Source organism: Thauera sp. WH-1, from assembly GCF_047806685.1.
In the GTDB taxonomy this organism is placed as follows: Bacteria; Pseudomonadota; Gammaproteobacteria; order Burkholderiales; family Rhodocyclaceae; genus Thauera.
Genome location: NZ_JBLQGP010000005.1, coordinates 113,933 through 169,387 on the forward strand (window position 1 = coordinate 113,933; position 55,455 = coordinate 169,387).

The 55,455-nt window shown below is 65.4% G+C and carries 55 protein-coding genes (2 of these 55 only partly in view); 11 read left to right on the forward strand and 44 right to left on the reverse strand.

Annotated features, from left to right (window positions below; translation table 11 throughout):
* The 9 genes in view from ACMV5O_RS07215 to ACMV5O_RS07255 are tightly spaced (at most 22 nt apart) and all read right to left on the reverse strand, a layout consistent with a single transcriptional unit that may run on beyond the window.
* Positions 1-2,142, reverse strand: partial view of a conjugative transfer ATPase gene (locus tag ACMV5O_RS07215; protein ID WP_416162864.1) — the 5' portion only. Its footprint begins 747 nt before the window's first position; the window shows 2,142 of its 2,889 coding nt (coding positions 1-2,142); it begins with the start codon at positions 2,140-2,142; the stop codon falls past the left edge of the window.
* Positions 2,142-2,576, reverse strand: a complete 435-nt coding sequence (locus ACMV5O_RS07220; RefSeq protein ID WP_416162865.1) for a TIGR03751 family conjugal transfer lipoprotein — start codon at positions 2,574-2,576, stop codon at positions 2,142-2,144. Before ACMV5O_RS07220 ends, ACMV5O_RS07215 begins: the two co-directional genes overlap by 1 nt.
* A complete protein-coding gene (locus tag ACMV5O_RS07225; RefSeq protein WP_062798442.1) occupies positions 2,557-3,990 on the reverse strand; it encodes a TIGR03752 family integrating conjugative element protein in 1,434 nt (477 codons plus the stop codon). Before ACMV5O_RS07225 ends, ACMV5O_RS07220 begins: the two co-directional genes overlap by 20 nt.
* Entirely contained in the window at positions 3,980-4,894 is a 915-nt protein-coding gene (locus ACMV5O_RS07230; RefSeq protein ID WP_134586579.1) for a TIGR03749 family integrating conjugative element protein, read from the reverse strand. Before ACMV5O_RS07230 ends, ACMV5O_RS07225 begins: the two co-directional genes overlap by 11 nt.
* Entirely contained in the window at positions 4,891-5,583 is a 693-nt protein-coding gene (locus ACMV5O_RS07235) for a PFL_4703 family integrating conjugative element protein (RefSeq protein WP_416162866.1), read from the reverse strand. Before ACMV5O_RS07235 ends, ACMV5O_RS07230 begins: the two co-directional genes overlap by 4 nt.
* A complete protein-coding gene (locus ACMV5O_RS07240) occupies positions 5,580-5,990 on the reverse strand; it encodes a TIGR03750 family conjugal transfer protein (protein WP_031688119.1) in 411 nt (136 codons plus the stop codon). The genes ACMV5O_RS07235 and ACMV5O_RS07240 overlap by 4 nt, the downstream gene beginning before the upstream one ends.
* Positions 5,991-6,002: 12 nt before the next feature.
* Positions 6,003-6,371 (reverse strand): TIGR03745 family integrating conjugative element membrane protein, encoded by a 369-nt coding sequence (locus tag ACMV5O_RS07245; RefSeq protein ID WP_019484549.1) that lies wholly within the window; start codon positions 6,369-6,371, stop codon positions 6,003-6,005.
* Positions 6,372-6,393: 22 nt separating this feature from the next.
* A complete protein-coding gene (locus ACMV5O_RS07250; protein ID WP_010792128.1) occupies positions 6,394-6,633 on the reverse strand; it encodes a TIGR03758 family integrating conjugative element protein in 240 nt (79 codons plus the stop codon).
* On the reverse strand, positions 6,630-6,995 hold the full coding sequence (locus ACMV5O_RS07255; RefSeq protein WP_047335938.1) for an RAQPRD family integrative conjugative element protein: 366 nt from the start codon (positions 6,993-6,995) through the stop codon (positions 6,630-6,632). Before ACMV5O_RS07255 ends, ACMV5O_RS07250 begins: the two co-directional genes overlap by 4 nt.
* Before the next feature lie 223 nt (positions 6,996-7,218).
* Here ACMV5O_RS07255 and mads1 point away from each other — a divergent pair, with 223 nt between their 5' ends.
* The 7 genes from mads1 to ACMV5O_RS07290 are packed head-to-tail and all read left to right on the forward strand — an operon-like array spanning position 7,219 to position 18,680.
* Positions 7,219-7,419, forward strand: a complete 201-nt coding sequence (gene mads1 / locus ACMV5O_RS07260) for a methylation-associated defense system helix-turn-helix domain-containing protein MAD1 (protein ID WP_047335937.1) — start codon at positions 7,219-7,221, stop codon at positions 7,417-7,419.
* 58 nt (positions 7,420-7,477) lie between these two features.
* Positions 7,478-10,249: a class I SAM-dependent DNA methyltransferase gene (locus ACMV5O_RS07265; protein WP_047335936.1), complete on the forward strand. Its 2,772-nt coding sequence runs from the start codon at positions 7,478-7,480 to the stop codon at positions 10,247-10,249.
* The gene (locus tag ACMV5O_RS07270; RefSeq protein ID WP_047335935.1) at positions 10,246-12,300 is read left to right on the forward strand and encodes a DEAD/DEAH box helicase; all 2,055 of its coding nucleotides are present in this window, start codon (positions 10,246-10,248) and stop codon (positions 12,298-12,300) included. The genes ACMV5O_RS07265 and ACMV5O_RS07270 overlap by 4 nt, the downstream gene beginning before the upstream one ends.
* Positions 12,293-13,480: a GIY-YIG nuclease family protein gene (locus tag ACMV5O_RS07275; RefSeq protein ID WP_047335934.1), complete on the forward strand. Its 1,188-nt coding sequence runs from the start codon at positions 12,293-12,295 to the stop codon at positions 13,478-13,480. The genes ACMV5O_RS07270 and ACMV5O_RS07275 overlap by 8 nt, the downstream gene beginning before the upstream one ends.
* A 7-nt stretch (positions 13,481-13,487) precedes the next feature.
* Entirely contained in the window at positions 13,488-14,384 is an 897-nt protein-coding gene (locus ACMV5O_RS07280) for a restriction endonuclease (protein WP_162840053.1), read from the forward strand.
* 11 nt (positions 14,385-14,395) lie between these two features.
* Positions 14,396-15,175, forward strand: a complete 780-nt coding sequence (locus ACMV5O_RS07285) for a Hachiman antiphage defense system protein HamA (RefSeq protein ID WP_025513332.1) — start codon at positions 14,396-14,398, stop codon at positions 15,173-15,175.
* Positions 15,159-18,680 carry a DEAD/DEAH box helicase gene (locus ACMV5O_RS07290; RefSeq protein WP_047335933.1) on the forward strand — a complete coding sequence of 1,174 codons (3,522 nt, stop codon included), beginning with the start codon at positions 15,159-15,161 and terminating at the stop codon, positions 18,678-18,680. The genes ACMV5O_RS07285 and ACMV5O_RS07290 overlap by 17 nt, the downstream gene beginning before the upstream one ends.
* A 54-nt stretch (positions 18,681-18,734) precedes the next feature.
* On the opposite strand, the gene ACMV5O_RS07295 is transcribed toward ACMV5O_RS07290, so the two are convergent.
* The 20 genes from ACMV5O_RS07295 to ACMV5O_RS07390 all read right to left on the reverse strand — a co-directional run bounded on the left by ACMV5O_RS07295 (position 18,735) and on the right by ACMV5O_RS07390 (position 37,561).
* Positions 18,735-19,484: a TIGR03747 family integrating conjugative element membrane protein gene (locus ACMV5O_RS07295; protein ID WP_011805425.1), complete on the reverse strand. Its 750-nt coding sequence runs from the start codon at positions 19,482-19,484 to the stop codon at positions 18,735-18,737.
* Positions 19,481-21,637, reverse strand: a complete 2,157-nt coding sequence (traD, locus tag ACMV5O_RS07300; protein WP_416162867.1) for a type IV conjugative transfer system coupling protein TraD — start codon at positions 21,635-21,637, stop codon at positions 19,481-19,483. The genes ACMV5O_RS07295 and traD overlap by 4 nt, the downstream gene beginning before the upstream one ends.
* A gap of 8 nt (positions 21,638-21,645) precedes the next feature.
* Positions 21,646-22,179 (reverse strand): integrating conjugative element protein, encoded by a 534-nt coding sequence (locus ACMV5O_RS07305; RefSeq protein WP_012584748.1) that lies wholly within the window; start codon positions 22,177-22,179, stop codon positions 21,646-21,648.
* Positions 22,176-22,796, reverse strand: a complete 621-nt coding sequence (locus ACMV5O_RS07310) for a lytic transglycosylase (protein WP_047335931.1) — start codon at positions 22,794-22,796, stop codon at positions 22,176-22,178. The genes ACMV5O_RS07305 and ACMV5O_RS07310 overlap by 4 nt, the downstream gene beginning before the upstream one ends.
* Positions 22,781-23,500, reverse strand: a complete 720-nt coding sequence (locus ACMV5O_RS07315; RefSeq protein WP_023109313.1) for a TIGR03759 family integrating conjugative element protein — start codon at positions 23,498-23,500, stop codon at positions 22,781-22,783. The genes ACMV5O_RS07310 and ACMV5O_RS07315 overlap by 16 nt, the downstream gene beginning before the upstream one ends.
* 9 nt (positions 23,501-23,509) lie before the next feature.
* The gene (locus ACMV5O_RS07320) at positions 23,510-24,157 is read right to left on the reverse strand and encodes a hypothetical protein (protein ID WP_047335930.1); all 648 of its coding nucleotides are present in this window, start codon (positions 24,155-24,157) and stop codon (positions 23,510-23,512) included.
* Positions 24,154-24,723, reverse strand: coding sequence for a PilL N-terminal domain-containing protein (locus tag ACMV5O_RS07325; RefSeq protein ID WP_047335929.1), 570 nt, complete (start codon positions 24,721-24,723; stop codon positions 24,154-24,156). Before ACMV5O_RS07325 ends, ACMV5O_RS07320 begins: the two co-directional genes overlap by 4 nt.
* Positions 24,724-24,920: 197 nt before the next feature.
* Positions 24,921-27,194, reverse strand: a complete 2,274-nt coding sequence (locus ACMV5O_RS07330) for a helicase-related protein (protein WP_416162868.1) — start codon at positions 27,192-27,194, stop codon at positions 24,921-24,923.
* Positions 27,195-27,293: 99 nt separating this feature from the next.
* Entirely contained in the window at positions 27,294-27,599 is a 306-nt protein-coding gene (locus tag ACMV5O_RS07335) for a hypothetical protein (RefSeq protein ID WP_416162869.1), read from the reverse strand.
* 101 nt (positions 27,600-27,700) lie between these two features.
* A complete protein-coding gene (locus ACMV5O_RS07340; RefSeq protein ID WP_058176039.1) occupies positions 27,701-28,810 on the reverse strand; it encodes a DUF6094 domain-containing protein in 1,110 nt (369 codons plus the stop codon).
* Positions 28,811-28,874: 64 nt separating this feature from the next.
* Positions 28,875-29,525, reverse strand: a complete 651-nt coding sequence (locus ACMV5O_RS07345; protein WP_416162870.1) for a hypothetical protein — start codon at positions 29,523-29,525, stop codon at positions 28,875-28,877.
* Between the two features lie 84 nt (positions 29,526-29,609).
* The gene (locus tag ACMV5O_RS07350) at positions 29,610-29,975 is read right to left on the reverse strand and encodes a hypothetical protein (protein WP_416162871.1); all 366 of its coding nucleotides are present in this window, start codon (positions 29,973-29,975) and stop codon (positions 29,610-29,612) included.
* Positions 29,976-30,064: 89 nt separating this feature from the next.
* A complete protein-coding gene (locus ACMV5O_RS07355; protein ID WP_416162872.1) occupies positions 30,065-30,676 on the reverse strand; it encodes a DUF3275 family protein in 612 nt (203 codons plus the stop codon).
* Positions 30,677-30,731: 55 nt separating this feature from the next.
* Entirely contained in the window at positions 30,732-31,283 is a 552-nt protein-coding gene (locus ACMV5O_RS07360; protein WP_367009828.1) for an STY4534 family ICE replication protein, read from the reverse strand.
* A gap of 339 nt (positions 31,284-31,622) precedes the next feature.
* Positions 31,623-31,988, reverse strand: a complete 366-nt coding sequence (locus ACMV5O_RS07365; RefSeq protein WP_029133592.1) for a DUF3085 domain-containing protein — start codon at positions 31,986-31,988, stop codon at positions 31,623-31,625.
* 65 nt (positions 31,989-32,053) lie between these two features.
* On the reverse strand, positions 32,054-32,851 hold the full coding sequence (locus ACMV5O_RS07370; RefSeq protein ID WP_416162873.1) for a GTPase: 798 nt from the start codon (positions 32,849-32,851) through the stop codon (positions 32,054-32,056).
* A 290-nt stretch (positions 32,852-33,141) separates the two neighbouring features.
* Positions 33,142-33,858: a hypothetical protein gene (locus ACMV5O_RS07375; protein WP_029133590.1), complete on the reverse strand. Its 717-nt coding sequence runs from the start codon at positions 33,856-33,858 to the stop codon at positions 33,142-33,144.
* A gap of 250 nt (positions 33,859-34,108) precedes the next feature.
* A complete protein-coding gene (locus ACMV5O_RS07380; RefSeq protein ID WP_003141051.1) occupies positions 34,109-34,501 on the reverse strand; it encodes a hypothetical protein in 393 nt (130 codons plus the stop codon).
* A gap of 25 nt (positions 34,502-34,526) precedes the next feature.
* On the reverse strand, positions 34,527-34,763 hold the full coding sequence (locus ACMV5O_RS07385) for a hypothetical protein (RefSeq protein WP_416162874.1): 237 nt from the start codon (positions 34,761-34,763) through the stop codon (positions 34,527-34,529).
* Between the two features lie 782 nt (positions 34,764-35,545).
* Positions 35,546-37,561 (reverse strand): DNA topoisomerase III, encoded by a 2,016-nt coding sequence (locus tag ACMV5O_RS07390; RefSeq protein ID WP_416162875.1) that lies wholly within the window; start codon positions 37,559-37,561, stop codon positions 35,546-35,548.
* Positions 37,562-37,959: 398 nt separating this feature from the next.
* Here ACMV5O_RS07390 and ACMV5O_RS07395 point away from each other — a divergent pair, with 398 nt between their 5' ends.
* From ACMV5O_RS07395 to ACMV5O_RS07405, 3 genes are all read left to right on the forward strand, one after another.
* Positions 37,960-38,691, forward strand: a complete 732-nt coding sequence (locus ACMV5O_RS07395) for a hypothetical protein (protein WP_051621580.1) — start codon at positions 37,960-37,962, stop codon at positions 38,689-38,691.
* Positions 38,692-39,027: 336 nt separating this feature from the next.
* Entirely contained in the window at positions 39,028-40,872 is a 1,845-nt protein-coding gene (locus ACMV5O_RS07400) for an ATP-dependent nuclease (protein WP_032972641.1), read from the forward strand.
* Positions 40,872-42,578: a UvrD-helicase domain-containing protein gene (locus tag ACMV5O_RS07405; RefSeq protein ID WP_032972643.1), complete on the forward strand. Its 1,707-nt coding sequence runs from the start codon at positions 40,872-40,874 to the stop codon at positions 42,576-42,578. Before ACMV5O_RS07400 ends, ACMV5O_RS07405 begins: the two co-directional genes overlap by 1 nt.
* 99 nt (positions 42,579-42,677) lie before the next feature.
* Here ACMV5O_RS07405 and ACMV5O_RS07410 read toward each other — a convergent pair whose 3' ends face one another.
* The 12 genes from ACMV5O_RS07410 to ACMV5O_RS07465 all read right to left on the reverse strand — a co-directional run bounded on the left by ACMV5O_RS07410 (position 42,678) and on the right by ACMV5O_RS07465 (position 52,697).
* Positions 42,678-43,079 (reverse strand): single-stranded DNA-binding protein, encoded by a 402-nt coding sequence (locus ACMV5O_RS07410; RefSeq protein WP_032972645.1) that lies wholly within the window; start codon positions 43,077-43,079, stop codon positions 42,678-42,680.
* Positions 43,076-43,624 carry a DUF3158 family protein gene (locus tag ACMV5O_RS07415; RefSeq protein WP_011829933.1) on the reverse strand — a complete coding sequence of 183 codons (549 nt, stop codon included), beginning with the start codon at positions 43,622-43,624 and terminating at the stop codon, positions 43,076-43,078. The genes ACMV5O_RS07410 and ACMV5O_RS07415 overlap by 4 nt, the downstream gene beginning before the upstream one ends.
* On the reverse strand, positions 43,621-44,409 hold the full coding sequence (locus tag ACMV5O_RS07420) for a PFL_4669 family integrating conjugative element protein (RefSeq protein ID WP_416162876.1): 789 nt from the start codon (positions 44,407-44,409) through the stop codon (positions 43,621-43,623). Before ACMV5O_RS07420 ends, ACMV5O_RS07415 begins: the two co-directional genes overlap by 4 nt.
* Positions 44,410-44,597: 188 nt before the next feature.
* On the reverse strand, positions 44,598-45,350 hold the full coding sequence (locus tag ACMV5O_RS07425) for an OST-HTH/LOTUS domain-containing protein (protein ID WP_416162877.1): 753 nt from the start codon (positions 45,348-45,350) through the stop codon (positions 44,598-44,600).
* A gap of 238 nt (positions 45,351-45,588) precedes the next feature.
* Entirely contained in the window at positions 45,589-46,773 is a 1,185-nt protein-coding gene (locus ACMV5O_RS07430; RefSeq protein WP_416162878.1) for an STY4528 family pathogenicity island replication protein, read from the reverse strand.
* A gap of 3 nt (positions 46,774-46,776) precedes the next feature.
* Complete coding sequence (locus tag ACMV5O_RS07435) at positions 46,777-47,337, reverse strand: DUF2857 domain-containing protein (protein ID WP_010792177.1); 561 nt, start codon at positions 47,335-47,337, stop codon at positions 46,777-46,779.
* A 17-nt stretch (positions 47,338-47,354) separates the two neighbouring features.
* Positions 47,355-49,013, reverse strand: coding sequence for a ParB family protein (locus tag ACMV5O_RS07440; protein WP_416162929.1), 1,659 nt, complete (start codon positions 49,011-49,013; stop codon positions 47,355-47,357).
* On the reverse strand, positions 49,006-49,242 hold the full coding sequence (locus ACMV5O_RS07445; RefSeq protein ID WP_023124360.1) for a hypothetical protein: 237 nt from the start codon (positions 49,240-49,242) through the stop codon (positions 49,006-49,008). Before ACMV5O_RS07445 ends, ACMV5O_RS07440 begins: the two co-directional genes overlap by 8 nt.
* On the reverse strand, positions 49,226-50,092 hold the full coding sequence (locus tag ACMV5O_RS07450) for a ParA family protein (RefSeq protein WP_013721843.1): 867 nt from the start codon (positions 50,090-50,092) through the stop codon (positions 49,226-49,228). Before ACMV5O_RS07450 ends, ACMV5O_RS07445 begins: the two co-directional genes overlap by 17 nt.
* 40 nt (positions 50,093-50,132) lie before the next feature.
* Positions 50,133-50,351 carry an AlpA family transcriptional regulator gene (locus tag ACMV5O_RS07455; RefSeq protein WP_004255100.1) on the reverse strand — a complete coding sequence of 73 codons (219 nt, stop codon included), beginning with the start codon at positions 50,349-50,351 and terminating at the stop codon, positions 50,133-50,135.
* Positions 50,352-50,475: 124 nt separating this feature from the next.
* The gene (locus ACMV5O_RS07460) at positions 50,476-51,231 is read right to left on the reverse strand and encodes a hypothetical protein (protein WP_010792182.1); all 756 of its coding nucleotides are present in this window, start codon (positions 51,229-51,231) and stop codon (positions 50,476-50,478) included.
* A gap of 554 nt (positions 51,232-51,785) precedes the next feature.
* Entirely contained in the window at positions 51,786-52,697 is a 912-nt protein-coding gene (locus ACMV5O_RS07465; protein WP_013721842.1) for a LysR family transcriptional regulator, read from the reverse strand.
* A 468-nt stretch (positions 52,698-53,165) separates the two neighbouring features.
* On the opposite strand from ACMV5O_RS07465, the gene ACMV5O_RS07470 reads away from it, so the two are divergent.
* Positions 53,166-53,600 carry a LysR substrate-binding domain-containing protein gene (locus ACMV5O_RS07470; protein WP_416162879.1) on the forward strand — a complete coding sequence of 145 codons (435 nt, stop codon included), beginning with the start codon at positions 53,166-53,168 and terminating at the stop codon, positions 53,598-53,600.
* A 111-nt stretch (positions 53,601-53,711) separates the two neighbouring features.
* On the opposite strand, the gene ACMV5O_RS07475 is transcribed toward ACMV5O_RS07470, so the two are convergent.
* The 3 genes in view from ACMV5O_RS07475 to ACMV5O_RS07485 are tightly spaced (at most 48 nt apart) and all read right to left on the reverse strand, a layout consistent with a single transcriptional unit that may run on beyond the window.
* Positions 53,712-54,188, reverse strand: coding sequence for a cytochrome c (locus ACMV5O_RS07475; protein WP_374341996.1), 477 nt, complete (start codon positions 54,186-54,188; stop codon positions 53,712-53,714).
* 48 nt (positions 54,189-54,236) lie between these two features.
* Positions 54,237-55,436: a lipid A deacylase LpxR family protein gene (locus ACMV5O_RS07480; RefSeq protein WP_374341997.1), complete on the reverse strand. Its 1,200-nt coding sequence runs from the start codon at positions 55,434-55,436 to the stop codon at positions 54,237-54,239.
* Positions 55,433-55,455, reverse strand: partial view of a TIGR00730 family Rossman fold protein gene (locus ACMV5O_RS07485; protein ID WP_013721839.1) — the 3' portion only. The gene runs 844 nt beyond the window's last position; only the last 23 of its 867 coding nucleotides appear in the window; its start codon lies off the right edge, out of view; its stop codon occupies positions 55,433-55,435. The genes ACMV5O_RS07480 and ACMV5O_RS07485 overlap by 4 nt, the downstream gene beginning before the upstream one ends.

A 55,455-nucleotide genomic window follows, 5' to 3' on the forward strand; every position in this document is an offset into this window, starting at 1 on the left:
AGGCAGCGTGGCGTCGCGGGCGCGCTCGCGCAGCGCCTCGCGCACGTCGCGGGTCAGTACCGTGCGCTTCTCCGCTACGCAGCGCTGGGCCGCATCGAGGATGCACTGGCGGATCAGGCTGCGGTCGGCGCGCGTCATGCGCGCTTCTTCCTTGTCCTCGCCGCCGGTGATCATCAGCCGTGCAGTGATCTCCAGTTCGCCGAGCACGTCACGCTGCTCATCGCCTTCCACGGCCATGCCGGCATCGGTCTGGTCTTCGTCGAGCGCATCAGCGTCCAGCGTCTGTACCTGGCTCGGCGTATCGACCAGGCGCCAGGCGTCGGCGAACGGAGCCAGACTGACGCCCGCGCCGGGCGCGAGCTTCACCCGATGCACGGTGAGACCCAGCCGTGCGGCGAAGTCGCCGAACAGGCCGAAGCTGTTGCCCGCCTCGACGATGAACAGGCGCGGCCGATAGATCGCCGTCACCTGATTCAGGATGTTGTTGAGCGTCGCGCTCTTGCCCGAACCCGTGGGGCCGAACAGGAACAGATGCGCGTTCATCTGCCGGTCGAGGCGGTTCAACGGATCGAAGGTGATCGGCCCGCCGCCGCGGTTGAAGAACGTGATGCCCGGATGCCCCGTGCCCTGGCTGCGGCCCCAGACCGGCGCCAGGTTCGCCGCATGTTGCGCGAACATGAGCTGGGTGTACCACTGGCGCTTGTCGGCAGCCGGATCGAACACGCACGGCAGCCAGCGCAGATAGCTGTTCAGCGGCGCCACCTCGTCTTCCTCGCGCACCGGCTGCAGGCCGGCGTTGAGCATCACGTTGACGAGCTGCAGGCCGCGCGCATCGAGCTGGGCCAGGTCGCGGCCGCGCAGGTAGAACGCCAGCGCGCCGCGGTAGAGCTTGTGCGCACTGCCGATCAGGCCGCGCGCCTGCTGCACGTCCTGCCGGGTCTGCTCCGAGGCCAGGGTCTCGCCGACGGCCTTCCTGGCGAGGTGGTTGAGGTGTGCCTCCAGCACGTCCTGGGGCGTGGCGACCAGCGTCAGGCACATCACCGTGTCCTCGGGCATCTGGTCGAACAGCGCGTTCATGGCGTCGCCGCCCTTGCGCGTCTCGCCCGTCAGATGGCCCGTCACGGGTGGCGTGCGCAGGCGATCCATCACGATCACCCGATGCGGCATGCCGTCGAAGAACCACAGGCCGTTCGGCACGTCCGAGCGTGGCTGGCCGAAGAACAGGCGCTGCGCGAAGTCGGTGCCGCTGGCGAGTTCGATCTCGCCCTCCTCCCGCTCTTCCGGGTAGCGGGTCAGCGCGTAGAAGCGTTCCCGGTCTTCGGCAGTGGCGCCGAGCAAGGTCGGATTCGGGTTGAACCAACGCAGGAGCCAGGCATGGATGTCCGCCGCGCCGAGACGCCGGGCTTTCATGCCGGCATTGGCCAGCCCGCCGACGAGGCGGTCGCAGATCGTGGTCAGCGCCTGCTCGGGCGACTGGCCACGCCGCGGGGCCGGGGCCGCAGACGTGCGGCGGTAGACCACCATGCGCACGCGCCGGACCTGGCCGCGCCACGGCAGGCGCGTCACCGTGGTGTCCTCGAACAGGCCACCCGGCTTGGCGATGGCCCGCAGGTGATGGGCGAAGAAGCGCAGGTAGAAGTCGCTGAACGCGCTGCCCTGCGCACGCGGCTGCAGATAGTTCGCCAGGGAGCGCAGATAGTTGTCCCAGTCGGCCTCGTCCTGGGCGTAGAGCTGCACCACCCAGGGGTTGTCGTCCAACTCGTCGAAGGAGTCCTGCAGGGCGTTCTCCAGCGCATCGCGCGCCTGCCACAGCCAGGCCATCTCGCGGCCCTCGGTGCCGACCGGCGCCAGCTCGAAGAAGGCCGCCACCGACTGGCCGTCTTCCAGCAACATGCACTTGGTGTCGGGCAGGTACTCGACCCAGGGCAGCAAGTCCGCGAACGACGGCGCGACGCCATAGAGCGCATCGTGGTCGGCCTGGGTGGCCGGTCTGCGCCGGCCCCGGCCGAGCGCACTGCCCGGCTCGGCGACACCCTGTGCCGCCAAGGCCGTCACGTGCCGTGCCCAGGCATCATCGGCCGCATCCACGGCGTCAGCAGGCGATGCGTCGCCCTTGCGTGACCACGGCAGCGACCAGGCCATCAGTAGTCCTCCACGCGCTCGCCCGGCATCGCGTACTGCACGCGCTGGTAGAGCGGGAACACCGTGCTGTAGCCGGGCACCGGCACCGGGTCGGTGCCCGCCAGGTGCGGGAACACGTACATCACCAGGTCGGGGTTCGGCAGGCGGTGGAACTGGTGGTGAATCTCGTTCTGCGCGGTGCGGGTGTAGCGCGCCTGCACGCCGGGCGCCGCCTGCACATCGGCATCGGCCAGCGACCGGCGCAGGCCCTGGCGCGCATCGAGCAGTTGCCGCGCGGCCTGGCCGCCGCCCGCGCTGCCGCCGGTCTCCTGATGCCAGATGTCGAGCATGGTGCTGTCGCCGTGTGGCAGCAGCTTCTCCTTGCTGGTGGCGCAGCCGCCGAGCAGGGTGGCCGCCAGCAGCACGGCGGCCGCGTCAATCCAGATCCGAGGCATGGGCTTCTCCGGTGCGGTGGTGGACCCGACGCCCCTTGGCGTCGTAGTCGATGTCGAGTGGTTGCTCCAGATGCACGGCCACCTTGGCGCCAGGCTGCACGTAGACCGCCGCGAAGGCCTGGCCGTAGAGCTTGTTGACCCAATCGGCCATGTCGCGCACGCCGCCCGCGAGGATGCGGCCCATCGCTTCGTTGCCGCTGATGCCGACGGTGCCCAGCGAGCCGTTGCTGTTGGCGACCACGGCCACGCTGCCGTTGTCGGACTTGATGAGCGAGGCCGCGCCGGCGCCCGCTGCGGTGATGAGCGCCTGGCTGCCCAGGTACTGCTGGGCGTTGCTGCGCCGCTCGCCGCTGACGCAGGGAATGCCGTAGGGGTCACTGATCCAGCCCAGGCCGCCCTGGATGCTGGCGCCGTTGTGACCCGCGTTGCCGCCGCTGGTACCGCCCTTGCCACTGTCCTCCGGCACCGTGCGGATGGTGCCGTCCTGGAACACGAACGTGACCGAGCGGATTTGCCCGCGCACGCACGAGAGCGTCCAGTCGCCCGAGGCCGTGCCGCTGACCACGGCGCCGGCCACATCGGGGATGTCGATGCCGTTGGCCGTGAGGTTGTCCGGGCCGATCAGCACCTTGAAAGGGTACGGGTCGTTGACGGTTCCATCGATCGGCACGCGCCCGATCAGCGCCGTCATGGCAACCGACCCCATGAGCGTCGAGTTCGATGGCACGGTGTAGACGGCCTTCGTGGATGCGCCCACCGCGCGGCTGCCGACGTCGGCGACGGATTCCACTGCGGCCGACAGGCTTTTCTGGGCCGGCCCGAAGCTCAGGGGAAAGCTCGGCTCCTTGCTGCCGTTCTTGGCGTCGACCTTGGCATCGTCGGGCTCGACCCACTGCGTGCCATTGGTGCCGCGGTTGAAGCGCTTGCCGTCACCCTCTTCCAGCCCCAGCCCGACGGGCAAGTCGGACGGGCCACCCTTGCCGGCAAGGCCGTCCAGTTGCCGCTGCAGATCCTGCAGCAGCCCCTGGGTCTGCTGCCTGTCGCTGGCCACCTGGGTGCGTTCCTGCTCCAGGCGGTTGCGCTCGCCCTCCAGCGCGCTCTGGATGCGCTGGTCGATCGCGCTTTCCCGCGCGCGCAGGCGCTCGTTCTCGGCCTTGTGCTGCTTGTTGTCGCCGAGCGCGCTCTGCAGCTCGGTGCGCAACTGCTTCACCTGGGCCACCAGCGTGGCGACGGTATCGCGCGGCGTGTCGCCGGCGATGCCCAGGGCTTTCATCTCCTCGGGCGTGAGCGTACCGGCCGCGCCCTTGGGGGCGGGCTGGCCGCCGGGGGCGCCGGAGAACAGCTTGATGCCGACGAACACCAGCAGCAGCGCCATCGGGATCAGCAGCCACTTGAGCAACGGATTACTTTTCATCGCGCGCTCCTCCGGTCGAGCCGGCCGCGGCGGCCGGCGGCAGGTTCACGCTGGCGTCGATCGGGCTCAGCGCCGGCAGCAGCGACTCGGCCAGGCCGTGGCCGCGCGTGACCAGGTAGAGCACCGTGGTGTCGGACGCGGTGCCGGCCGGCCCCAGGTTCGGATGCTGGAAGGTCGCCGCCACGAAGTTTCCCTGCAGGGCGCGCGGGTCGAGGTCGAGCCAGCGCGCCGAGGTATTGGTGAGTCGCACGGCCGTCACCCACTGGTCTTCCAGGCGCCACGCGGCCAGTGCCCGCGCGTGCACCGGCAACGTCGGCAGCAAGGTGTCCAGCGCGAGGCCGCGGCGCAGGTTTACGCGCCCGATGCCGGCGACCGGCTCGACGGTGCGCAGCGGCGCGTACAGGTTCTGTGCGGCATGGCGCGTCAGCACGACCGGTACCGGCGTTTCGCGCCGGGGAACGGATTTGCCCGCGGGCGCATCGGCCTGCTCGTCCGCGCCGCTTGCTGCACCGCCGCCGTAGCGCTTGGCGGGGGCTTCCGCATCCACGATGCGCACCGGCTCCAGCGGCGCCTGGCCGTCCTTCGCCGGCTCGGCGGCGATGTCGAGCAGGATCACCGCGCCGGATTCCACGTCCTGCAGTTGCAGCCGCGTGGGCGGAATCGGCTCACTCGCCCGCAGGTAGATCGCGCCGCCCGCACTCTGCACACGCAGGTGGTCGCCGACGCTGGCCGGCACGCCGACGCGTACATTGCGGTCGATGAAGACCACGCGCTCCTGGCCAACCACCAGCGGCACCGGCAGGGGCAGCCGCTCCCAGCGCAGGATTTCCACGGCCTGGCTGGCCGGCACGAAACCGAGGATCAGCAGGACGCCGGCCAGGGCCGACAAGGCAATGGGCTTCATGGGGAGTCTCCCTGCAGGTGGCCGGAGGCGTTGGTGGGCGCTCCGGCCTGGGTCGGCGTCGGCGGCGTTTCGATGCGCTGGGGTGCGCTGGCGTAGCAGTCCAGCGCCAGGCCAAAGGGGTTGCGCTCAGGGTCGATGTCCAGCCGGACGACCTTGATGGGGTAGCGCACCAGGGCGCGCTTGACCTGCTCGGAGCCGTAGTATTCGTCCGCGCTCACGTCGAGCGTGACGATCCAATCGCGGTCGGAGAGCACCTTGACCCGCGTGGCCGGATCATCGCCGTAGCCGCGGCCGGGAATCTCGTAGATGCCACGCACGCGCTGACGCAGCTCGCCACTGGCGCGCCGGTACTCGTAGTCCTGTTGCAGAAAGGCCCGGCAGCTCGGCGTCAGGTAGGCCGACAGCGCGCGCAGGTTGCGCGGGTAGTCTTCTTCGCCGTTCGTGGGCCAGCGCTGTACCTGCTGCCAGATGTAGAAGGAGAAGGCATACACGCTCTCGGGCGGCACGTCCCACCACTTGCGCGTGCTGCCCGAGCGCAGGTCCGGCGGCACATGGATGGTCAGACTCTTCGGCGCACTCCACCAACCGAAGCCGAGCAGCAGCGCCACCACGAACAACGCGCCGGCCCCCAGACGCAACGTCTTCACGTGCGCCTGCAGGTGCGCAACCTCGTTCCTGAAACGGCTCATGGCGTCCCTCGATCGGCGTTGCGCCGGGTCGCCCAGTAGCCCGCGCGGGTGATGAGGCGCTGCCCGCCCAGGAGCGCTGCCAGCGCCGGGTGCCGCAGGGCCAGCCGCCACTGGAGCTGCCGGTACAGCCAGGTGTCGGGCCGGCCACGCTTCTGTGCGCGCAGGAAGCCACCGCCGACGAAGACGCCCAGCGCGATGCCGGCGACGATCAGCGTGGGCACCATGGCGATGCTGTGCGTGAGCCAGGCCAGCGGCAGGCCGAGCGCGAACCCGGCGGCGGCCGACAGGCCGGCGCAGATCCACAACTCGTCGGCGGTCAGCCCGCGCACGACCACCGGCTGGCGGTTAAGCCGGTGCGGCAGGAAGGTCACCAGCATGTCGCGCGGGGTCTCCGGAGGTACGGCCATCGCTTGCCGCCCTCACAGCACGCCGGTGGCCTTGGTGAGCAGCCAGATGCCGACCACCAGCAGGATCGCGCCCACGGCGACCGTCAGGCCGAACTGGCCCCAGGTGGCGCGGCCGGTGTGGATCTCCGAATAGCGCGTGTAGGCGTGATAGCAGACACCGACGAACATCGAGGCGACCACGAGCAGCGCGATCAGCAGCACGATGTCGTAGCCGTAGTTCTGCAAGGTCTGCAGGATGCCGCTGCCCTGGCCGCGCGATGGGTCTTCCATGGTCGGCAGGCCCTGCGCGAAGGCCGACAGCGGCAGGCCTGCGAGCGCCAGCGGCAGCAGCGGTGCGGCGATGCGGGACGAAATGCGATGGGGTGTCGGTGGCATGTTCATGGCGTATGGCCTTTCGTGACGGTCAGGAGAGGAGGAAGAAGGTCAGCACCAGGTACATCGCCACGAAGCGCACGACGACGGCGAGGAACTGACGTTCAGTGATGCGGTGCTCGGCCCAGCCGACGTAGGCGGTGCGCATGGCCCACACGCCCCACAGCAGCAACACGGCGAACACGAAGCCCAGCACCACGGCAGAGACGGCCGAAGGCGCAAAGCCGCCGTTGGCCTGGAAGGCGGCGACCTGATCGGCAGAGGGCGTCATGGCGACGGCTCCTCGTCGTCGGCGCGGTCGCGGTGGACGTAATCGCCGGCCAGCGGGACGGGATCGCGCGGCTGGGCGCGCTGGGGCACGAGGTAGTCCTGCAAGCCGGCGCGAACGCGCTTCAGGTCGGCGCGCAGTCGGGCGTAGTCGAAGTGGTAGCGGGCGCGTTCCTGCGGAGCGGTATGGGCGGCGTGCTCGGCGAGGCGGTCGATCAGGTCGAGTTGGCGGGCGAGCGCGGCGAGCTGCTCACGCTCCATGGCGAGGCTGTCGGCGGCGACGGCAGGCTGCAGCGCCGAGAACGACACAGCCAACACCACGGCAAGCGCAGGCCATGCGGATGTGCGGCGGTTGGTCTGTCCCATCGTGCCATTCCCCGTTGAAGCGGATGGCCAGATGCTGTGGCGCGCTCTCGCTTTGCGCCGCAGGAAATGGGAACTACGGCATGACCGGATTTGTTGGTCGCGCTGGCCAACATTCGCGCAATGCCTGGTGGATTTCTTGTTGGCTAGCGCCTACCACCCTTTGGTAGAATTGGGCAAACTTGGCAATCCAAAGTCACGAAAGACCAAACCAGATGGTTTTCAGATGAGTGAAGTCGAAAGCGAGATCCTCACGCTGGAGGAAGTCGCGGCCTACCTCAAAGCCGGCAAACGGACGGTCTATCGCTTAGCTCAGAAGGGCGAGATTCCAGCCTTCAAGCTCGGAGGGACCTGGCGGTTTCGTCGCAGCGAGTTGGATCGCTGGATTGCCACGCAGATAGCCGAGAAAACGCAGGACAAGACATGAGCACCCCGCACAACAGCAACAGCCAGGCGGCCTCGCTCAGAGGGAGGGCTACCCGCCCATGAACGCCGTAGAAATCGAACAAGCCATCACCGATCTCGCGGAGCGCCCTTTCGACCGTGCAGAGTTCCCCTACGCCTTCCTTGAAGCCTTCGGCAACAAGGCGACGACCATCAAGCGCCTGCGCGCGGGGGCGTCGAACAAGTCTGACCTCGGCGGTGTTCTCCAAACCAACAACATCCACATCCTGACCTGCGACGCAGGGCGGGTCACGCAGACGCTGGCCGCCCTCAAGGCCAGCCCGGCGACGGCCAAGGCCAAGGCGAAGTTCATCCTCGCCACCGACGGCACGGACTTCGAGGCCGAAGACCTGACCAGCGGAGAGACCGTTGCCTGCGCCTTCAAGGACTTCCCGGACCACTTCGGCTTCTTCCTGCCGCTGGCGGGCATCAGCACCGTCCGCCAGATCAGCGAGAACGCCTTCGACATCCGGGCCACCAGCCGCCTGAATCGCCTGTACGTCGAACTGCTGAAGGACAACTCGGAATGGGGCACGGCGGAGCGTCGCCACGACATGAACAAGTTCATGGCGCGGCTGATCTTCTGCTTCTTCGCCGAGGACACCGACATCTTCGTCGGCAAGGGCCGCTTCACCGAAACCGTCGCGCAGATGAGCGCCAGGGACTCATCGAACACGCACGAGGTTCTCGCCACGTTGTTCCGCGCCATGAACACCAAGCGCGACGACCGGGCAGCAGCCAAGATTCCCCGGTGGGCCGAAGACTTCCCTTACGTCAACGGGCAGTTGTTCTCCGGCGGCGACGAGGTGCCGCGGTTCAGCAAGATCGCCCGGTCCTACCTGCTGCACGTCGGAGGGTTGGACTGGACCAAGATCAACCCCGACATCTTCGGTTCGATGATCCAGGCCGTCGCCGAAGACGAGGAGCGCGGCGAGCTGGGGATGCACTACACCAGTGTCCCCAACATCCTCAAAGTCCTCAATCCGCTGTTCCTCGACGACCTGCGGGAGAAGCTGGAGGAAGCGGATGATAACGCCCGCATGTTGCTCAACCTGCGCAAACGCATTGCCAAGATCAGGGTCTTCGACCCGGCCTGCGGTTCGGGCAACTTCCTGGTCATCGCTTACAAGGAAATGCGCGCCATCGAGGCCGAGATCAACCGGCGGCGCGGCGAGCCGGATCGTGCATCAGAAATCCCGGTCACCAACTTTCGCGGGATCGAGCTACGCGATTTCCCGGCGGAAATCGCCCGCCTTGCGCTGGTCATTGCTGAGTATCAGTGCGATGTGCTGTATCGGGGCCAGAAGCTGGCCCTGGCCGAGTTTCTGCCACTGCGCAATGAGAACTGGATCACCTGCGGCAACGCGCTGCGGCTGGACTGGCTGAGCATTTGCCCGCCAGCTGGTACCGGAGTGAAGGTGCAGGCCGATGATCTTTTTCGCACGCCGCTAGATCAAGCCGAGATCGACTTCGAGAACGAGGGGGGCGAGACGTATATCTGTGGCAATCCCCCCTATCTCGGCAGTCGATGGAGAGACAAGGAGCAGCAAGACGACTTGGCGGCCTTATTCTCTGGTCGCGCGCCTAGTTTCAAGGACTTGGACTATGTCGCCGCTTGGTACTTGAAGGCTGCAGATTATCTTCACGCCGTACCCGATTGTTGCTGTGCGTTTGTCGCCACTAAGTCGATTTGTCAAGGCGAGCAAGTCGCCATGCTATGGCCTCTGATCTTTGGTCAAGGCCTGGAAATATCCTTCGCTTACCGACCCTTTCACTGGAGCAATCTGGCGGCCGCAAACGCGGGCGTGACTGTAGTTATTGTTGGCATCGCATCCGCGCGTTCGAGCAAGAAAACTCTTTTTGAGGGTGATGAAAAGCGCGTCGTAGACAGCATCGGACCTTACCTGATTCCAGTCGGAAACATCATCGTTGAAAAGGCTCCTAGACCCTTAAATGGCTTGCCTCGGATGGACTACGGAAACAAGCCTACAGATGGCGGTAACCTGATATTGGACAGGGCCACGAAGGAGGGCCTTGTTGCGGCACGCCCCGAAGCTGCTCGGTTTATAAGAGCGTATGTCGGCTCCACTGAGTTCATCAATGGCGTGCCACGCTTCTGCCTGTGGGTTGAAGATGAGGAAGTTAATGACGCACGCTTAGTGCCCGAAATTTGTGAGCGGTTTGAGAACGTACGAAAGCTCAGAGCCGAAAGTAAGGGGCAGCAGGCGAACGCGAATGCAGACACGCCCCATCGGTTTGTCTTCGCGCCTCATCGATCTGGGAGCGCGCTGATTGTTCCTCGCGTTTCTTCCGAACGCCGCCCGTACCTGCCTGTAGGGATTGTCGATGATGCGACAGTAATTTCTGATCGGGCTGCGGTGATCTACAGGCCTGAAACGTGGTTGCTCGGTATCGTGGCTAGCCGTATGCATTTGGTCTGGATTGCTACTGTATGCGTCCGCATGAGAATGGACTTTTCTTATTCAAACACTCTCGGCTGGCACACATTCCCAGTGCCGACACTGACCGAGAAAAACAAGGCCGATCTCACGCGCTGCGCGGAGGACATCCTGCTGGCGCGGGAGCATCACTTCCCCGCGACCATCGCGGACCTGTACGACCCCGAGAACATGCCCGCTGACCTGCGTGCCGCCCATGAGCGCAACGACGAAGTGCTGGAGCGCATCTACATCGGTCGGCGCTTCAAGAACGACACTGAGCGGCTGGAAAAGCTGTTTGACCTCTATACCAAAATGACCGCTTCGGCTGCACCGGCCAAGGGCAAGAAGCGCAAAGCGGGAGCCAACGCATGAGCGACAAGATCAAGTCCGTACCGTCCGTTTCCGTCACCTACGCCCGAAACGGCGCATCGACCAAGGCCAATGCTCTTGGAATGCGGCCCATGCAGGAGAGGGCCTACGAGAAGCGGGGCGAGCAATACCTGCTTATCAAGTCGCCGCCCGCATCGGGCAAGAGCCGTGCGCTGATGTTCGTGGCACTCGACAAGCTCAAGAACCAGGGCTTGAAGCAGGCCATCATCGTTGTGCCGGAGAAGTCCATCGGTGCCAGCTTCAACGACGAGCCGCTGTCGAAGTACGGCTTCTGGTCCGACTGGCAGGTCGAACCCAAGTGGAACCTGTGCAACGCGCCAGGCAACGACAACGGCGGCAAGGTCAAGTCGCTTGGCGCATTCCTCGAAGGCGACGACAAGGTGCTGGTCTGTACCCATGCGACCTTCCGCTTCGCGGTCGATGCCTACGGCGTAGAGGCGTTCGACGACCGCCTGATCGCGGTCGATGAGTTTCACCACGTTTCAGCGAACCCGGACAACAAACTCGGCTTGCACCTGGGGCAGTTCTTCGCGCGGGGCAAGACGCACATCGTCGCCATGACCGGCTCCTACTTCCGTGGCGACGCCGAGGCCGTGCTCGCACCGCAGGATGAGTCGAAGTTCGATACCGTCACCTACACCTACTACGAGCAGCTCAACGGCTACGAGTACCTCAAGCAACTCGACATCGGCTACTTCTTCTACAGCGGGCCTTACGTCGATGACATCCTCAATGTCCTCGATCCCGCCGAGAAGACCATCATCCACATCCCCAACGTCAATTCGCGTGAAAGCACGAAGGACAAGATGCGCGAGGTGGAGCACATCATCGAGGCGTTGGGGGAGTGGCAAGGTATCGACCCTGCGACCGGCTTCCAGCGTGTCAAGCGCCCCGATGGCCGCGTGCTGCGGATCGCCGATCTCGTCGATGACGATGCTGCCAAGCGCGACCGCGTGTCCGCCGCGCTCAAAGACCCGGCGCAGAAGAACAACCGCGACCATGTGGACATCATCATCGCGCTGGGCATGGCGAAGGAAGGCTTCGATTGGATTTGGTGCGAACATGCGCTGACCGTGGGCTACCGCGCCAGCCTGACCGAGATCGTGCAGATCATCGGCCGAGCTACCCGCGACGCGCCCGGCAAGACCCGCGCGAGGTTCACCAACCTGATCGCCGAGCCGGATGCAGCCGAGGAAGCTGTCACCGAGGCCGTCAACGATACGTTGAAGGCCATCGCGGCAAGCCTGCTGATGGAGCAGGTTCTTGCTCCGCGCTTCGAGTTCAAGCCCAAGAACCCCGATAGTGGCCCAGCACCGGGTTTTAACTACGGCGAGGGTGGCTACGACCCGGACCGCTGCAATGTCGGCGTCAATGAGCAGACAGGGGCCTACCAGATCGAGATCAAGGGCCTCGCCGAGCCCAAGAGCAAAGAGGCAGCGCGCATCTGCCAGGAAGACTTGAACGAAGTGATCGCGGCTTTCGTGCAGGACAAGCCCACCATCGAGCGTGGCTTGTTTGACGAAGAACTGGTTCCCGAGGAGCTGACGCAGGTTCGCATGGGCAAGATCATCAAGGACAAATATCCCGAGCTTGACGCTGAAGATCAGGAGGCTGTACGCCAGCACGCTATCGCCGCCCTCAACCTCACGCAGCAGGCCAAGCGGCTTGTCACCGAAGGCGAGAGCGACGGGTCGCCCAACACCGCCCTGATCGACGGCGTGCGCCGCTTCGCGATGGACGTGCGCGAGCTGGACATTGACCTCATCGACCGCATCAACCCCTTTGGCGAAGCCTACGCCATCCTCGCCAAGACCATGAGCGAGGACAGCTTGAAGCAGGTCGCGGCGGCCATCTCGGCCAAGCGCACGAGCCTGACGCCGGACGAGGCGAGGGAGATGGCCGTTCGCGCCGTCCAGTTCAAGAAGGAGCGCGGCCGCATTCCGGCGCTCGATTCCCAGGATGCCTGGGAGCGACGCATGGCCGAAGGCGCGGCCGCCTTCATGCGTTTCAGGGCGGAGGGACGCTATGAGTAACTCCGATCTTGACGACCTGGCGGCAGAGCTGGCCGAGTTCGCTCCGGCTGCGAAGAAAAATGGCCGCCCAGCCAGCGAGGAGCGTGTCATTGCTGGCTTCGAGGAAATCCAACGCTTCACAGAGCAGCACGGGCGTGCGCCGCAGCATGGCGAAGCCCGCGACATATTCGAGCGCCTATATGCCGTGCGGCTCGACCGTCTACGCGCGCTCCCGGATTGCCGCGCCTTGCTTGAGCCGCTAGACCATCAGGGCTTGCTTGCTGGGGCACCGACCGTTGCCGCTTCGGCGGACGAAACTATCGACATCGACGACCTGGCTGCCGAACTGGCGGATGTTGCCGGCGCGGACGACATCACGGTCTTGCGCCATGTCCGTACCAGCGCCGAAAAGCGCGCCGCCGAGGAGATCGCGGATCGCAAGCCCTGCGAGGACTTCGAGACCTTCCGGCCCTTGTTCGAGCGCGTGCAAGCGGAAGTCAAAACCGGTATGCGCCAGTCCCAGCCCATCGAAGCGGGCCGCCGTGCGATTGAAGTCGGGGACTTTTTCGTTCTCGATGGCATTACTCTCTACGTCGCCGAGGTCGGCGAGCCGTTGAAAACCACCGCTGGGGAAGTGGACCGCCGCCTGCGCCTCATCTTCTCCAACGGCACCGAAAGCAATCTGCTGCTGCGCTCGCTCCAGCGAGCGTTTTACAACGACCCCGCCGCGCGGCGGCTGGCCTCGCCCGAGAGCGGGCAACTCTCTTTCGGCGGCGAGCTTGAGGCCGATGATGTCGAAAGCGGCACGATCTACGTCCTGCGCTCCCTCTCCGATCATCCCTATGTCGCGCAGCACCGCGACATCATCCACAAGATGGGCGTGACCGGGGGCAGGGTGGAGACGCGCATTGCCAACGCCGAACACGACTCCACCTACCTGCTGGCGAAGGTCGAAGTGGTAGCGACCTACAAGCTCGCGGGCATCAATCGCACCCGGATGGAGAACCTGTTCCACAGGCTGTTCGCGCCCGCGCGGTTGAACATCACCATCAACGACCGCTTCGGTCACCCTGTGCAGCCTGAGGAATGGTTTCTCGTTCCGCTGTTCGTGATCGACGAGGCCGTGGCGCGCATCAAGGATGGCAGCATCACCGGGTACATCTACGATCCCAAGGCTGCGAAGCTGGTGAAGGCGGAGTAGTAGACCAATGATCGTCCGTGGGGGAGGACAGTTTATTAGCTCAATACGATCCATCGACCTGCGCTTTGTAGATGACCTCGTTGACTTCGTTCGTGGTCCTGGGTTCGTGCTCGACTTTTCCGACACGAGCTTCGCGGATTTTTTCGCCTTGGAGCTGAAGGTCAATATTGACGATCCCAAATACGCGGCGAACGGCGGCTCCAAGGGGAAACGGCTGCGCTATTTCCTGCAAAACTGCGACGATGCCACTGCCGTTAGCGCGCTTACGGCCCTCTGGGAGTACCGCTCCGACTATCTTGCCCGCAGCGGCGGCAAGGACCCGGTAATCGATGCGCAGTCGCGCTATCAAGGCTTGATCAATCGTCTCTCCAGCGGTGCGGCTCCGAAGCCAACCCAGCTCCAACCCGTTGTCGATCGTCAGAAGATCGCCACCATAAAAGCCGAGCTGCTGAGGGTCTCCTCGCTCAGCGCACAGGCACGCGGCTTTGCCTTCGAGGGATTCCTCAAGGGCCTGTTCGACGCATTCGGTTTGGCCGCCCAGGAACCGTTCCGCCTTTGCGGTGAGCAAATCGACGGCAGCTTCCAGCTCGGCAGCGAGACCTATCTGCTGGAAGCCAAATGGCATGGTCAGCCAATTGGCGTCGCCGATTTGCACACGTTCCACGGCAAGATTGAACAGAAGGCCGCCTGGACGCGAGGCCTGTTCGTGAGCAACAGCGGCTTCTCCGATGACGGCCTCGTCGCCTTTGGCCGAGGCAAGCGCGTCATCTGTATGGACGGTCTCGATCTCTATGATCTGCTCGATCGCGAGATACCGCTCAACCAAGTTCTTGAACGGAAGGTGCGCAGGGCGGCCGAAACCGGCACGCCCTTTCTTCGCGTTCGCGACCTCTTCCCGAGCTGAGGAGGAGGCGCATGGTGCAGTTCAACGATTGGTGCGACTCCGCGGACACGCCCCTGGGAAATCATCACGTTCGGGTCATGACGGGCCGGCCGGCGGACGCTGCGACCGGCATCCAGGTGACGGCCACGGCCGTCCCCGCCCACTACGCCGCCGAGGAACGCATCGCCGCAGCGCTTGCGAGGCTGGGCAAGGTCGCTGCCGCGCAGATGATCACCAATCTTCTCCCGCAAACGCCGCAGATCCGATCGGGCGATCTCGGCGAGATCTACGCTACGGAATGGATCGACGCGCACAGCGGCTATCGCGCCCCCATCAAACGGCTGCGCTGGAAGGATCACCGCAACATGGCGATGCGCGGCGACGACGTCATCGGCATGCTTCTCGACCCGGCAACACAGCGCCTCCGCTTCCTGAAGACAGAAGCCAAGAGCCGCATCGACCTGCGCGCCCAAACGCTGGAGGAGGCGCGGACCGGCCTGGATAAGGATGGCGGCCTTCCCTCGTCGCATGCATTGTCCTTTATCTCAGCCAGGCTGATGGAGCTGGGCACCGACGCGCCGCTCGTCGACGCCATCGACGAGGCGCTCTATCGGCACGGTATCCCGCCCGAGAGCGTGAAACATCTCCTCTTCACCTTCTCCGGGAACTCCCCGCAAGCGCTGCTGACACAGGCGCTGCAGGCCTATCCTGGTTCATTCGAACAATTGGGTGTCGGCCTGCACGTCGACGGCCATGCCGCCTTTGTTGGGGCCGTCTACGATCGGGTCATAGCCGATGCCAACCACCCCTGACGCGATCACAGCCGCCATCACGGACGCGGCGACGGCAGGCTTTCGCGGCAGGCTCATCGCGCGAGGCCAGGCGCGCGCCATGATCTGGCGTGACGGTGTTCTGCCCCCTGGCGCGCCCGCCTTCTCGCCGCAGCTCAGCTTCGATCTCCACAGTTACGCCTATGGCTTGCTTGGGCTGGGGCTGCGCCTCCTCGAACTCGATGGCGACCCGAACCAGGCACGGATCGCATTCGAACAGGCGGCGACCGCCCTCGAAGCGGTTATGGCCAAGGGCAACCGCGACGAAGCAGACCGCGATTTCCATTTCGTCATGGCGGCGGCCAGCTATCACCTCGCACACCTGTCTGCCCGAGCCTATTCCCTCCTTGCGATCGTGGCCGCCGAGGAGAATTTCTCCCCGATCGAACAGGCGCTCGCGCTGTTGATGCGCCGAGACGTCAACGAGCTGCGCGCACGCGTGTACGCCTTCCGCCTGGATGGTCGAGGATCGGACGCGACCATTGCGGCGCTATTCCAACAACGACTTGTGGAGCCTGTCGCCGCCGACGCGCCGGAGCGCGATGGTCAGGACTTCCTCTTCGAGGGCCTCGATCTCGCCCTGACCGATGCCTTCTTCGGCGCATTCGCGACATTCCTGCTCGCGCTGGATCGCGGCGAGAGAGCCCTAGTCGACCGGGCGATCGCGCAGCTTCGGGAAAACCTCGACATCTGCGCGGAATTGAACCTTCTGCCGCAATGGTGGGTGCATCGGGTCGCCATCCATCTGCTCTCCGACCTCTGGTCGAACACCTTCCACGAGAAGGTCCCGCTACTCCCCGCCGGTGGCGCCGCGGCGTCATGGCCCGGCCTTCGCGAGCTCTTCATCGCCCTGCTCGCTCGCCGCCCGAGGGCCGAGGTCGACCTGTGGCCTTCGCAGACCGAGGCGGCGTCGCGCGCCGTCGATCAGACCGACAATCTCGTCGTCTCGCTGCCGACCAGCGCCGGCAAGACCCGGATTGCCGAATTGTCAATTCTGCGGTGCTTGGCTGGTGGCCAGCGAGTTATGTTCGTGACACCGCTTCGCGCCCTGTCGGCGCAGACGGAAACCACGCTCCAGCGCACCTTCGGTCCACTCGGCAAGACCATCTCCGCGCTCTACGGCAGCATTGGCGTATCCGGCTTCGATGAGGACGCTATCCGCGAGCGTGACATCGTCGTCGCGACCCCTGAGAAACTTGACTTCGCGTTGAGGAACGATCCGTCGCTCCTCGACGACGTCGGCTTGCTCGTGTTCGACGAAGGCCACATGATCGGACCTGGGGAACGCGAGGTTCGGTACGAGGTTCAGATTCAGCGCCTCCTGCGCCGCCAAGACGCCGGTCACCGCCGGATCGTTTGCCTGTCGGCGATCCTTCCTGACGGAGATCAACTCGAGGACTTCTCGGCATGGCTGCGTCGAGACCAGCCCGGAGGCCCGATCAAGAACGACTGGCGACCGACGCGCCTGCGGTTTGGCGAGGTAACCTGGAACTCGCCAACGGCGCGTCTCAATCTTCGCGTCGGCGATGAAAGACCCTTCGTGCCTCGCTTCCTTACCGGCGCGGCGCCGCCGCTGTTCGTACCGCCGAAGAAATTACGCACTCGGCTCTTTCCGGACAGCCAACAGGAATTGAGCCTTGCAACGGCGTGGCGGCTCGTCAGCGATGGCCAGACGGTGCTGATCTACTGCCCCGAGCGCCGAAGCGTCGAGCCGTTCGCCAAGGTTGTCGTCGACTTGCACTCGCGCGGCGCGCTCGCGTCCCTGCTAACGGTTGACCCCGCCACACTCCAAACCGCTATCGCGCTCGGCGAAGAATGGCTTGGCCCGGACAGCGACATCCTCAAATGTCTGCGGCTTGGCGTGGCGCTTCACCATGGGGCCTTGCCGACCGCCTATCGCAAAGAAGTCGAGCGACTGCTGCGCGACAGCGTGCTCAAGGTAACGATCTCATCGCCGACGCTGGCTCAGGGCCTCAACCTGTCGGCCACGGCGGTCGTTATGCATTCGCTCTATCGCCACGGCGAGAAGATCAAGGTCTCTGAATTCAAGAATGTCATCGGGCGCGCCGGCCGCGCCTATGTCGATGTTGAAGGGCTAGTCCTCTTTCCCATTTTCCAGGATTCGCGGAACAAGAAGCATAATGAATGGGTCGAGTTGATCGAGGATCTTGGCGCCCGCGAGATGGAGAGCGGGCTCATTCAGCTCATCCTCTCGCTTCTCATGCGCATGCATGCACGGCTTGGCGGCAATCTCGATCAGCTAATGGACTACGTCGTCAACAACGCCGCGGCATGGACCTTCCCCGAGGTCGCCGGCGAGAAGGCCGACAAGCGCGAGCGGGCGCTGAAGGAGTGGGAGCGTCATATGGCGACGCTCGACACCGCCATTCTCAGCCTCATAGGCGAGGCCGACGTGCAGGATGATCAGATCGAGGCCGCGCTCGACAACATCCTTCAATCTTCGCTCTGGCAGCGTCGCCTGCTTCACGTCGACGACGCATCACGCGCCGCCTATCGCGCCACGCTGCTCACGCGGAGCCGGTATATCTGGGCGAATTCGACTGCCGCTACACGACGCGGCTACTTTCTGGCCGGGCTCGGCCTCGAAGCTGGACATGCGCTGGACGCAATTGCGGCTGCGGCAAACGACCTTCTCGTACAGGCCAACGCAGCCCTCGCAGCATCGGACCATGAGGCGGCAATCGCTGCGATCACCGGCATCGCCGAACGCGTGTTCGCCTTCTACCCGTTTGAGCCGGATCCATTCCCGGCGAATTGGCGCGACATCCTCAGATGCTGGCTGCTCGGGCAGCCGTTGGCAGCGATCGTCGCCGGACAGGAAGCCGAGGCATTGCAGTTTATTGAGGGTGGCCTGGTTTATCGCCTGCCTTGGGCCATGGAGGCCTTACGCGTCCGTGCCGCCGCCAATGGCGATGTCGTCGGCACGCTCGCACTGGCGTTGGACGACTATGAGCTCGGCCTGGCTGTGCCGGCTGTCGAAACGGGGACGATGAACCGCTCCGCCTCGATTCTGATCCAGGCGGGTTTCAATTCCCGGCTGGCGGCCATAAAAGCCGTCACCGACACGGCCGCCACCTTCACGACTGGCGCGGAATTGCGCGCGTGGTTGCGCTCACCCGGCCTCGCGGTCTGGTCGGCGCAACCCAACTGGCCAACGGCCGAGACGCGGGCCATATGGCTCGAGTTCATCCAGGAGTTCGCCCCGTCAGACAATCGGACCTGGGCGCGACGGGATTATCTTGGAAACGTCCAGTGGTTCGCCGCACCCGCGCCTCCCGGAACACCAGTCAGCCTCTTTCATAGGAACGGACAGCCGCTGGTGCTGGCGCCCGACGGGCACGCGATCGGTCTGCTACAGCACCCGCTCAACCCAAATCGGCGCGGTCTTGTGCGAGCGACTGTCGCTCTGAATAACGGCCAGCTCGATCTGAGTTATCTCGGCCCCGATGACCTGTGGGAGGGTTAGAACCGCAGATGACGAAGCCACCTACATACTTCGGCGCATGCGAGTGTGCTGAACTTACAGATACTTCTTGAACGTCGCCGCCGCAATGCACACCGCCACGCCGAGCAGTGCGGCGCTGGGCAGCAGGATCAGCAGCGGGTTCACGCTGACCGGCAGTGCCAGGTAAGTCACCCACGGCAGCACGGCCAGCGGGATCAAGCTGGCCCTGGCGCGGTGATAGATGAACCCCGATTCGCGTCCCGCGCCGAAGCGGCGGATGTCCCGGCGCACCAGGCCGTCCACCAGTCCGACGAAGGCGGTCATCAGGAACAGTGGCAGGGTCAGGCACAGCACCAGCAGCCGCACGAGAAAGACCAGCGTCGTGTAGGCCGCCGCGATCAGGTAGCTCTCCACGTTCACGTAGACCAAGCCGATGTAGTAGCGGAAATCCTTGGTCGGGCGATGGCTGCCGGCGCCGGCCTGCGCCGAGGCGTCGCGTATCCAGTCCAGCAGACCGCTCTTCACGAACAGCCAGTCGTAGCCCAGTTCGACCAGCCGGTGCGCGGTGCGCCCCGGCTCCTGCACCAGCGCGCTGCGCGTGAAATGCGTGGAGAGCTGATCCAGCTCGTAGTGCAGCATGCCCTGCGCGTGGCGCCAGCCCTGCTCGGGCCAGAAGAAGTGCATGCCGACGCATTCGATCAGGATGCACAGCAGCAGCGCGCCGCACAGCACGCCGAAGAAGCGGAACGGCAGCGTGACCAGGCCGGCGATCAGCCCCTGCTGTCGTTGCTGCTGGCGCTGGGCAGCGACGGCCGGATCGCTCATGCTTCGGCCTCTTCAGCGGCGGCCATCCGCTTGAAGTCGTCCAGCAGGTCGTCGGGCAGCGCCTTGTCCTGCAGGCCGGGGATGCCTTGGTTCTCCCACCAGTCTCCTGCCTCGACGTAGTGCTGCCGCATGTAGCCGGCCAGCTCCTGCAGATCCTTCGGCATGGCTTCGTCGGGGTCGGGTGCCGGCAGCGGCATGCGGACTTTCCAGAGGTTGCCGCCCTCGATCAGCGCGAAGCACTGCCCCTTCGGTAGCGCCACCACATGCGCGGGCTCGATCAACGGCACGCTGGTCGTGCTGATGCGGTCCTGCGTGTTGGACGTGAACGCGGTATTGCCGTGCGGGTCGGAGCTGTCGGTGGCGCCGCTCATCAGTGCCGTGGCGTACACCTCGACCTTGGGCAGTTGTCGCGTCAGCAGTTCGGCGGTGGCGGTCTCGCGCACGCGCAGCATGAACAGGTTGTTGAAGTTGCCGACCACCTGGCCGGCCTTGGCACGGTTGCCGATGCGCGCCTCGATGTCGCTCAAGGTCTGCGTGTAGGCCGTCACCTGCACGCCGGCACCGCCGCCCTTGTTGACCATCGGAATGAACTCGTCGCCCATGAGTTCATTGAATTCGTCGGCGTGGACGTTGATCGGAATCTTGGCGCTCACCGCGGCGCCGGGCAGCCCGTCATCGATGCCGAACTTGTAGATGTGACCGGCGACCGAGACCAGGTCGCTGAACATCGAGTTGCCCACCGCCGCCGCGACTTCGGCGTCGGACAGCGCATCCAGCCCCACGTAGACCACCGCGCGTTTGCGGATGACCTGCATCCAGTCGAAGATCGGCCGCGGGTCGGACAGGTCGGAATAGTTCGGTGCGAGCAGTTGCGCGATCTTGCCGGTGGTGAGCTTCTCCAGCAGCGGCAGCAGCGAAGCGACGATCTTGTCGAAGTACGTCCGGTCGTAGCGCACGGCGCTGCGCAAGCCGTCGAGCACCGGGTCATAGATGCGCACCTGGGACAGGTACTGTTCGAGGGCCACCACGCGCTTCTCGCGCCCGATCATGTTGCGCGGGATGTTCTTGTCGTTCAGCTTGGCTTCGAGCTGGACGATGACCTCCCAGGCCTTCGGCTCGTTCTTGGCGAAGTAGTGCTGGGCGTACTCGATGAACAGCGCGTCGATGTTGATGACGTGGCGCTGGATCAGCAGGTAGTCCGGCCGCTGCCCCAGCTCGACGAGGGCGCGGGCGATGATGTTGACGAAGCGCCAGGCGAATTCGCGGAAGGCGGCGCTGTTGCCTTCGCCCGAGAGCTGTCCGGCGATGCGCGTGGCCACCTCGGAGATCCGCCCGAACCGGCCCACCGCGTTGTAGCGCGCCGAGATGTCCGGCCAGCCCAGATGGAAGACGTAGAACTCGCCTTCGCGCCCGGCGCGCTTGGCCTCGACGTACATGCGCTTCAACAGGTCCGCATCGCCCTTGGGGTCGAAGACGATCACCACCTCGTGCTCGCCGCGGACCTTGCGGCGGATGTCCTGGGTGATGAACAGCTCGGCCAGCCGCGTCTTGCCCACGCGCGTGGTGCCCAGCACCAGGGTGTGGCCGACGCGCTCGCCCAGCGGCAGGGTGACGTCGACCTCGTGCGGCTCGATGCCATGCAGGCGCGGCATTCCGCCGAGCGGCGGCAGCGGCCGCGCCGGGTTGAGCGGGCTGTCCCAGGCCAGCGCGCGCGCCAGCGTCGAGACGGGAAACGGCGCGAACTCAAGCCGCTCCTCCAGCCGCCGGGCGGCCCGGTAGATCGCCGTCGGCTCGACATAGCGGCGGAACTCCGGCCGGTAGGTCTGCATCAGCCGGTGCGTGTGCCGCTGCTCCCAGCGAAAGCCCCGGCCGACGAACAGCCGTTGCTGACTCACCGGCACGTCGCGGCTGGTCATCACGTAGCGCGGCAGGCGGCGGATGTTGCGGCGATAGCGCAGGATCGCCCAGGCATCGCGCAGGCGAATCGCGCCGAAGGTCAGGAAGGCCAGCGCCGAGCCCAGGCCGAGCAGCGGATTCAGCGCGAGCGACCACGGTGCCACCAGGCACAGAATCGCGGCGCCGGTGCAGACCGCCACGGTATGAAGCTCCACCGCTGGCCGCAGCAGAACCTCGACCGCATGCGGTTGTGCCATTGGCGCACCTACTGCTCGACGCCGGTGGACGTGATGAGCACCGGGTAGTGGCGCAGGCCCAGGCGCTGGGCCAGGTCGTCGCCGGAGGCCGGCGAGAGGGTCAGGCCGGGAGCCAAGCGGCGCAGTTCTGCGAGTGCCGTCGCCGATTCCACGTTGACCACCAGGCCCACGGCCTGCAGCTCGCGCAGCGCCGCCTGCCGCTGCCGCAGCCAGGCGCGCGACCGCTCGTCGTCGCCGATCAGGAACAGCGCCGTCAGGCCCGGCGCCCGGATGACGCGGCGCTGCACCTCGCCCGGCGACAGTTCCGTCGAGCGCACCGGCAGCATGGCGGCTTCGGCGTCGGCCGTGTTGCCCGCGCGCGGGGCTGGCATCGGGGCCGGCGGCGTGGCCTTGTCCGGCTGGGGATTCAGCGGCCGGTAGTACGGCAGCGCGGAGGCGCCGCCACGATCTTCGACGACGATCAGCGGCGCGGAGGCGGTCTGCGCAAAGACGGTGGTCGTGGACAGCAGCCCGATGGCGGCGATGAGGACGATGTGGTTCATGGCGTGGTGGCCTGGAGGGTTGGAACGGGAACGCCGGGGTCGAGCACGCGGGTCAGGTGCCGATGCACACTGCGCCGGTAGCGCGCCGCAGGTGCCCCGCCGGCGGGCCGGTGGTAGCGGCCGATGGCAAGCAGCCAGTCCTCGCCCGGCGTGTGCTGTTCGCGCAGGATTTCCGCAGCGATGGCGAGGTTGCGGTACGGGTCCAGCAGTTCGCAGGGCTGCGTGTAGCGATGCGTGTGGTAGCCGAGATTGACCTGGCCGAGGCCGGCGTCGATGCGATTGGCCGGCGTGTGGGCGAGCGCACGGTGCAGCCCCGCGCAGGCCTCGGCGCGGGTGGCATAGCGCTGTGGCGTGCCGGCGACGTTGAGCGTCCACGGCCAGGGGATCAGGCGCCCGCGCAGCATGGCGCCGCTCTCCTGCAAGGCCACCGCGTACAGCACCGCCGCCGGCACGTCTGCACGATGCGCCGCCAGTTGATAGGCCGGCGGCGGGACTTCCCGCGCCAGGGCGGCCAACGCCCAGCCGCCGGTGGCGAGCAGCAGCACGGCGCTGGCGCAGCGGATGGTGACGCGGGATGGCCGACGCTCCCGGCCCGGAGTACCTATTGCCGCTGCCATTGGCCGTTCACCTCGCGCACCACGGCCGGCAGCTCGCCGGGCAGGCCGAGCGACAGCCAGCGCCCCGCATCGTGGTTGAGCGTGATGGCGCGGGCGCGCACCCGGGCCGGGTCGATGCCCGCCTGGGTGGCCCACTGCCGGATGCGCGCGTCGTCCTGACGGCTGCCGACCATGTAGAGATCGAAGGCCGTACCGGCCGCCTGCAACTGCTGCACGCGCTGCGCGCACGGTGCGCAGTCGGCCTTGACGAAGACCGCCAGGCGCCCGGAGCCGGTGTTGCCGGCACCCTGCGCCTTGGCGCCGGGCAGGCTCACGCGCGGCTGGCCGGGAAACAGGCGCTGCCACGCCGCGTCGTAGGCGCGCTGGTAGGCCAGCGTCTTGCCGACGCGCCGGGCCTCGGCCTGCACCTGCAACTCTGCGTAGCGCCTGCGCTCCTCCTCGCTACGTGCCTCAATGCCCAGCGCCGTGAGCGGATCGAGCTGGGGCGAATAGACCCCGAGCGGCCCCTGCATCAGTTGCCGGTAACGCGCCCACTCCTCGGGCTGAAGCCCCCATTCCCGTGCCTGCCTCTCGTCGAGCGCGGCATCGGCGCCCGGCTGCACCTGGGCGGGCACCATGCGCGAGTTCGTCACCGGGGCCGGCTGGGCGGATGCGCCGAAAGCGGCGAACAGAACGACGGCAGCGAGCAACGGCCGCAGGTTCATGGCGACCTCCTACGGCACCGCAACGCGCTGCGTCTGGCCGTTCACCTGGAACACGCCCGCCTGCGCCTCGATGGACTGCAGTTGCCAGCCGCCCTCGGCATCGCCCTCGCGCAGCAGCCGGGCGCCCGCGAGCGAGGCCGCGGCGGTGGAGGTGATCGACAGAAAGCGCTCGCCTCCCCGCAGCTCCACGCCGAGCACACGGAACGGCGGCTCCGGCACCTTGGGCTTCGTCACAACCGGAGCGCGCGGGCGAGCGGCGGATGCCACCTGCCGGGTCTTCTCCAGGCGGGTCTCGATTCCGTTCACGCGCGCCTGCAGCGTCTGCAGGTCGACGGCCATGGCCCTCGCCTCGTCGGCCTCTTCGAGGCGCGTCATCCGTTCGTCCAGCGCCTGCCGCGCGGTGGCGAATTCGGCCTGGCTGATCGGCACCGGCCGGCGCTTGTCCGCATTGGCCTGGTGTTCGAGATCGGCCACGCGCAGGCCCAGCGCCTTGACCTGCGCATCCTGTGCGCTGCTCTGGGTCTGTTCGGCGAGCCGCGACAGGCCGACGCTGTTGATGAGTGCCACGGCACTGATGAGCAGCAGCCAGAAGGCCGCGGCGATCTTGAGCCAGCGCGTGCGGGAATTGCGCTCGGATGGCGCTTGGGGAAAGGTCATGGCTGCAGCTCCTCGGGCCGGTCGGCGTCCGGCACAGGCGTGGCGGTGCCGGGCGGGTTGGCGGAAAGGAAGGCGGGGGCACCGTGCCGGCTGAAGCAGACCTGGCGGGTCAAGTCATCGACCGACAGCTCCCAGGCAGGGCCGGCAAGGGTCAGCAAGGCATCGCGCAGCATCAGCGGACCCAGGTGCAGGTGTGCGGCGGGCAGCGGCAGCGCGTAGAGCGTGGCGGCCTCGGCCGCGTCGCAGAGCCGGTAGCCGGAGCGCAGGAGCACATGGCGCATGGCGTCGCCCACGCTGGCATCGAGCATGGGCGGAATCGAGACCTCCACCGCCTGTTGCAAGAGATCACGCTGCGCGGGCTCCGGCACCAGCTCGACCAGGGTGTAGCGGCCATAGCGGGCCACCGGAACGAAACCCGGCTCCGGCGCGACGGCGGTTGGCGATGCGGCCGGCACCGCTGGCGCAGACGGTGCGGCGGTCGTGGCGCAGCCGGCGGCCAACAGACTGCCGGCCAGCAAGCCAGCGGCGAGGGCCAGGCGGTGAACAGCGCGGATGGATGGTTGCATGGAGGGCGCTTCCCTGGAACACGGAGCGCTCACCATCGCCGCCGCTTGGCCTGCGGGCAGCAAACAAAACGCACTGACGCCCGCCCGAATACATGGAAGGCGGCGCCATGGACTGTCATACGCCCAAGAAAAACGGCCCCGAAGGGCCGTGGAAAGAAGCCGGCGACCCCGAGGGGCCACCGGCATGGGCACATGGATCAGACCGTGACAAGCTGCCGGGCCAGTGCGACCTCGACGGAATCACCATCCTGGTTCAGAACATCCAGGCCCGACTCGGGTACGTCTCCCGACGTGCTTTGCGAGACCATGATCTTTCTGGCCATCAACCCCAGGCAGGTCATCTGCGAGGAGTTGGCATAGCCCAGGTAGATCACGCGCACCGGCTGCTTCTGGCCGATGCGCCATGAGCGCCGGGCGGCCTGCTGCAGCGAATACACGTTGTAGCCGGACTGGAGGAACACGATGGTCGGGAACTCCAGCAGGTCCAGGCCGGTTTTCACCAGCTCGGGATTGGTGATGAGCACGTCGATGCCACGGTCCAACTGCTCGGCGATCCAGTCCTCGCGGCGGGAGGCATCCACGCTCGCGCGCAGTACCGCAACCTTGAAGCCTTCCTGCTCCAGCAGCACCTTCAAACGCGACGTGGTATCGCGCGTGCCGGTGTAGACCGAATAGACCAGGGTCTTGCGACCTTCTGCCTTCTCCTGCTTGCAGATCTCGATCAGCTCGCGCTCCTTGGGCATCACCTCCAGCTCGTTGAACTGAGCGGGGACAAACGCCAAGGTGTTTCGCGTGCGTGGATGCACCACCGTTTCCGACCGGAAGCAGCAGTCCGGCCAGGCCAGCAGCACGTTGAGGACTACACCGAGCAGCGTCGTGTCGCGCTTCGCCAGGGCCTGCTTCAGCTCCTGGGTCAGGCGACCCGCCAGATCGCGGTAGGCCGCGGCCTGCGCCGTGTCCATCGCGACTTCGCGGAACTCCTCGTCGTAGGGCGGCAGCACATTGCCGCCGATGTCCTTCAACTTGAGGAAGACCGTGAACGGCAGAACGCAACGCAGCACGCCCTTCGGGCCGAAGCCCGGCGCCTTGACCGTGCGCACCGATACCTTGGTGCCCTTGGCCGTCTTGTGCGCCGTGCCGGTGCTCTCGGAATAGATGTCCTTCAAGACACCGTGGTCGCGCATGAACGCCATCGCGGCCGACGTCATGCTGCCGCTCTTCGTCGGCCGGTAGCCGTCTTCGATCATCCGCCCCGGAAGGGCTCGGAACAGCAGGTGGAACAGGTCGTCGCCGTAGCCGCCCATCAGTGTGCCGGTGAGCAGCAGCGTCTTGCGCGCCTTGGCCGCCAACACCCCCATGGCCTGGCCCTGTGCGGAGCCGCCGTTCTTGTACTCGTGCGCCTCGTCGGCGATGAGCAGGTCGAACGTGCCTTGGGGAAGCTGTCTCTTGATGAACTCGGACGGCTGGTAGCCGCCTTCGCCGAAGCCGAACTCCATGTTGGCCATCGCACGTTCCATCCGATGGGCTTGCCGGTCCGAGAAGACCAGCTCGCCGTTGCCATCCATCAGGTTGATGAACTCGTGGATGTTGTCCCCGAGCATCGACGCGAGGAAGGCGTCACCGAACTTTTGCATCAGCTTCTGCGCGGTGACTTCCCCGATGGTTGGAATACGCTTCAGTGCCTTGAGCACGGTCGAGGACTGGTCGCTGGCGGACAGGCCTCTCGGACGGATCAACGACCACAGCGGTGCACGGCAGTGGCTGCACTTGCGGCGGGACTCCTCGGCTTCCAGCTCGACCGGGTTGATCGGCTCGCCGTCGAGGTCGGTGATGATGTGGCCGCAATCCGGGCACGCTGCCACGTCACCGTGAGGCGTGCGCCGCCGACCGAAGACAGGTTTCCAGTGGAACCCCATCCGCATCCGCACGCGGCCCAGGACGAAGAACTCCTGGGCCTGAGCGGGCACGCCCAACTGCTCGCGCAGTTTCAGCAGCTTGACCAGCGTGTCCGGGCCGTTGAGCACCCAGACCTTGGCACCGGCCACCGTCTCCTGGATCTCGCGCCGCCACTTGTAGACCAGGTGCGGCGGAGACAGAACCAGGGTACGGCGGTAGCCTTCGGCATTGAGCACGGCGGCGGTGGCAATACCCACCGTCGTCTTGCCGCAGCCCATCTCGCCATTGACGATCGCGGCGCGTTCGCCGCGGTCGATCAGTAGCTCGGTGACGGCATGGACCACATCGGCTTGCGCCGGGAACAGCTTGCGCTTGAGCGCGGCGAGGATCAGTTGCCGATGCACCCGCACCTGGCCGGTGTAGACCGGCGGATTGGCGCGGTTGAGTGAGTCGAGCAGTTCGTCGCCGAACTCGGACACGAAGTCCTGCAGGCTGAGTGTGAGGGGTGAAGCGGCCGCTTCGAGCAGGTCGCCCTGCACAGCGGTTTCGGGAACGGTTTCGAGATCGAGGGACATGGTGATGCTCCAAGGCAATGGGGCATGCACCTCCCCCACGGGGCGGTGACATGCCCCTGGGTGGGAAGAAAGAAGCGGCGCGAGACCGCTGGATGCGGATCAGTATTCGCTGGGCAGCAGCAGTGTGGTGACGCTGCGATCCCATTCGGTGATGATCCAGAGCTTCAGGTCGCGCGTGAACTGGTAGGACGAGAACAGACGATCTTCGCCGGACTTCAGCGCGGCGTCGTTCTGCCGCCGATCGCTGTCGCTCAGGTCGCCCCAATCGCCATGAAGATGGCGGCGCAGGTACGGCGTGGGGTTGAGCCGGCCCTGTCGGACCAGTTCGTCGACGCCGGCGGTCATGATCACCTGCCCGGGCGAAAAGCGTGCTTGTGACGCGAGGTTGAGGACTGCGAGTGCCATGGTGGTATCTCCTTCTGGAAGAAGGGGCCACGGCACCCCATCGGGGCAACGTGACCCCGGTGGGTGGATGAAAGCGACGACGAACCGTCAGGGAACAGCGATCAGCGAATGGTCAGCACTTCGCCCCACGTGGGCGAGCCCAGCGTCAAGTCCCATGCACGAATGACCGGCACGAACTTGTCGGTGAGGATGCGCGTCTCGGCCACGGAGCCGTCGTCGCGTTCGGTGTATTCCGTCTGGAGGGTCTTCTCCTTGTGGGTATCACCTTTGACGACGAGCACGCGCCCGCTCTTGGACTTCACTACGCCGGAGATCGCGCCTGCGGCCAGAGCCAGGGCGAGATGCCAGTGCGACAAGGCCCGCGCGGGCGGACGCAGCGATTGCTGCGCGGCGCCCAGGTGGGTATCGAGCGCCGGCCAGAGTCCTTGCAGCCGGCCGACTTCATCGGCGAACTGCTCGGGCTCCATCGTCACGCGATAGAAGTGCTCCGGCTCGGCCGGGCTGGCAGGGACGGTGTACGGCAGGAACGGCCATTCGAGCGGCAGTTCCTCGGCTTCGGCGTCACCCTGTCCGATCTGCAGCAGCAGACCGCGCACGGCTTTGACCGACTCCGACGCCTGGTCGCGTTGACGAATCCTGCGACCGAAGATCACTACCTGCTTGAACTGCGTTTCCACCGCACGGTAGATGCGCAGGTCGGCGAAGTGGCGCGTCAGCCATCCGACCAGCTCGGCGTCGAGCACGTAGTGCGGCACGATGAAGACCAGCACGCCACCGTACTGCAGCAGCGGCAGCGCGCGCTGATAGAACAACTTTTCCAGCCGCGCACGGCCCTGGCCCTGATAGCCGATGTTGCCGTTCACGTCCTTGCTCAGGTCGCCATACGGCGGGTTCAGCCACAGCAGCCCGAAGGACTGGCGCGAGATCAGCGTGTCCATCAGGTCACCGTGGATGCAGCGATCGACCAGTTGCCGTGCGTGGCGGGCACGCTCGGCGTCGTACTCGACGGCGAAGGCCTGGACCTGCTCGCGCCCGAGGGCGTGGGCGGCTTCGGCGATCGCCACGCCTTCGCCGGCGCAGGGATCGAGGAGGGACATGGCGCCGGGAGACGGCGCCAGTGCGGACAAGGCCCGCTCCAGCGTCGGCTCGTCGGTGGGGAAGTAGCCGTTACGAATGAAATTGCGCGCCAGGCGCGGAAACATGAGTGCCATGGATTTCTCCTGATGATGGATGAGGGAAGGCGGGCACGCGCGGCGCGCATGCCCGTGGGATGGCTCACGCCACACGCCGAAGCGGTGCGTTCGCGGCCAGTTCGTACTGCGTGACGCCGAGGGTGCCGTTGCGGATCATCTCGCCCAGCGCCTTCGTCAGCGCCGGGACATCGAGGGCCAGCCGATGGCCTTCCAGCGGCCCGAGGGCCAAGGGAAGACCGGTCAGCATCCGTCGTGTCTGCAACAGCTCCAGCACGGTGTCGCGCCAGTGGTCGAGCAGTGGCAGCGGGCAGGTGTCCTGCACCAGCGTCCACAGCCGGTCGAGCCGGTGAGCGGAATCCCTGGGCAGAAGCGCCAGCGCGCTGGCGTTGGCCTTGTCTGGCTTCACGCAGCGACGATCGAACAGCCACACATTCGTCAGCGAACCGAACAGCGTTCGCCGATAGGCGCGGGTGATGCGCTTTTCCAGGTTCTCGACGTTGCCGACGAAGACCGGGATGGATGCGCCCTGCTCGGTGATGACGTGGAACTGGTCCAGCCCCTGTTCATCCCGGCCGAGGGTCAGGCGGGCGAGGAACTCCTGAACGGCGGTGTCGCGCGCCCAGATCGAGAGAAAGACGAGATTGCCCTGCTCGTCACCGACGCAACCGTCGGCCATGAGGTCGGGGCATTCGTCGATGCGGTACAGCGGTTTCGCGGAAGAAGGTGCAGGCATGGTGATGTCCTCTTGGAAATGAAGGAGCAACCACAGCCCGCGGGGCCATGCTCGCCCCGGTTGGGTGAAGGAAGATGCGTGCCGCTAGACAGCGCGCCCCGCGTGGAAGCGGTGAACCCGCTCGCGCCACTCGGAGCTTTGCACCGGCGCCATGTCGAGATAGCGCAGCGGGCACGAGTAGTAGTACGGATGCACGGACTCATTGAGGGACTTGTAGCCCCAATCGCCGCCCGAGCTTTCCAGCAGATGGCAGCCGATGTAGCAGACGGACTCACCGGCCGCGAGGCCCATGACGCCCGCCTGCCTGGCGGTGACGCGAACCACGGTCCACAGAACGTCGCCGTCCAGCGTGTGGTCGATGACTTCGCAGCAAGCGCGTTCGGACGCCTGCGGAGCGAGCAGCTCGCGGATCAACTGATCGCGCGTCTGACGAACGAAGGTCCAGCCCATGAGGGTCTCCTTGAAGAAAAGACCGGAGCCCTCCCCGTCGGGGGAGAACCCCGGCGGGTGGCGGAATGCCGCGCAAGGCGGCGGATGGATCAGGCAGCTTTGAGGTGCCAGTCCTGGGACAACGGAGCGAACTCGTAGCCCAGCTTGTCGAGACGGTCGCGCTGCTGACGCAGCACACGACGATCCACGGTCGCATCGAGCTTCACGGTCTCGCCCAGGGGCCACAAGGCACCGAACAGCGCCGCGTCGTCTGCCTCGGCCGAGGCCGCAGCGGACACGGGAGCCGGTTCGCTGCCGAACGGCGTGGTATCGACCAGGGGATCGTGCGGACTGCGCGGCTTCGCCTTCGGCTTGGCCGGGGGCGTTGCCGGCACGGGCGCCTGCGCTTCCTCGTCGATCGGATCGACTTCCTGCGGACTCAGCCGGCGGGCTTCGTCGCGGCTCAGGGCGTCGATGTTGGACAGCGTCATCCCGCCCAGATGGGCGCGGATCTCGATGACCATGCGGCCGTTGGCGTTGTACGTGGAGGGGCGAATCTCGACGATGACGAAATCACCGTCGTACTTGCCCTCGCGGTACTGATCGAGTTCGGCGTTCTTCACGACGAACTCGCCGATCGAGGTCGCCAGGCGGCCGACGTTGAAGTCGCCGTTCCTGCCGTGGATGGTCTTGATGGCCAGTTGGCCGGGGATGGTGATCATGAAGGTCTCCTGCGGACGAAGAGAAGACAAGGCCCCGGGGATGGGGCCTTGCGGATCAGAACGACTCGGCAACGGCCAATGCGGGGGCATCGGCTGCGTCGTCGGCAGCATCGGCGACGGGCTCGGAAGGCTCCGGTGCCGAGGCTTGCTGCGCGGCGGGCGCGTCGGACGTCACAGGGACTTCCGGGTCCCGCTCGTCGGTCTCGGTCGGCTTGGGCTCGGCCTTGTAGACGAGCTTGCCGTCGACCTTGATCCAACTGACGAACAGAAGGCGGGCCTTGAGGCTCACACCCTGCTCGCCGGCACGCTTGCCCTTGGAGTAGGTGAAGGTGTCGGTCCACAGGTCGCCCATGCGGAAGCCGATCATCACCTTCTTCTCGGCGTCGACCGCCTGAATGCAGCGGCGCACCAGGTGCTGCGCTTCCGATCCCGATACGCGCGTGTCGAAACGCACATACGAGACGTCATCGCTGGGACCGTTCAGAGCCGCGATGTCGCAGGCCAGGAACGCATCGCCTTTCTTGGGCTTCACTTCGCGGATGCGATTGAGGTACCCGAGGCCGGTGATGTGCAGATCGAAATAGGACTTTTCGGTGGAAGTGGTCATGGTGAATCTCCTGAAAGACAAAAAGGCGGAGACACACCCGACCCAGGCGGGGAAGGTGTGGAACCCCCGCGCGGGTTGATGGAACAGCTTGGTGGCATCGCCATCGAGAACCGATGGCCGTTCGCGCATGGATGCCGGTGCGAACTGGAGTGATCAACGCGGTCGGAACCGCATCGCAGCCTTGAAGATCGTGGCTGCCTGGGCATGTCGCTGACGGACGTCAGCGGAACATGGCCGGAAGCGTGGCGCCGGGACGGCGCGCAGGCGAGCGGCAATCGGCACTCGCGGCTGTCCGCATTGCCGGGAAGAAAGAGCCCCCGGAGCGGGGGCCAGGGATGGTCAGTTACCGCTGGGCGTGGGAGGAACCGCCTGCAGCGACAGGTGTGTCGCGGTGGCGGACACGTCGAGGTCGTCCTCGCTGCGCAGGATGCGCGCAAACACGCCCTCCTGCGGATCGAAGAACTCGCCGAAGTCGTCGCCACCGAACTCGGCACGCGCCAGTTCCCACCAGTCGTCGAAGGCATCGACATCCGGGTTGCAACCGGCGGCATAGGCGATGGTCTTCTGGCGACCATCGGGTCGGCGCTCGCCGCGCTCGGCCAGGAAGTACACGCCCTGATCCTTGACCAGGATGACGCGGCACTGATTCGCCACCGCTTCGGCGAGCACGGGCCGCAGCTGCGTGCCTTTGAATCGAACAGTCATGGGTGTGATCTCCCGGGGGCAGGAAGAGAGGCTTCCCGCCGCGAGGGCGGGAAGCTGCTGAGAGGTCAGTGCCGGACAGCCTTGCGACTCGACAGGCACTGCACGCGGATGCGTCTCCAGCTCCCGTCGTCAATCAGCCGTTCCAGCGTCTCGCCGAGGGTGTCGAAGAACACCTCATCGACCCGTTCGACCAGCTCGCCGTCGCGGCGCAGCTCCACCGCGTAGAGGTCGAGGCCACGCTCATACAGCACGGTGACGCGACCCTGAAACTTCATCGTGTCGACGGTGAAGCCGATGGCCGGTGGCGTGCGGATGATGTCGGCGGGCAGCGGATCGACCCAGGTGATGTCCCGCGCACCGGCATCCACCAACAGGTGGGTGACGCGCCGGAAACCGTCGGGAGCGGGCAACTGCTCCAGTTGGTCGATCAGTTCCTGCAGCTCGGGGCAGCGCGGCTCGGGGATCGGCAGCTTCGCCGGTGCGGACCCGAGCACCAACCGCTTCACCGTGTAGGGCTGGCCGTCGGCGGTGAACTCGGTCTGCTCCTCGGGCGTGTCCGCCCGCTGACCGTCGAAGCGGCGTCTGACATAGGGTTCGACCTGCACCTTGGCGCCCTCGTCGGGCACTTCGGTCACGAGCGTGCGATCGAGCACCGCGAACTCGGCTCGTCCCGTCTTGACGACGATGGCCTCGTCGGTGGTGGCGATGACCTTGCCCTCGAAAGGCTTCGGGTCGATGTGAAAGCCCAGCGTCGAAACCTTGGGCTGGCCGTCGAAGATGTTGAATTTGAACGAACGGACGTTGGAAGGCACATGACCGACAACGAGCGTCGGCATCTGTGCGCGGATGGCTTGGGTATCCATGGGGAGACTCCTTGTGACAACCAAGGGACTCCCGCCCGCAAGGGAGGTCTGTCCCTTGAGGGTGAGGTGGATGGACGCGGGTGCGCCCGGAGAACGAAGCAACCAGCACGGCGAACCGCGCCGCAGTCTTGAAGGTCTCGACTGCCTGGGCATGCTGCCGGCAACGCCAGCGAACATGCGGCCAGCGTGCGGCACATGGCGGCGGCCGTCCGTTGGGAATCGGCAATGCGCCGGCACCGCGTTCCGCGAAAAAGAAGAGCCCCGACGTGGGGGCTCGAATGGGTTGCGGGTTACTCGTCGTCGTAGAGCGTCAGTCCGTCCAGCACGGGCGCGTCGGCATCGAACACCAACATGCGAACGTCGGCGAGCGCAGCCAGGTGCAACACTTCCACGAGGGACTCCGGCACGCCCTTGGCCCGGTGCTCCTGCCGCAGCTCTTCGGCGGTGATGCCCTCGACATGCGGCAGGTTCGCATCCGTCCAAGGCGTGGCGATCAGCTTCACGCCGACCGCCGGGCTGTAGGGAATGCGGAAGGCCACGAACAAAAAACCGCTCGGCGTGGCGATGTCCGCCAGTTCGGCGAGGAAGCGGCCGGCCTCCTCGGTGATGTGCGCCGAACTGATTTCCCAGGCACGGCTGTAGAAGCCGGTCTCGAAGCGCAGGCGGCGTACCACCTCGCGCGCGGCTTCCTCGGAGTAGGTATCGCCGACGTGCAGCGGTTGGCCGGCTTCTTCGGCCATGACGGCGTAGACGAGGTTTCGGGCGATGCCGTGGCTGGGGCACTGCGCGTCCAGCTCGGGCGGCACGTTCTGGCCCTCGGTGATCAGCGCGAAGTCGTCGCAGAAGACGCAGGCATGGCGCTCGACCTGGCTGTCCGGCAGGTGCGACTGCGAGACGTGCAGCGGCAGATAGCTCAGCGGGCAGCCGTCGTCGTAGGAAATCGCCAGCAGCCGCTGCACGGACAGGCCATCGTAGCCGCGGACGAAGGGGTTTTTGGAATGAGACATGGGATTCCTCCAGCAGAGGATGGCCGAGGCAATCCCCTGCCGGGGATTGAACCCCAGCGAGTGGATGAAGTGGCAACCGGTCAGCCGGCCGCGGCGTCGGGCCGCCCTGGTGGCGGGCGGTGCAGGTCAGTGGAAGATGGTGATTCGGGACATGGCCGCTCCTGCGAAAGGAAGGAGGGACATGGCCCCGAACGGGGACGCATGTCCCTCGTGGGGTGGGATGAAAGAACGGTGGGTTGCCAGGCGCGGCTCACCAGCCGTTGTAGTGCAGCGTGAGGTCGGCGATGACCTGGCGCCGTTCCAGATCGAGGCCGCCGAAGTCGGACAGCCCCTCGAAGCCGCAACGCTTGAGCATCGCGCCGCCCTCGCGGGAGTTGTAGAAGCTCACCATCGCGGACAGGAACATGCGTTGACCGCTGCTCAGCACACCCAGGGCGTCGTTGAGCATCAGCATGTTGGGCCGCAGGTCCCACTTGGTGGTGGCACGCTGCAGACCTTCGCGTGTGCCGTCGCCGAACCACTCGTGGCCGGCGATCTGCGCGCCGCGCTTCCAGGCCTCGAAGAAGGCCTGCGGTGCAGCGTCGAAGTGCGCCTGTTCCAGCGCCATCTGATCGAGCACGTCTTCGGGTAAAGACAGATTCATGAGAGAACTCCTTGAAGGGTGGGAATCAGGGGTGAGCGCGCTGTGTCCAGGCATGGGTATCCAGGGCGCGCTGTGCTGCGAGGTGGTTCGGGAAATACTCGACGGACTCCCGCGATACCGGGCCTTCGTCGTCTTGCGTGCCGATGTAGTGGCCGGCCGCGCTGCGCAGCACCTGTAGCGGCAAACGCTTGCCGGTCCAGGCCAGCGCCAGCGCACCACTGCGTACTGCGGCTGCAGAGGAAGATGCGGAAAGTTCAGACATGCCGTGCTCCTTGGTGGGTCGAGGAGCACGCATCCCGTAGAGGATGGAGTTCCCCTCGGGTGGTTGAGAAAAGTGCATCGTCGCCAGGCCGGCGAGCGTCCGCGGTGGGCGATGCGAAGCGGACTGGATCGGTCAACGCGGCGAACCGCGTTGCAGTCTTGAAGACCGGGACTGCCAGGGCATGCCGCTGACGACTGTCAGCAACGCATGGCGTGAGGATGGGCGCGAGGCATGGCTGCCGTCGCAGGGAAAACCGAATCGCGGACGGTCCGCTTTTAGGGGAATGGCCCGCGTCACGGGACAAGGCAAGGACCAGGGCGCCGAAGGCCACGCGGGCCTTCGGCTGGAGAGGAAGGAAAACCACCTGTGGGCTGCGTCAGCGCAGGCCGTCGTCAAAGCCGTTCGCTGCGTCAGCAATCGCACCCGGCCCGTTTCGTGGCTGGGGCCGGAAACCTCTGGCGTGCATCCACACACAAAGGGAGCCCGTTGTTCCGCCGGCGGGCACCGGCACGGAATACCCTCGGCCCAAGGGGCCTCCTCACGGCTCGCGCGGCGGCAAGGCGTCAGGAAGCCCCTCATGACCGAGGCAAGGCACACCGATCAAGGGAATGGCGGCGGGCGCGATTCGTGGAGCAATGACCTTCTCGCCCCGTCGCCCGATGGCGGGCAGACGGGGCGCGCACACCGTTGCAGAAGGAGACGCGCGCTTTGGAGTCCCGCGCGGTGCGGGACGTTTGCCTCGCCGCCAGTGAAGTGGCCGGCGCGGCAGGGGGAAGCGAGGATCAGGACGCCTTGGAGGCAGCGCGCCGCTTGCGCGGTGCGCTGCGCCGGCCCGTCGGGGACTCGATCGGCAACGTGCCCTTGCAGTCCGGGTAGCGCGAGCAGGACCAGAACGCGCCGCTCTTGCCCGTGCGCTGCTGCATCGGTGCGCCGCACTGCGGGCAGGCCGGCGCCGGCGGCAGCTTGAGCGAGAGCGTTGCGCCGCGGTACTGCTGCACGAGCTGGCCGACCCACACGGACTGCTTCTCGATGAAGGTGTCCAGCGCCATCTGGCCGGCCTCGATCATGTCCAGCGCCTGCTCCCACACCGCCGTGGTGCCGGGGTCGGCGATGGCCGAGGGCACCGCGTCGATAAGCGTGAATGCCGCGTCGGAAGCGCGGACGGCGCGGCCTTTCTTGACCAGGTAGCCGCGACCGATCAGACCGTTGATGATGTTGGCGCGTGTCGCCTCGGTGCCGATGCCGGTGGTATCTCGCAGCTTCTGTTTCAGGCGCGGGTCGGTCACGAACTTGGCGACGGTCTTCATGGCCTTGATCAGCTCGCCCTGCGTGTAGGGTTTGGGCGGCAGCGTCTTCAGCGCCTTGAGATCCACCTTTCCGACCGGGCAGGACAGGCCCGCATGCAGGGCGGGCAGTACCTGGCTGCGCTGCGCATCCTCGCCATCGGCATCGTCCGGCCCCGGCGTCGCCAGCACTTCACGCCAGCCGATGACGGCAATCTGCTTGCCCACGGCCGCCAGCGACTGACTGCCGCACGAGAACTGCGCCACCGTCCGGTCGAACTCATGGTGCGGGAGGAACTGCGCGAGGTAATGGGCGCGGATCAGCCGGTAGACGGCCAGCTCCTTCTCGTTCATGGCCGACAGGTTGGCGGGCTCCAGCGTCGGGATGATGCCGTGGTGAGCCGACACCTTGCCGTCGTTCCACGCACGCGAACGCTGTTGGCGATCCAGGCGCTCGATCAGCGGCCGCAAGCTGGGGTCGGTCTTGACCAGGCTGTTGAGTACCGTCGGCACCTCGGCCAGCATGCTCTCGGGCAGGTAGCCCGAATCCGAGCGCGGATACGTTGTCGCCTTGTGCGTCTCGTACAGCGCCTGGGCAATGTCCAGCGTCTCCTGCACGTCGAGGCCCAACTGCTTGGAGCACACCTCCTGCAGCGTGCCCAGGTCGAACGGCAGCGGCGGCCCTTCGCGAACGCGCTCGGTTTCTACCGACAGCACCTGGGCGGAGCCGGCCGTCCGCAAGCGCTCGGCGGCCTGCTGCGCCACCGGCTGTTGCAGGCAGCGGCCCGCATCGTCGGCGCTGCCTTGCGGCGGCGTCCAGCTTGCGACGAAGGACTGGCCTGCATGCGAAAGCGCAACCTCGATGGCCCAGAACGGTACGCAGACGAATCGCGCGATCTCGCGATCACGATCGACGACCAACTTCAGCGTCGGCGTCTGCACGCGCCCCACCGACAGCACGCCGGTATAGCCGGCCTGGCGCCCCAGCAGTGTGAACAAGCGGCTCAGGTTCATCCCGATCAGCCAGTCGGCGCGCGATCGGGCGAGTGCGGAGAAATACAGCGGCAGCGTCTCGGCGGACGGCTTGAGCGCACCCAGCGCTTTGCGGATCGACGCATCGTTGAGCGCCGACAGCCACAGGCGCTGAATCGGCCCGCGGTAGCCGCATAGGTCGATGATCTCGCGGGCGATCATCTCGCCCTCGCGGTCGGCGTCGGTCGCAATCACCAGCTCGCCCGCCTTGGCGACGAGCTGCTGCACGACCTTGAATTGCGCTGCGGTCGCCGCCTTGGGCTCGACACGCCAACGCTCAGGAAGAATGGGCAGTTGCTCGATGGCCCAGCGCTTGTATTGCTCGCCGTAGCCTTCGGGCGGAACCGCCTCCACCAGATGACCGATGCACCAGGTCACGACGACACCCGCGCCGCTGTAGCAGCCGTTGCCGCGTTGAACGGCACCCAGCACTCGGGCGATGTCCTTGCCTTGGGACGGCTTCTCGCACAGGAACACGCGCATGAAGCCTCCTGGGTGTGCGTGACGGTCATCGAATGGACGTCAGCATTCCCGGCCAACGTGTGCGCGGCAGCAAACAAAATGGAAGCGGAGGACACCAGGTTGTGCTGGTGCAGAACGCGGGCGGCAGATGCGCTGGCGCAAGGGAAGCGGGTGCGGGCTGCTACAGCCGCTTCCTGGGGGACGGGGGATCGCGTGGCCGGACAGACCTCGTCGGCATTCGGATTGCGGGAGATGGCCTTCAGGGGTAGCATCCATAGTCAGGCGCCCGCCCAAGCTCTGGACAGCTTGAAACAGGCATTCGCAGCTCCCCGCAGTACCCCTCGCTTTCAATCATCCGGAGTACCGGCTGTTCGACAGCGACAAAACGTCCAGCGCTCGAACAGTAGCGGAGTATTCCGATGAGCAACTATGTACGTTCAGCCGCCTTCGCGGCTTCCCGGGTCCTTGCTGCGCAAGGCTTGACGGTCAAGCGTTCCCACCTCTCCGAGGTCATTGCCGCGTTGCTGGGATACCGCACGCACGCGGCACTGTCCGTTGAGGAGGCGGATCCCAAGCTCGACTACCACCTGGACGATGCCGAGATCCTCGTGCTCAACCTGCCGATGGGCGAGAGGCGGGCCGCGGAACTCGGCCTTGCAGCGGCGGGCGCGGCACCGTCGGCCGTCACCACGGCTTGCGTCGAGGCGTTGAAGGCCAGCGCCGGTTCCACGGACGTGTACGTCAGTGTGGCCGACTTCTACGACTTGCATGCCCGCCAGGCATTGGCCGAAACGATCTACAACGCCGATGATGTGGCCGGTGCGATGGCTGAGAGCAATGCCTCGTTCCCCGACGAGCCCGATATGGACATCGAGTGCCCCCCGACGACGGACCTGTGGGCGGCGGTCGACGAATGGACGATCGAGGCCGACGGCACCATGACGGGCGAATACGACCCCGAAGGTGATCGCATGTTCAATGGGGACACGCTGAACTGCCGTGGCTGGCTGATCTACCGCAAGGCAGGTCGCGCCGGGCTGGTGTTCATCGAGGGCGATGGAACGAGTGGAGCCGACGACAGTTGGCGTGACCTGGATCGCGATGACGAATGGGCGTATCAGCAGAGCTTGGGCAGCAATCCGGCGAACTGATGAAGCGACAAGCTCCGGCGGCAGTGGAAACTGCCGCCAGTCTTTGTTCTGCGGTTCGTCACACCGAGATAACTACCTTGGTACGAGATGGTTCTTGAGTAGGAACCAGCACATGTTGAGCGCGAAGGAACGGCCAAGGCGCGTCATCTGACCTTCCGGGATGCCAACAGGGCGATGCGCGCCTGGGCTCAGAAAGCCGAACACGCCAGCAAGTCCTTTCTCCTCCTCAGTCGTGAACTCGTTGCATCCAAGCCAGGACTCCAGGGAAACAAGACCGTTGCAGGTAACTGCGCTATAACCGCGATAGCGAATAATCGATGCGGGGACGGAGGATATATGCGCGTCAGGCGTTTGAAGATTGAAAACTTCCGATGCGTCTCTCAAGGGAGTGTTGATTTTGCTGGGCACACACTTCTGGTCGGAGGCAACAACATTGGGAAGTCAACGGTGTGCGAGGCTCTTGATCTCGTCCTCGGTCCTGAGCGCATATTCCGCAGGCCTGTCGTTGACGAGCATGACTTTCATTGTGGCCGCTATCTGAATGCGGAAGGTGCGCCGGTTGAAATTCGCATTGAGGCGATCCTGGTCGATCTTTCCGAAGAGGCGCAGCGGCGCTTTGGTGGCCATCTCCGCAGGTGGGACGACTTGGCGGGTACGTTCATAGACGAGGAGCAGGATGGTCTTGGAAAGGCCGATGGTCCGGCAGTGATCTGGGCTCTACCACTTCTGTTTGTCGGTCGGTACGACCCGGAAGAGGACGATTTCGTCGGCAACACATTCTTCGACCATCCAACCAAAGAGGTCGATGCTCTCGACGAAGAAACCGAGGTCAAGCTCGGTCAGGGCCGTGTTCCGTTCACGCGTGTGCACAAGCGCCTTTGCGGCTTTGTGTTTTTGCGGACGTTGCGGACCGGTTCACGCGCTCTCAGCCTGCAGCGCGGTTCGTTGCTCGATTCCGTATTGAAGCTGGGCGGCGCCGGTGCCGTCGAGATGTGGCGGGACACTCTGGCCAGACTACAAGCGCTTGACCCGGCAATCGGCGAGATCGAGCAACTGAAGCATATCCGCTCAGAGTTACGATCCCGGATGGGACGCTTCGTCAACTTGGCGCCTGGTGACGATGCGACGGCCTTCTTTGCTTCGGACCTGACGCGCGAGCATCTCCGGGAAGTCGTGCGGCTGTTTATCGCAGCTCAACCTGGTCAGCATCTCGTACCGTTCGGTCGGCTGGGTACTGGTTCAATCAACCTGCTGGTCTTCGCTCTCCTGACCTTCATTGCCGAATTGAAGGACAAGCAATCGGTGATCTTCGCGATGGAGGAGCCGGAAATTGCGCTCCCGCCACACACGCAGCGCCGGGTGACGCGGTTCGTGCTCGCGGAAATGGGGCAATCGATTGTCACTTCGCATTCACCCTACGTGATCGAACAGTTCGATCATGAGCAGATTGTCATCCTGAACCGCAACGAGACCGGCGCTCTGACAGGCCAGCCGATCGATGGCCAGGCTGTTAAGTCCAAGACGTTCCGCGTCGAACGGCGTCAATTCGCCGAGGCAATTCTGAGCCGGGCGGTGCTGGTCGTGGAGGGATCGACGGAGGCAGCCCTATTTCCGGTAGCTTCGTCGATTATGGAGGCGTCCCTCAATCCGGAGGACTACACCCACCTCGATCTGGCTGGTGTCAGCATTTTCAATGCCGGCGGGGATGGCTCGGTACCGCGTCATGGTCCGGTGTTTTCGGCGCTCGGAAAGCTCGCCTTCGGTTTCTACGACAAACCCAACGCCCCGCTGAACCAGGATGCGATGGACAAGCTGAAGAGCTATACGCAGGTTTGGGAGTCCCCCGAGAAGGGCATTGAGGAGCTGCTCGTAAAGGAGACGCCCATCGCAGTTGTGAGGCGGTTTCTCAATGAGGTGAAGGATCGACCCGACTATCCCAGTGTCGGCGTCTATGATCCGGCGGCGGGCGATGGTGAGGTAACTGCATTGGCGACGAAGGTTCTGAAGGCGCGCAAGGGCGACGCTTACGGCTATGCCGCCATGATGATCAGCCAGTGCCAGCACGCCGACCAGCTACCGGCGACGATCCGAGAAATCCTTGAAACCATCCACAAGGCGCTGAGCGCCGTTTCCGAAGATGTCGCAGCACCGCCGCCGGACGATTTGGAGGATCTCTTCTAATGAAGCTGGAGCTGTGCGAAAAACGCAAGGCGGTCATCGCACAAGGCGGACACCTTTTGGTCCTCGGCGGGCCCGGCTCCGGCAAGACCACGATCGCCCTGCTGAAGGCCCAGCGCCAGTCTGCGACGCTCAAGCCAGGACAGGGAATCCTCTTTCTCAGCTTCTCGCGCGCTGCCATCCGTCAGGTTCTCCTGCGCTGCAAGGAGATCCTGACGCCAGCCGAACGGCGGGCCGTCACCGTCCAGACCTATCACGCCTTTTGCATGGAGATTCTGGAAGCCCACGGCCGCCTCCTGCACGGCCGGCCGATCCGCTTTCTCTACCCCGGGGAGGAACGTCTTCAGAAATCGGCGTTCGATGGGGATTGGATGGTCGAGCGACGACGTCTGGCATCGGAGCAAGGGCTCTACTGCTTCGATCTCTTCGCAGCGGGCGCGGCAGACCTACTGGAGGGATGCGCGGCGCTGCGCGAGCTCATTGCCGATCGGTTTCCGATGATCATCGTCGACGAGTTCCAGGACACCGACGACAACCAGTGGCGGATCGTTCGCGCTCTGGCTGAGGTCACGGACGTGTTCTGCCTTGCCGATCCAGAACAGCGGATCTTTGATTACCGGGATGATATCGATCCGCGCCGGCTGGATATTCTCCGAGAGGATATCCAGGTCACCGAGTTCGATCTGGGCGGGGAAAACCACAGAAGCCCAAACGCGGGAATCCTTCAGTTCGCCGACGCAGTACTGCACAACCACAGTCCGCTGCCGGCCACCCCAGACATCAAACAGGTTTCGTACTGGCAGAACACGTTTGCCGCAACGGTCCATGCAGCGGTGATATGGACCTTCAGCGCGTTGCGGAAGAAGGGGGTCGAGCATCCGAGCGTGGCGGTGCTGTCGAGAAGCAATTCGCTCATCGCCGACCTTTCGGTGATCCTGTCGGAGACGCACACTTACAACAAGCAGACCCTACCCGTCATCGAACATGATGTCGTTTGGGATGCTGAGCTTTCCGCGGCGGCGGCGGTGGTCGTGGCGTCAATCCTAGAATGGCCGACCGGCCCGGCCGAAGAGACCCTTGCGCGGACGCTCCGGGTCATTGCTGGATATTACAAGCTGAAGAACGCGGAGGAGCCGACCAACGCCGCGGCGGAGCACGCACGTAAGTATGACGAGGCGGCAGCCAAGGTGGCGACGGGCGAAGGACCGCGCATCAATGCCGCGAAAGCCCTCGTCGCGGTCTACAAGGCTGGCATCGATCTGGTCGGAGAACCTGTCGCGGACTGGAAAGCGGCGCGCTGGGTGCTTCACGATATTCCAGCGCTGAATGAGCTGTTCCGCGAGGCCCGGCTAGTGCGGCTGTTCAGGGCGACCGACTCTCTGGCCTCCGGACTCGGCGAGCGTTGGCTCGCCTTGAGCAGCTATGCAGGTGCGAGCGAACTAGTCAAACGTACCCTCGAGCAGGAGCGGCTCGTGGCGGCCGAGCGCGACCCCCAAGGCTGCATCCTGATGAATATGCACAAGGCCAAGGGAAAGGAGTTCGATGGGGTCGTTCTCGTGGAAGGCGCTTTCAAGTCGAGCTTCTTCGATGAGAGGAATGAGCAGCCGCCGTTTGAACGTAGCCGCCGGCTGCTGCGGGTCGGCCTGACGCGGGCTAGGACGCTAGTGGCGATCGTGCGACCGCAGAATGCCCGGCCGCTGGTCGATTGAGCGGATCGGTGGCCAGTCTGACGAACAAGGCGACCGAAGACGCGACCATCCTCGTCATCAAGCTGAACGGGAACAGCCGTGGGGATCCTGCTTGGCTGGTCAGGATTGCGGCGCACCACTATCAGATGCAGAGGGCTTCGCACCCAACGTCACCGCCTCAATGCGATACGGCAGAATGCCCACGCGCCGCGCTTCGACCTTGAACGTGACGCGCTCGTTCTCGTCGGCGTCCTCCCATTCGTCGCGCACGGTGCGGCCCTCGACCAGCACCCGCATACCTTTCTGGTACAGCGTCTTCCAGTGCTCGGCGTCGCGGTGCCACAGCTCCACCGGCGCCCAGAAGCCGCCGCGATCTTCGTACTCGCCGTCCTTCTTCGGGATCGGGTTGTCGAAGTAGACGTTCAGGCGAAGCAGCCGGCGCGGCTCGTCGTTGCCGTTCGGAAATTCGCGGTAGTCCGGCGCAGAACCGATGTTGCCCTCGCCGACGAAGTGCGTGCTCATGGTGACTCCTTGGTGGTGGGTGGAACGGACGCGGTATGCCCGTGGACGCGCCGCAGGTAAGCCGCTTCGGCCTGGGCGGCCTTGTTGGCGCATTCCAGGGCTTGGCGAGCGATGCTGTGGGTCAGACTGATCTGCATGTTCAGCACGATGCGCTGCAGTTCGATCGCGTACAGCTCGTCGATCAGCGAGGCCGGCGTCGCGGGGTTGGCCAGCAGGGCCTCCCACAACGCCACGCCCATGGAGGAACGGTCGAGGTTGCGCCAGCGCAGGAAGGTCGTCCCTGCGCCAGTGGCCTGCTGGGCCAGTTGCACGTGGAGCAGGCTGAAGGGGTAGGCGCGCGCCTGGGGCAGCACGCGCCGCTGCGCCAGGCCAATCACGTCGTCGCGCAGCGCTGCGCACTGGCTGGCCCAGGTCTCCAGACTCCCCTTACCCTTAAAAGGCTGTAAAAGGCCTTTTAGGTAGCCTGCGTGTTCCAGCCGCTGGAAGTCCGCCTGTTCCAGCGCCACGAAGCGCGTGGAGTGGCTGATGGGGATCGATGCCGTCATGCGTCAGCACCCTCATTACCCGTCGCTGGATTGGCTGCGCCATCCGTGTGAGCCGGCGCATCGGGCTCAATGGCGGGCGCAGCAGGCGGCGTGCCGGGCTTGGTCGTCCGCCGCGCGATCGGTGGCGCGAAGCGCGAGCGGCGCGTGCCTTCCAGCACGTCTTGCGGCAGCTCGCCGAACTTCTCCAGCGCCGCTCGCGCCGCGGCGTTCTTCGCCGCGAAGTCGTCGCGCATCGTGCCCGAGTAGCGGTACTGCTGGGCGAGCGAGAACAGGCTGCGCAGCGCGTGCGCGCCATCATTGAGCCAGCGCTCCAAGGTGCTGCGGTCGATCAGCGCCGTGTGGTGCGCCAGGATGAGTTTGCGCGCCAGGTCGTCGTAGTCAGCCAGCAGGTACACCGCCATGAAGCCGAGCTGTGCATTCACGAACAGCGGCAGCTTCACCGGCTGCACATTCATGTTCTCGCCCAGCGACAGCGCCGGTGGCACGTCGGCCAGGGCCTGATCCACCTGGTCGCGCAGGGTCTGCAGACGGGTCTTGGTGTCGGCGAGCTTGTCCTCGATCCGCAACATCCACCAGTCCGAGTACGGGTCGTCCTGCTCGGCGCCGCGCTTCATCTTGTTCATGGCGCCGATGAAGCCGTTGAGACCGATGATGCCTGGGCGCCCCTCGGTCGGCGCGCGGCCGTGCCAGATGCGCGAAGCGTGGTGCGTGTGCAGCGTCAGCGACATCGCGCTGCGCAGCGATCCGAGATTCAGTTGCAGGGGTTCTGTGCGTTCGTTGGCCATGGGAGCGACTCGCGGTGAATTGGCGAGTCGCCAGCATCGGCATCGGCCGGAAGGCTGTCAGTCAACAAACCGCAGCCCATGCGCGCCCGGTTTGTTCCGCGCGGAAGGCTGTGTGTGCCGGCTATCCCCTGGGGATAGCTCGGCGGATCTGTTCGCGGCTCGCGCGGAGGTGAGACCGCGTTGCGGGGCTATGCTTCGCGAGGTCTGTACCAGGCGGCCCGTTGCCTCTCCACCTCACGGTAGCGAAGCTCGAACAGGCGGCACTCATGCACCACCTGCCGCCAACTGCTGCAGCCGTACTTGGCTGGAAGCTGCTCGGGATGCCGGTCCGCGATCCAGCGGCCAGCGGCGGCGATGGGTGTCCAGCCCTCGACGGCCAACTGCGCGGCGGCCTCGCGCAGCACGCGGACGATGCCGGCGGCCGGCCAGTCCACCGTGCCGTCCGGCGCGATGCCATTGACCACCAGGTCGTGGAACACATCCGACTGGACGAACTCCGCTGCCAGGCGCCGCGCCTGATCCATGTGCTCGGCCCAGCCGCGCAGCTGCTCGAAGTGTTGATCGATGCGCGTGTAGGCGGAACCGAGTTCGTCCTGTGCAACGCGGCACCCGTCCACGGTCCATAGATCGTGCTGATCGATGAAGTGGTGCACCAGGGTGTTGCGCAGCGATACCAGGTCTTTGAGGTCGGCTTGGGTGTTGGCGTAGTCCTGCGCAGACAGGCTCAGTTGCACGCGCGTGCGAAAGGAAATCACGTCGCCGGGAAGAGCGTCGTCGCGTTCCTCGCCGCCATTTCCATCGGTGACGACATACGAACCAAACAGTTGTCCGACCAACGTGCCCAGGGTCTTGGTCGCGGCATCTTCAATCCGCGCTGCGCGAATGGCCTCCAGCGAATGCGCCGGGCCTGAAATCTCGTGGTGGGCCACGATGGCTTTCATGAGGCGCTCGTATTGTTGAAGGCGCAACAGGCATCTGCCCAGCAAGCGCTGAACGTCTCGCTGCAGTGGTTGCAGTACGTTTGTGACGGGGGAAGTCGTCATGTCCATCATCGGCGGGGCTCGTGCGTGGCTGTCCTCGTCTGATCCACAGGCGACAGTTTCGCCTGTCGTTCGGCGGGCGACAATTGAGCGCGGCGGAAAGGTGTCTGTTCCAGCTATCCCCTGGGGATAGTCAACATCAGCGATCACGCAAGGCTTCTCGGAGCTGTGCCAGGTAGGCACGTGCCACCTCGGGGTCAGCCGCACGGGATGCCGGTGGTGACGATGGCGGGGACGCTGGCGCCGCCGATGCACTTTCTCCGGCCCAGGCCTTGAACTCCCCGCGGATCGCCTTCTGGATGATGCCAAACAGGTAGCCGGCCGGGTTGCGTACCGCGCTGTTGTGGCAGCGTGCCGCCCACTCGTCGAAAACGGCCTGCCTCTGCGCCTCGTCCACCTGCTGCAGCGCCACCAGCGCGCCGGCCTGCTGCTCGTCCTTCAAGCGCAGGAAACGCTCGGGCAGCCGCAGGTTCTGCAAGGCCCTCGCGCGCGGTACTGTACGTACTTCATTTATACGATCATTACGTACTGTACGGTCCTCCTTCGGAATCCGAAGAGAGCCGTCCGGCGCGGGTTTCGGCCCTGCTTCGGATTCCGAAGACGGGCGCGCGCCATTCCGAAGCAGGGCTTCCTGGCCTTCTTCGGATTCGTGGTCCGCACCCTTCTGTGGATAACCTGGCGTCGTCCAGCCATGCCGCGCCATGCGCTGCGCGAGCACCTGCAGGCGGGTCGGCAGCGTGCGCCCGCTGAGCAGCGGGTCTTCGGCGATCTCCCGCAGCGTGTTCATGCCCACGACCTGCACCGCCTTCGCCGCGTGCGTGAGCGCTTGGCTCACCAGGCCCAGATAGTCGGGGTCGAGCTGCATCGCCTCGAAGGGCGACAGCGGTTCGTCGTGCAGCACGTAGAGGTTGCCTTGGATGCGGCCGGTCTTCGGGTCGCGCCGTCGTCGCACCAGGCTCAGCCAGCGCGTCAGCCGCAGCAGCGTCAGGGCGCGCGCCACGGTCTCGTGCGATGCCTGCGCCGCGCAGGGCATCGAGGCTAGGTAGGGGCGCAATTGGTCGTAGGTGGGAAAGGCGGTCACGCCGTCGTCGTTGAGCTGCAGGCGGAACACCTGCCAGGCATTGCGCTCCAGCGGCGTCAGGCGTCGGTCGAGGAACAGCGCGCGCGGCACGCTCTCGTGCCGGTTGCCGCTGTAGAGAAAACCGTCCTGGCTCGGCGCCGTGCCCTGCGCCGGTTCCTTCGGCTCAAGGTGCCGCAGCGCCTCGTCGAACAACGCCGACAGCGCAACCGGGCCATCACGCCGTGGAGCGTCGCCCGTCGTCATGACCTACACCAGCCCCTGGTCGACCCAGTTCCGTATCGCCGACCAGATCACCGACATGGGCAGGGTCATGGCCTCGGCCAGGTCCATGGTCAGCGCCAGCATCGCCATGTCGTCGTTCAGTGCGATGTGCCGCTCCGTGATGCCGGCCTTCCAGCGTTCCCACAGGGCCACGTCCTGCGCCTCGTCGAGCACCGGATGCCGGCCCTTGCGCTTGGGCAGTCCGAGGATGTCGCGGCGCAGCGCCACTTCTTGATGCGTGAGGCCGTAGAACTTGCTGACCATCTCCGTGCTCGCCCCCAGGCGCAGCATGCGGTCCACCGTGGCGATCTCCCGCTCCACGTCGTGCACCTGGCTCAGCAGCCGCTTCAACACTTCCCGGTTCACCGACACCGAGCACCACGACACCGTGGCATTCACCAGCATGCTCACGAGTTCGGGGTGCTTCAGCGCATCCAGCTCCTCCTCGCCGAAGCCCATCGCCTTGCAGCGGCGCAACTGCCCGTTGCGCAGGTCATGCAGGGCCTGGGCGATCACGGCCTGGTTGAGTGGGTGCGGTGCCGACATGCGGGAGCCTCCTGCGCTCAGGAATCCTGGCTCGCTACGCCGGCTTCCAGATCCAGCAGCCGGCGCGCCAGGCGCAGCAAACGGAACAGCTTCACCAGCGCAGCATCGCTCAGGCGTGTGGCCGAGCCGCCGTGGCCATGCAGCAGCGCCGCCAGCTCGTCGGCCAGCCGCGCGCGGTCCAATCCATTCGCGGAGGGCGGAGCCGCACTCAGCACATGCAGCAGGGTCAGCACCGCCCGCGCGAACGCCGGCAGCGCCTTCGCCTGGCCCACGGCCGGTGCCACGCAGACGAAGCCGATGCCGCCGACGCTGGCCTCAATGTGGTCGGCGACCGCCGCTTCCTCGCCGATCTCGCGCGCGAACTGCGCGATGTGCACGCGCAGGCGATCCGGCACGTCCAACCCCGGCTCGACGTACCAGACGTCCGAGATGGGATAGAGCCCGCCCGCCTGCACGGGGATCGCACGCAGCGCATCGGCCTCGAAGTCGGGCAGCTTGTCGCCGAGCTGGTCCGCGACCATCCGCTGGATGGACTGCAGGCGCTCGGTGGTCGGTGCCGGTGTCACGATGTGCCCTTGCAGGCGCTCGTCGCGTTGCCCGTGCTGGTCCTCCGGCGCTTCGGGCGATGCAGGCGGTGTCGCTGCTGGCGCCGAAGGCGCGACCGGCGTGGTGTCGCGCGGCACAGACGAGGCGGGTGGCTGCTGAGGCGCGGAGACCGGCGGGGGAGGACCAGCAGGCACGACAAGCGCTGCCGGTGGCGTCGGCGCCGCCGGTTCGCTGGTCAGCGCACGCTGGCGGCTTTCGCTGTCGTTGATCTCCAGCGCCAGCGTGTCGTAGTCCGCCTCCAGCAGCTCGGCCATCTGGCCGACCAGCTCGTCCTGCACCCGCTGCGGCGAGAAGTCGTCCGGCTGTGTGTCGAACTGCGTCAGCACGTCCTGAAACAAGGTGGCGAAGTCCACGGTCACGGTGCGGCCCAGTGCACGCCGCTCCCAGGTGCGCTCGCACGCCTTGCGCAGCACCGCCAGCCGGTCCACCTGATGCCGGCCCAATCCGCCGTACAACAGCGTCGGGATCGCCGGCAGTAGATAGCGCACCGCATCGTTCATGCGGCTGATGTGTGACTGCGGTACCGGATAGCCGTCGGCAGTCAGTCGCCGCGCGAGTTCGCTCTGCGACAGCGCCTGGCCGCTTTCCTGCTCGTAGAACTCGCGCGCCTTCTCGATGCCCAACGCCCGCTCGATGAAGGTCAGCCCGCCGCGCAGCTCGTTCTCGGCCAGATGCCCGGTCAGCGCCACGATTTCGCCGCGCGCCGGCCACGGGCGGAACAGGCACGCAATGCGGAAGAAGCGTTCCTCCTTGGTCTCGCTCCACAACTCGCGCAGGATCGCCAGCCGCGTGTTGCCGCCGTTGCGAATGATGTAGTGCGCCTCGCCCGGCCTGCGCGTGATCGCGGGGGGCGCGTCCAGCCCACGTTCGCGGATGGACGCCTTGATCTCCGCATAGGCCGGGTTGCGCGTCACGCGTGGGTCGTGGTCGTAGGGCCGCAACTGGTCCAGCGTCACCACCATCGGCGTGTCGGCGATGGGGTCGCTCAAGGTCGCGGCCGAAGGGCCGCTGCGCTCGAAGCCGGTGGCCAGCAGCTTGGCAGCCATGTCCTGCGGCGTCAGCTCAGCCACGGCCATTCTCCTGCGCTTGCCGGTCGGCGCGGCGAAGCTGTGCGCGGGCATTGCGGTCGGCACGGTTGTCGCTCGCCGTCGAGCTGGTGTAGATCGACGCGCAGCCTTGCTTCGTGAATTTCAGGTGCCCGCCGGACGTGCGAACCACGCGCCAGCCTTCGCCCAGCGCGAACTCGATCAGCGCGCGCAGTCGTTCGCGGCCGCGCGCCAGTTCATGCGCGCTCGCCATGGCCGGCCCCTCCCGCATCGGCCCGACCGGTGACCAGCGCGAAGCGCTCCCGCCACACGGGGAACAGCTCGCCGGCCAGCGTGCGCATGGTCTCCAACGCCGCGGGCGCCGTGCGCCCAGCCGGCTGCCGGTACTCCACCCGGTGCACCGGCAATCCTCGTGTCGCAGCGCGCGGATAGGCTTCGATGGCCGGTACGTCGGTGCCCAGCACCTGCACGCCGGCCTGTTCCTGAAACACCTGTCGCAGCGCCTGCTGGACCAGCCGCGCATTCGACGACACAGGATGCACACGGTTGATGAGCAGACGCAGCGGCGGCGGCTCGATGCCCAGGTGCCGATACGGCGCGATGTCCTCGATCAGTTGCAGCGTGCCGCGCCGCAGCTCGCGCGCCGCGAGGATTTCCGGCGTCACCGGCGACAGCGCCAGGTCGGACGCCAGCACCGCCATCTCCAGCAGCACGCTGCGCGCGCCCTGGGTGTCGATCAGCAGCAAGTCGTAGTGCGTGCGGAAGACGGGAAGCAGATGGCGCAGTCGCAGGCGCCCATCCGGAGCGTGCAGCAGCAGCGTGTTCAGTTCGCCGCGGTCGTCGTTGGAGAGCACCAGGTCCAGGCCCGCGATCACGGTACGCGACACCAGTTGCTCGATGCGCCGCTCGTTGAAGGCCAGCATCTGGTAGATGCCGCCGGGCGCGCGAACGTCCAGCGTGAAGTAGCTCGACAGCGTGGGCTGCACGTCCAGGTCCAGCAGCAGCACGCGCAGCCCGGCATCGGCGATGAAGCCGCCCAGGTTGGCCGCCGTCGTGGTCTTGCCCACGCCGCCCTTGGTCGAAATGATGGACACCACCTGCATGGGCTTCTCCTCGTCGAATGGCATGAACCGAGAAGAAGCGTCAGGCGCGTTCTTTGAGGCGATCGGCGATCCACTGTTCGATCTCCACCGAGTCCCAGCCCACCGCGCGCACGCCCAGGCGCAGCGCCTTGGGGAACTTGCCTTCCTTCATGAGGCTGTAGATGTGCGCGCGCTTGAAGCCGGTCTTGGCTTCGACCTCGGCGCGGCGCAGGATGCGGTGCTCGGGCGGCAAGGCCGGCGCGATGGTCTGCGAAGACATGAGAGGCACTCCTTGACGCTCGATGGCGTTGTTCAGAAAGTGCCTCGCATTCCATATGCTGCTGCTGCGAGATTCACTGCAACTGCAGAACACGCAACTGCAATTGCAGTCTGCTGTTACAGGCTCAGCGCGATGCCTCCAGGTGGCGACGCGCCTGTGCCAGCTTGCTCCACAGCGTTCGCTCGCTGATGCCGGGCCGCCCTTCATGGTGGGCCAGTAGCGCACTGATCACCGCATCCATGTTGCGGAAGGACGAGTAGGCAGAGCCCGCGGGGGACTTGCCCAACAGCAATGTCAGCAGGCCGCCAATGATGTTCAGGTAAGTCGATTCGCTGCGCAGGCCCGGTTCACTCGCATCGCCCTCACGAATGCTACTGGCATGCTCCTTCGCCAACGCTTCGTGCTGTGCCTTCAGCGCCGCATGTAGTTGTGCGAGTTCGGCAAGCTGCAGCTTGGCGGCCTCGCGATCGGCTAGCAACACGTTCAGCATGGCGACGCTCACCGAAGGATGCAGTTCGCGCTCGATGCCGTCGAACAGGAATGGAGGCCGCTCACCGGGGTAGTAATGCGACATCCACGCCTTCAGGTCGACGTGGCGCACGATCAACGCAGGATCGTCGAGTGCGGGGCGCTGAGGTTCCTGCGCCATGCCTGCCTTGCCGTAAGAAAGCTCATCGTGTGCCAATGCGTCGAAGATGCGCTCGGAGAAAAGGCGCAGCAAGGGCCAGCGCGGAAAGTCGTTCGGCTCAGGCATGGCACGTGGCCCGAGCGTTTCCAGAATCCGCGGCTCAAAGCGCAACAGTCCCGCCCAACGGACGGCCGCCTCGATCGGGCGGTAGTAGATCCTGGCGCCAAAGGCAAGGCAACTCGATTTCTCCATGTCGCGTGCGTCCCATCGTCGGATCGAACTCTGGCAGACGCGCACCGCCCAAGTGGGCGAGGCGATTGCCCAGAAATCCGGATGAAGCGCAGGACCGGCCGGGATCGTGGAAGGAAGCGTTGCATCGGCGCTGACGGCCGGCTAAGGGCGAACTACATCTTGCTACGCTTGAAACTCCTCAACCATGATGCGGGCGCTTTGCCTTTGGACCGGCACGCGGCTTGGTGGTCGCGCTCCCCTGGAGTCAAGCATGGGTGCCGCGCTTTACCCGAAACCTGGCCAAAGTTTTCCGTAGGAATTCCAACGGCGTAAAGTGCCAATGCGTCAACAGGATGAGCCGGTTTGCAACCAGCAAAAGCTCATGCGTTCCGCGTCAGTGAAATGACCGCGGCGGCGAGCCCGCAGGCGAGTGCCGGAGTACGGAAGGGCGCAGCAATTGCGTCGAAACTGGAATCAGTACAGCGCATGAGCCATGCAGATCGGGTCAGCCGCAAGACCAAAGATGAATCGCGCAATCCGAGAAAACTAGCCGCGCACCTTTCGATAGATCTGCGTCAAATCGCGCGTGATGTGCTTGCGTCCTGATGACATACACGTTCGGCGCGTTCGATGAACCGCTGCAACGGCTCCGTCATGCCACCCTCGGTTCGTAACAGATAGGTGGTTATCGATGCGCTCTGACCGGCCAACGGGCGGACAACAACATCCGCCGGCTGGCAAGTTGCCAAGTGCGCGGCAGTGGAAAAACTTAGCCCGTACCCTGCGGCCACCAGCGTCAGCATCAGCCCGTGAGAAGCGGCATACTCAGCCACGATCGGTTGGACATCGACAGAGCGGAACAGTCGTTCGCTCTGCCGACCGCAACCTTGGCATGCCCGTGGATCACAAAGTACCAGCGGATAGCTCACCACTTCCTGCAACGGCACTTCCTTGAAGGCTACAAGCGGGTGCCGTGCGGGCAGGATCACTACCAAGGGGTCGGCCCACAGCGGCTCAGCAATGATCCCGTCCTCCACTTCATTGACCATTGCAAAGCCGGCGTCGAACAGATTTGCGTTCAGCCCCTGCACGAGTTCGGTCAGCGGTACTTCGGAGAGCCGGATGTTTACCTGCGGCGACTCTTCGCGGCACAGTGCAAGCAGTGCTGATAGCCTCGCCCGTCCTATGTCTCTCGACAGCGCGATTCGCAAAATGCCCTGAGAACCGGAGGCAGCAGCCTTCGCGCTGGCCACTGCCTGCTCAACGCTCAACATGATGCGGCGGGCGTCGTCGAGGAAGACTCGCCCTGCCCAAGTCAGGGTTGCGCCCCGCGGCGTGCGACTGAGCAACGTCACGCCTAGAGTTGTCTCCAACTTGCGGATCGTGCGTGATAGGGGAGATTGTTCTATATGCAGCCGCCTAGCGGCTCGACCGAAGTGCAGTTCCTCGGCTACAGCAATGAAACAGCGAAGATGACGTAAGTTCATGCGCAGTCCCTCGTGACGTGACCAGTCCTTATGATCGTAGGGAGCCGCATGCGTGCGGAGAAGAGGCCGGCATGTCTTGCAGCGGCTGCCGTCGCTGGCTCACAGCACGCGGGCAATGGTGTCCGGAGTTATTGCAACGCTGCTTGAACGCGGGCGGCGGTCATGGCGGATGGCTAGCTAGAGCACTCGCGCCAGCGCGCCTCGGCTAGTCTTCTGTGGCCGCAGCGACCCGAGGAAGACAGTCGCGGCGTCTTACGTCACTCCCCGAGGGCGAGCGATTTGGTCTGTCGACACGGGCGGCGGCGCAGCGTCTGAAGTTCGCGCCAGCGGGCATCGCGCCGGATGAACTGTCGATGGGCATGTTCGGCGAATTCGAGATCGCCACCTGTAACCGCGCTGCTGAAGCACTGCGGCCGGAGCAGTCGCAGCAAGCGGCTGACGCGGGCGGACAAGCAATTCCTGTAACATGTGCCGCGCATCTTCACTGCCTTGCAGCAAGCCCGCGACAGCGTGAGGGGAGCGGCCAACGGCTTTCACGGTCAGCAACGCATTACGCTGTCCGATGGCATCACCCCGTCGCGCTTGCCGACCTTGCTGGCGTTAAGCTGGCAGGAGGAGCCCGACGTCGAGTTGCGCCTGTTCGAGGTGTCACTGTCGCAGCAAATCAAGGGGCTGCATGGCGATCTGTATGACCTAGGGCCCAGTCTGGTGAAGTGGATGACGACATCGTGGCTAAGGCGCTTTGGAGCGCCCCCCCTCATGGTCGCGGCGCCGGCATGGCATCCGCTGCTCAAGCACAAACGTATCTCACTGGACGAGGTGCTGCGTTATCCGCTGGTGCTGGTGACCCACATGCATACGGGAGTCATGCACGTCAGATCCAACGAGTGCTGCCGCGGGTGAAGCAGGAACCCGTGATCGCTGCACGGGTGGCTTCCTGGGAACCTGAAACGCGTCGAGGTATATTGATTGGACAGAAGCTAGTCTTCCGTCAACAGGTGTAGCCATCCCTTGCTAGCGGCTTCCACCATAGAACTTTTCCACGAACGAGCGACGGTAACTCTGGTGGCAGGCTAGGCAGCTTTGCTGGGTTTTGGAGAAAGCCGCGATGACTGCTTGGCCGTCATTCCGCTGTGCAGCCTCGCCCATGGCGGTTGCGGCGTCATGGACCTGTCCATCAAGACCCCGAAACTTTCCAGCGTCTGCCCCAAGCCAGGCAAGGATGCGCATCTTTTCCGACATGGGCGGCTCGGCATGCTTGGCGATTCGTGGTGCTAGCTCGGCGACCAGTGGCCAGTCTTCTTTGGAGATCGCGCCCGTGACGGCTTGCATGTCGCGCCCGAGTCTTTCCATTATGGTACGAAGCGCCATTGGCTTTGCCGCCTCTACGGACTGCGCACCGAGTGCCGTGGCGAAGGTTGCCAAGAGCACGGACAGCGAGACGGTGAAGAACGATCTGGGTTTCAAGGGCTGGTTCACGAATTTCTCCATTGATGTTGTGACGAATGCTTTGGGTCTAACGAATGGTTGCAGGTGTCCTCAAAATTCCAGACTCAGCGCGATCGATCCGAATGCATGATGGCCCGCCTGCTGGTCGAACTCGCGGGTTCTCCAAACGCGCATCACGGCAAGCCGCACGCCACGTCCAGCAACGATCCATTGGCTGCTGATGCCGAGAGCTGCTTGCACGACCCAAGGCCGCCGGCTGACATGATGGCTATGCCGGAACATGTTTCCGTCGAGTGAGAAGTCCCAGGCGACGGCTCTACCCTCCAGGTTCAGGAAGACATGTGCCCCAGGTTTGGGCGCCAGGACCGATTGCGGCGTTGTCGTGCGCAGATCGGCAACACCAGAGGGCGGGCGGTTCTCCGCGCCAGGGCGAATCGGATAGCTGCCGAAGTCGTTCGGTATGTTCCAGCCCGCGCGAAACTCCACGCCGGTACTGGCGGCGGTTTCGATGTTTCCGACCCGCAGGGCATAGCTGCCGATCACGTCGCTGCCCCATCCAGGGCGGACCGCACCCTCCGTGTACGGCTTGAACTTGCGCTCCATGGCCATCTGAAACGCCGGCTCGTTGCGCAACTGGTTGTCCCAGCCGCGAAATCGCTCAATGCCGCGTGCCCGATGCACCAGATCCTGAGATTGCTCGGCCAGCGACCAGGGTCCGATCACGCCCAGGGTCAGCTCACGCACGTCAAGCATTTCGTAGCTGGCGGCTTGTGGGTGGATGCGGCGATTCCACGCCAAACCCAGGTAGAGCAAACCAGCGTACGGTCGGTCATCTGGAATCACGTCGGTGCGCGTCTTGTTCTCGGGCGTGTACATGGACTGGCCAAAGCGCACGACGAGGTTTTGCGACGATGTCTGGGCGCCGGAATCGCGCCAGAACCCGGGATCAGCCCAGCCGATGAAGCGGGCGTACAAACCAATCGGCTGAGGCAGGCACTCCGGACGGAGCCCGCCTTGCAGATCGCGTGAGACTGCTGTTAGCGCGACACCGTTGGTGTAGTTGCGATCGGAGCCGGTGAACAAATCGTTCTCCAGACGCAGGGTGCCGCCCCGCCAGCGCAGGGATTGCTCTGGCGAGCAGGAGGGAGGATTTGCAGAGAGTGAGACTTCGGAACCAAAAGCAGAAATCGGGCTGAACAATGCACCCGCAATCAACAAGATGACGCACTGCATCGGCTGCCGCACCTTAGTGCCGCGCAGGCTCCAGCGATACCCGCCGATGCCAATCATGTTGCCCCATCGCCTGCCG

Bases quoted from the DNA above. Each gene is read 5' to 3' on its own strand.
- ACMV5O_RS07385 (WP_416162874.1), bottom strand. From the start codon at position 34,763: ATGTCTGAACTTTCCGCATCTTCCTCTGCAGCCGCAGTACGCAGTGGT.
- ACMV5O_RS07320 (WP_047335930.1), bottom strand. From the start codon at position 24,157: ATGACCTTTCCCCAAGCGCCATCCGAGCGCAATTCCCGCACGCGCTGG.
- ACMV5O_RS07435 (WP_010792177.1), bottom strand. From the start codon at position 47,337: ATGTCGGCACCGCACCCACTCAACCAGGCCGTGATCGCCCAGGCCCTG.
- ACMV5O_RS07425 (WP_416162877.1), bottom strand. From the start codon at position 45,350: ATGAAAGCCATCGTGGCCCACCACGAGATTTCAGGCCCGGCGCATTCG.
- ACMV5O_RS07375 (WP_029133590.1), bottom strand. From the start codon at position 33,858: ATGTCTCATTCCAAAAACCCCTTCGTCCGCGGCTACGATGGCCTGTCC.
- ACMV5O_RS07240 (WP_031688119.1), bottom strand. From the start codon at position 5,990: ATGGCCGTACCTCCGGAGACCCCGCGCGACATGCTGGTGACCTTCCTG.
- ACMV5O_RS07390 (WP_416162875.1), bottom strand. From the start codon at position 37,561: ATGCGCGTGTTCCTGTGCGAGAAGCCGTCCCAAGGCAAGGACATCGCC.
- mads1 (WP_047335937.1), top strand. From the start codon at position 7,219: ATGAGTGAAGTCGAAAGCGAGATCCTCACGCTGGAGGAAGTCGCGGCC.
- ACMV5O_RS07325 (WP_047335929.1), bottom strand. From the start codon at position 24,723: ATGCAACCATCCATCCGCGCTGTTCACCGCCTGGCCCTCGCCGCTGGC.
- ACMV5O_RS07475 (WP_374341996.1), bottom strand. From the start codon at position 54,188: ATGGAGAAATTCGTGAACCAGCCCTTGAAACCCAGATCGTTCTTCACC.
- ACMV5O_RS07270 (WP_047335935.1), top strand. From the start codon at position 10,246: ATGAGCGACAAGATCAAGTCCGTACCGTCCGTTTCCGTCACCTACGCC.
- ACMV5O_RS07410 (WP_032972645.1), bottom strand. From the start codon at position 43,079: ATGAGCACGCACTTCGTCGGCGAGGGCAACATCGGTTCTGCGCCGGAC.
- ACMV5O_RS07480 (WP_374341997.1), bottom strand. From the start codon at position 55,436: ATGATTGGCATCGGCGGGTATCGCTGGAGCCTGCGCGGCACTAAGGTG.
- ACMV5O_RS07395 (WP_051621580.1), top strand. From the start codon at position 37,960: ATGAGCAACTATGTACGTTCAGCCGCCTTCGCGGCTTCCCGGGTCCTT.
- ACMV5O_RS07415 (WP_011829933.1), bottom strand. From the start codon at position 43,624: ATGACGGCATCGATCCCCATCAGCCACTCCACGCGCTTCGTGGCGCTG.
- ACMV5O_RS07380 (WP_003141051.1), bottom strand. From the start codon at position 34,501: ATGAATCTGTCTTTACCCGAAGACGTGCTCGATCAGATGGCGCTGGAA.
- ACMV5O_RS07465 (WP_013721842.1), bottom strand. From the start codon at position 52,697: ATGAACTTACGTCATCTTCGCTGTTTCATTGCTGTAGCCGAGGAACTG.
- ACMV5O_RS07290 (WP_047335933.1), top strand. From the start codon at position 15,159: ATGCCAACCACCCCTGACGCGATCACAGCCGCCATCACGGACGCGGCG.
- ACMV5O_RS07225 (WP_062798442.1), bottom strand. From the start codon at position 3,990: ATGAAAAGTAATCCGTTGCTCAAGTGGCTGCTGATCCCGATGGCGCTG.
- ACMV5O_RS07285 (WP_025513332.1), top strand. From the start codon at position 14,396: ATGGTGCAGTTCAACGATTGGTGCGACTCCGCGGACACGCCCCTGGGA.
- ACMV5O_RS07340 (WP_058176039.1), bottom strand. From the start codon at position 28,810: ATGGCACTCATGTTTCCGCGCCTGGCGCGCAATTTCATTCGTAACGGC.
- ACMV5O_RS07360 (WP_367009828.1), bottom strand. From the start codon at position 31,283: ATGACCACTTCCACCGAAAAGTCCTATTTCGATCTGCACATCACCGGC.
- ACMV5O_RS07220 (WP_416162865.1), bottom strand. From the start codon at position 2,576: ATGCCTCGGATCTGGATTGACGCGGCCGCCGTGCTGCTGGCGGCCACC.
- ACMV5O_RS07430 (WP_416162878.1), bottom strand. From the start codon at position 46,773: ATGACGACGGGCGACGCTCCACGGCGTGATGGCCCGGTTGCGCTGTCG.
- ACMV5O_RS07345 (WP_416162870.1), bottom strand. From the start codon at position 29,525: ATGCCTGCACCTTCTTCCGCGAAACCGCTGTACCGCATCGACGAATGC.
- ACMV5O_RS07275 (WP_047335934.1), top strand. From the start codon at position 12,293: ATGAGTAACTCCGATCTTGACGACCTGGCGGCAGAGCTGGCCGAGTTC.
- ACMV5O_RS07245 (WP_019484549.1), bottom strand. From the start codon at position 6,371: ATGAACATGCCACCGACACCCCATCGCATTTCGTCCCGCATCGCCGCA.
- ACMV5O_RS07315 (WP_023109313.1), bottom strand. From the start codon at position 23,500: ATGAACCTGCGGCCGTTGCTCGCTGCCGTCGTTCTGTTCGCCGCTTTC.
- ACMV5O_RS07355 (WP_416162872.1), bottom strand. From the start codon at position 30,676: ATGATCACCATCCCCGGCCAACTGGCCATCAAGACCATCCACGGCAGG.
- ACMV5O_RS07280 (WP_162840053.1), top strand. From the start codon at position 13,488: ATGATCGTCCGTGGGGGAGGACAGTTTATTAGCTCAATACGATCCATC.
- ACMV5O_RS07400 (WP_032972641.1), top strand. From the start codon at position 39,028: ATGCGCGTCAGGCGTTTGAAGATTGAAAACTTCCGATGCGTCTCTCAA.
- ACMV5O_RS07255 (WP_047335938.1), bottom strand. From the start codon at position 6,995: ATGGGACAGACCAACCGCCGCACATCCGCATGGCCTGCGCTTGCCGTG.
- ACMV5O_RS07445 (WP_023124360.1), bottom strand. From the start codon at position 49,242: ATGGCGAGCGCGCATGAACTGGCGCGCGGCCGCGAACGACTGCGCGCG.
- ACMV5O_RS07370 (WP_416162873.1), bottom strand. From the start codon at position 32,851: ATGGATACCCAAGCCATCCGCGCACAGATGCCGACGCTCGTTGTCGGT.
- ACMV5O_RS07455 (WP_004255100.1), bottom strand. From the start codon at position 50,351: ATGTCTTCGCAGACCATCGCGCCGGCCTTGCCGCCCGAGCACCGCATC.
- ACMV5O_RS07230 (WP_134586579.1), bottom strand. From the start codon at position 4,894: ATGAAGCCCATTGCCTTGTCGGCCCTGGCCGGCGTCCTGCTGATCCTC.
- ACMV5O_RS07365 (WP_029133592.1), bottom strand. From the start codon at position 31,988: ATGACTGTTCGATTCAAAGGCACGCAGCTGCGGCCCGTGCTCGCCGAA.
- ACMV5O_RS07350 (WP_416162871.1), bottom strand. From the start codon at position 29,975: ATGGGCTGGACCTTCGTTCGTCAGACGCGCGATCAGTTGATCCGCGAG.
- ACMV5O_RS07310 (WP_047335931.1), bottom strand. From the start codon at position 22,796: ATGGCAGCGGCAATAGGTACTCCGGGCCGGGAGCGTCGGCCATCCCGC.
- ACMV5O_RS07305 (WP_012584748.1), bottom strand. From the start codon at position 22,179: ATGAACCACATCGTCCTCATCGCCGCCATCGGGCTGCTGTCCACGACC.
- ACMV5O_RS07405 (WP_032972643.1), top strand. From the start codon at position 40,872: ATGAAGCTGGAGCTGTGCGAAAAACGCAAGGCGGTCATCGCACAAGGC.
- ACMV5O_RS07295 (WP_011805425.1), bottom strand. From the start codon at position 19,484: ATGAGCGATCCGGCCGTCGCTGCCCAGCGCCAGCAGCAACGACAGCAG.
- ACMV5O_RS07450 (WP_013721843.1), bottom strand. From the start codon at position 50,092: ATGCAGGTGGTGTCCATCATTTCGACCAAGGGCGGCGTGGGCAAGACC.
- ACMV5O_RS07460 (WP_010792182.1), bottom strand. From the start codon at position 51,231: ATGGAGAAATCGAGTTGCCTTGCCTTTGGCGCCAGGATCTACTACCGC.
- ACMV5O_RS07330 (WP_416162868.1), bottom strand. From the start codon at position 27,194: ATGTCCCTCGATCTCGAAACCGTTCCCGAAACCGCTGTGCAGGGCGAC.
- traD (WP_416162867.1), bottom strand. From the start codon at position 21,637: ATGGCACAACCGCATGCGGTCGAGGTTCTGCTGCGGCCAGCGGTGGAG.
- ACMV5O_RS07265 (WP_047335936.1), top strand. From the start codon at position 7,478: ATGAACGCCGTAGAAATCGAACAAGCCATCACCGATCTCGCGGAGCGC.
- ACMV5O_RS07335 (WP_416162869.1), bottom strand. From the start codon at position 27,599: ATGGCACTCGCAGTCCTCAACCTCGCGTCACAAGCACGCTTTTCGCCC.
- ACMV5O_RS07235 (WP_416162866.1), bottom strand. From the start codon at position 5,583: ATGAGCCGTTTCAGGAACGAGGTTGCGCACCTGCAGGCGCACGTGAAG.
- ACMV5O_RS07250 (WP_010792128.1), bottom strand. From the start codon at position 6,633: ATGACGCCCTCTGCCGATCAGGTCGCCGCCTTCCAGGCCAACGGCGGC.
- ACMV5O_RS07420 (WP_416162876.1), bottom strand. From the start codon at position 44,409: ATGGCCAACGAACGCACAGAACCCCTGCAACTGAATCTCGGATCGCTG.